Annotated in this window: 49 protein-coding genes; 28 read left to right on the forward strand and 21 right to left on the reverse strand. The window is 70.7% G+C overall.

Translation table 11 applies throughout. The annotated features are described in order from the left end of the window. Window positions 1-184 precede the first annotated feature (184 nt). From AC5JJ1_RS02025 to AC5JJ1_RS02045, 5 genes are all read right to left on the reverse strand, one after another. The gene (locus AC5JJ1_RS02025; RefSeq protein ID WP_495783446.1) at window positions 185-994 is read right to left on the reverse strand and encodes an aspartyl/asparaginyl beta-hydroxylase domain-containing protein; all 810 of its coding nucleotides are present in this window, start codon (window positions 992-994) and stop codon (window positions 185-187) included. Between the two features lie 499 nt (window positions 995-1,493). After that, window positions 1,494-2,189, reverse strand: coding sequence for an SGNH/GDSL hydrolase family protein (locus AC5JJ1_RS02030; RefSeq protein ID WP_495783447.1), 696 nt, complete (start codon window positions 2,187-2,189; stop codon window positions 1,494-1,496). 23 nt (window positions 2,190-2,212) lie between these two features. Further along, entirely contained in the window at window positions 2,213-2,809 is a 597-nt protein-coding gene (locus AC5JJ1_RS02035) for a hypothetical protein (RefSeq protein ID WP_495783448.1), read from the reverse strand. 94 nt (window positions 2,810-2,903) lie between these two features. After that, entirely contained in the window at window positions 2,904-3,545 is a 642-nt protein-coding gene (locus AC5JJ1_RS02040; protein ID WP_495783449.1) for a DUF1127 domain-containing protein, read from the reverse strand. A gap of 158 nt (window positions 3,546-3,703) precedes the next feature. Further along, complete coding sequence (locus AC5JJ1_RS02045) at window positions 3,704-3,988, reverse strand: PepSY domain-containing protein (RefSeq protein WP_495783450.1); 285 nt, start codon at window positions 3,986-3,988, stop codon at window positions 3,704-3,706. Between the two features lie 167 nt (window positions 3,989-4,155). On the opposite strand from AC5JJ1_RS02045, the gene AC5JJ1_RS02050 reads away from it, so the two are divergent. From AC5JJ1_RS02050 to AC5JJ1_RS02060, 3 genes are all read left to right on the forward strand, one after another. After that, on the forward strand, window positions 4,156-5,268 hold the full coding sequence (locus tag AC5JJ1_RS02050; protein WP_495783451.1) for an S-(hydroxymethyl)glutathione dehydrogenase/class III alcohol dehydrogenase: 1,113 nt from the start codon (window positions 4,156-4,158) through the stop codon (window positions 5,266-5,268). A gap of 8 nt (window positions 5,269-5,276) precedes the next feature. Next, window positions 5,277-6,122 carry an S-formylglutathione hydrolase gene (gene fghA / locus AC5JJ1_RS02055; protein WP_495783452.1) on the forward strand — a complete coding sequence of 282 codons (846 nt, stop codon included), beginning with the start codon at window positions 5,277-5,279 and terminating at the stop codon, window positions 6,120-6,122. Window positions 6,123-6,304: 182 nt separating this feature from the next. Then, the gene (locus AC5JJ1_RS02060) at window positions 6,305-7,156 is read left to right on the forward strand and encodes an energy transducer TonB (protein ID WP_495783453.1); all 852 of its coding nucleotides are present in this window, start codon (window positions 6,305-6,307) and stop codon (window positions 7,154-7,156) included. 24 nt (window positions 7,157-7,180) lie between these two features. On the opposite strand, the gene AC5JJ1_RS02065 is transcribed toward AC5JJ1_RS02060, so the two are convergent. Further along, entirely contained in the window at window positions 7,181-9,538 is a 2,358-nt protein-coding gene (locus AC5JJ1_RS02065) for a TonB-dependent receptor (RefSeq protein ID WP_495783454.1), read from the reverse strand. 196 nt (window positions 9,539-9,734) lie between these two features. Here AC5JJ1_RS02065 and AC5JJ1_RS02070 point away from each other — a divergent pair, with 196 nt between their 5' ends. After that, complete coding sequence (locus tag AC5JJ1_RS02070; protein WP_495783455.1) at window positions 9,735-10,076, forward strand: c-type cytochrome; 342 nt, start codon at window positions 9,735-9,737, stop codon at window positions 10,074-10,076. 18 nt (window positions 10,077-10,094) lie between these two features. On the opposite strand, the gene AC5JJ1_RS02075 is transcribed toward AC5JJ1_RS02070, so the two are convergent. After that, window positions 10,095-10,595, reverse strand: coding sequence for a DUF3280 domain-containing protein (locus AC5JJ1_RS02075; RefSeq protein ID WP_495783456.1), 501 nt, complete (start codon window positions 10,593-10,595; stop codon window positions 10,095-10,097). 106 nt (window positions 10,596-10,701) lie between these two features. On the opposite strand from AC5JJ1_RS02075, the gene AC5JJ1_RS02080 reads away from it, so the two are divergent. From AC5JJ1_RS02080 to AC5JJ1_RS02100, 5 genes are read left to right on the forward strand one after another with little or no spacing between them, the layout of a single operon-like run. After that, on the forward strand, window positions 10,702-11,910 hold the full coding sequence (locus AC5JJ1_RS02080) for an ABC transporter substrate-binding protein (protein ID WP_495783457.1): 1,209 nt from the start codon (window positions 10,702-10,704) through the stop codon (window positions 11,908-11,910). Beyond that, the gene (locus AC5JJ1_RS02085; protein WP_495783458.1) at window positions 11,907-12,866 is read left to right on the forward strand and encodes a PQQ-dependent catabolism-associated beta-propeller protein; all 960 of its coding nucleotides are present in this window, start codon (window positions 11,907-11,909) and stop codon (window positions 12,864-12,866) included. The genes AC5JJ1_RS02080 and AC5JJ1_RS02085 overlap by 4 nt, the downstream gene beginning before the upstream one ends. A gap of 20 nt (window positions 12,867-12,886) precedes the next feature. Further along, window positions 12,887-13,666, forward strand: coding sequence for an ATP-binding cassette domain-containing protein (locus AC5JJ1_RS02090; protein WP_495783459.1), 780 nt, complete (start codon window positions 12,887-12,889; stop codon window positions 13,664-13,666). Then, window positions 13,663-14,466 (forward strand): ABC transporter permease, encoded by an 804-nt coding sequence (locus AC5JJ1_RS02095; RefSeq protein WP_495783460.1) that lies wholly within the window; start codon window positions 13,663-13,665, stop codon window positions 14,464-14,466. Before AC5JJ1_RS02090 ends, AC5JJ1_RS02095 begins: the two co-directional genes overlap by 4 nt. A 15-nt stretch (window positions 14,467-14,481) precedes the next feature. Beyond that, a complete protein-coding gene (locus AC5JJ1_RS02100) occupies window positions 14,482-15,084 on the forward strand; it encodes a hypothetical protein (protein WP_495783461.1) in 603 nt (200 codons plus the stop codon). A 13-nt stretch (window positions 15,085-15,097) separates the two neighbouring features. On the opposite strand, the gene AC5JJ1_RS02105 is transcribed toward AC5JJ1_RS02100, so the two are convergent. Genes AC5JJ1_RS02105 through AC5JJ1_RS02120 form a run of 4 tightly spaced genes read right to left on the reverse strand, consistent with a single transcriptional unit; the run spans window position 15,098 to window position 18,767 of the window. Then, window positions 15,098-15,640 carry a PQQ-dependent catabolism-associated CXXCW motif protein gene (locus AC5JJ1_RS02105; protein WP_495783462.1) on the reverse strand — a complete coding sequence of 181 codons (543 nt, stop codon included), beginning with the start codon at window positions 15,638-15,640 and terminating at the stop codon, window positions 15,098-15,100. Then, on the reverse strand, window positions 15,637-16,446 hold the full coding sequence (locus tag AC5JJ1_RS02110) for a substrate-binding domain-containing protein (RefSeq protein WP_495783463.1): 810 nt from the start codon (window positions 16,444-16,446) through the stop codon (window positions 15,637-15,639). The genes AC5JJ1_RS02105 and AC5JJ1_RS02110 overlap by 4 nt, the downstream gene beginning before the upstream one ends. Continuing rightward, entirely contained in the window at window positions 16,443-16,922 is a 480-nt protein-coding gene (locus tag AC5JJ1_RS02115; protein ID WP_495783464.1) for a c-type cytochrome, read from the reverse strand. The genes AC5JJ1_RS02110 and AC5JJ1_RS02115 overlap by 4 nt, the downstream gene beginning before the upstream one ends. Before the next feature lie 54 nt (window positions 16,923-16,976). After that, a complete protein-coding gene (locus tag AC5JJ1_RS02120) occupies window positions 16,977-18,767 on the reverse strand; it encodes a methanol/ethanol family PQQ-dependent dehydrogenase (RefSeq protein ID WP_495783465.1) in 1,791 nt (596 codons plus the stop codon). 336 nt (window positions 18,768-19,103) lie between these two features. On the opposite strand from AC5JJ1_RS02120, the gene AC5JJ1_RS02125 reads away from it, so the two are divergent. The 9 genes from AC5JJ1_RS02125 to AC5JJ1_RS02165 all read left to right on the forward strand — a co-directional run bounded on the left by AC5JJ1_RS02125 (window position 19,104) and on the right by AC5JJ1_RS02165 (window position 28,096). Continuing rightward, entirely contained in the window at window positions 19,104-19,775 is a 672-nt protein-coding gene (locus tag AC5JJ1_RS02125) for a hypothetical protein (RefSeq protein ID WP_495783466.1), read from the forward strand. Beyond that, complete coding sequence (locus AC5JJ1_RS02130; RefSeq protein WP_495783467.1) at window positions 19,772-20,110, forward strand: hypothetical protein; 339 nt, start codon at window positions 19,772-19,774, stop codon at window positions 20,108-20,110. Before AC5JJ1_RS02125 ends, AC5JJ1_RS02130 begins: the two co-directional genes overlap by 4 nt. 76 nt (window positions 20,111-20,186) lie before the next feature. Further along, entirely contained in the window at window positions 20,187-21,866 is a 1,680-nt protein-coding gene (locus AC5JJ1_RS02135) for an NADH-ubiquinone oxidoreductase-F iron-sulfur binding region domain-containing protein (RefSeq protein ID WP_495783468.1), read from the forward strand. Continuing rightward, on the forward strand, window positions 21,863-24,601 hold the full coding sequence (gene fdhF / locus AC5JJ1_RS02140; RefSeq protein ID WP_495783469.1) for a formate dehydrogenase subunit alpha: 2,739 nt from the start codon (window positions 21,863-21,865) through the stop codon (window positions 24,599-24,601). Before AC5JJ1_RS02135 ends, fdhF begins: the two co-directional genes overlap by 4 nt. Window positions 24,602-24,709: 108 nt before the next feature. Continuing rightward, the gene (pqqA, locus tag AC5JJ1_RS02145; RefSeq protein WP_495783493.1) at window positions 24,710-24,787 is read left to right on the forward strand and encodes a pyrroloquinoline quinone precursor peptide PqqA; all 78 of its coding nucleotides are present in this window, start codon (window positions 24,710-24,712) and stop codon (window positions 24,785-24,787) included. Between the two features lie 61 nt (window positions 24,788-24,848). Beyond that, window positions 24,849-25,970, forward strand: a complete 1,122-nt coding sequence (gene pqqE / locus AC5JJ1_RS02150; RefSeq protein ID WP_495783470.1) for a pyrroloquinoline quinone biosynthesis protein PqqE — start codon at window positions 24,849-24,851, stop codon at window positions 25,968-25,970. Between the two features lie 55 nt (window positions 25,971-26,025). Then, a complete protein-coding gene (locus tag AC5JJ1_RS02155; RefSeq protein WP_495783471.1) occupies window positions 26,026-26,910 on the forward strand; it encodes a quinoprotein relay system zinc metallohydrolase 2 in 885 nt (294 codons plus the stop codon). Between the two features lie 5 nt (window positions 26,911-26,915). Then, window positions 26,916-27,749 (forward strand): quinoprotein dehydrogenase-associated SoxYZ-like carrier, encoded by an 834-nt coding sequence (locus AC5JJ1_RS02160; RefSeq protein ID WP_495783472.1) that lies wholly within the window; start codon window positions 26,916-26,918, stop codon window positions 27,747-27,749. Window positions 27,750-27,892: 143 nt separating this feature from the next. After that, window positions 27,893-28,096 carry a hypothetical protein gene (locus AC5JJ1_RS02165; protein WP_495783473.1) on the forward strand — a complete coding sequence of 68 codons (204 nt, stop codon included), beginning with the start codon at window positions 27,893-27,895 and terminating at the stop codon, window positions 28,094-28,096. Between the two features lie 369 nt (window positions 28,097-28,465). Here the strand turns inward: AC5JJ1_RS02165 and AC5JJ1_RS02170 are convergent, their stop codons facing one another. Then, window positions 28,466-30,358: a GH39 family glycosyl hydrolase gene (locus AC5JJ1_RS02170; RefSeq protein ID WP_495783474.1), complete on the reverse strand. Its 1,893-nt coding sequence runs from the start codon at window positions 30,356-30,358 to the stop codon at window positions 28,466-28,468. Window positions 30,359-30,483: 125 nt separating this feature from the next. On the opposite strand from AC5JJ1_RS02170, the gene AC5JJ1_RS02175 reads away from it, so the two are divergent. Beyond that, window positions 30,484-30,759: a hypothetical protein gene (locus AC5JJ1_RS02175; protein WP_495783475.1), complete on the forward strand. Its 276-nt coding sequence runs from the start codon at window positions 30,484-30,486 to the stop codon at window positions 30,757-30,759. 197 nt (window positions 30,760-30,956) lie between these two features. On the opposite strand, the gene AC5JJ1_RS02180 is transcribed toward AC5JJ1_RS02175, so the two are convergent. After that, window positions 30,957-31,424 carry a hypothetical protein gene (locus AC5JJ1_RS02180; RefSeq protein ID WP_495783476.1) on the reverse strand — a complete coding sequence of 156 codons (468 nt, stop codon included), beginning with the start codon at window positions 31,422-31,424 and terminating at the stop codon, window positions 30,957-30,959. Between the two features lie 175 nt (window positions 31,425-31,599). Next, entirely contained in the window at window positions 31,600-32,532 is a 933-nt protein-coding gene (gene gcvA, locus AC5JJ1_RS02185; protein WP_495783477.1) for a transcriptional regulator GcvA, read from the reverse strand. A 128-nt stretch (window positions 32,533-32,660) separates the two neighbouring features. Between gcvA and AC5JJ1_RS02190 the strand changes: the two genes are divergently transcribed. The 7 genes from AC5JJ1_RS02190 (at window position 32,661) to AC5JJ1_RS02220 (ending at window position 38,116) form a co-directional block, all read left to right on the forward strand. Beyond that, the gene (locus AC5JJ1_RS02190; protein ID WP_495783478.1) at window positions 32,661-33,407 is read left to right on the forward strand and encodes an SDR family oxidoreductase; all 747 of its coding nucleotides are present in this window, start codon (window positions 32,661-32,663) and stop codon (window positions 33,405-33,407) included. Between the two features lie 121 nt (window positions 33,408-33,528). Beyond that, window positions 33,529-34,008 carry a DUF6130 family protein gene (locus AC5JJ1_RS02195; protein ID WP_495783479.1) on the forward strand — a complete coding sequence of 160 codons (480 nt, stop codon included), beginning with the start codon at window positions 33,529-33,531 and terminating at the stop codon, window positions 34,006-34,008. A gap of 98 nt (window positions 34,009-34,106) precedes the next feature. Continuing rightward, window positions 34,107-34,772, forward strand: coding sequence for a VOC family protein (locus AC5JJ1_RS02200; RefSeq protein WP_495783480.1), 666 nt, complete (start codon window positions 34,107-34,109; stop codon window positions 34,770-34,772). A 79-nt stretch (window positions 34,773-34,851) separates the two neighbouring features. Beyond that, the gene (locus AC5JJ1_RS02205; protein WP_495783481.1) at window positions 34,852-35,442 is read left to right on the forward strand and encodes an NADPH-dependent FMN reductase; all 591 of its coding nucleotides are present in this window, start codon (window positions 34,852-34,854) and stop codon (window positions 35,440-35,442) included. A gap of 64 nt (window positions 35,443-35,506) precedes the next feature. Continuing rightward, window positions 35,507-36,103, forward strand: a complete 597-nt coding sequence (locus tag AC5JJ1_RS02210) for a peroxiredoxin family protein (protein ID WP_495783482.1) — start codon at window positions 35,507-35,509, stop codon at window positions 36,101-36,103. A gap of 684 nt (window positions 36,104-36,787) precedes the next feature. Beyond that, window positions 36,788-37,069 (forward strand): hypothetical protein, encoded by a 282-nt coding sequence (locus AC5JJ1_RS02215; protein ID WP_495783483.1) that lies wholly within the window; start codon window positions 36,788-36,790, stop codon window positions 37,067-37,069. A gap of 144 nt (window positions 37,070-37,213) precedes the next feature. After that, window positions 37,214-38,116 carry a hypothetical protein gene (locus AC5JJ1_RS02220; protein WP_495783484.1) on the forward strand — a complete coding sequence of 301 codons (903 nt, stop codon included), beginning with the start codon at window positions 37,214-37,216 and terminating at the stop codon, window positions 38,114-38,116. A 286-nt stretch (window positions 38,117-38,402) separates the two neighbouring features. Here the strand turns inward: AC5JJ1_RS02220 and AC5JJ1_RS02225 are convergent, their stop codons facing one another. Together AC5JJ1_RS02225 and AC5JJ1_RS02230 are read right to left on the reverse strand one after the other, a co-directional pair. Then, window positions 38,403-38,720 (reverse strand): DMT family transporter, encoded by a 318-nt coding sequence (locus AC5JJ1_RS02225; RefSeq protein WP_495783485.1) that lies wholly within the window; start codon window positions 38,718-38,720, stop codon window positions 38,403-38,405. Between the two features lie 259 nt (window positions 38,721-38,979). Then, window positions 38,980-39,618 carry a glutathione S-transferase family protein gene (locus AC5JJ1_RS02230; protein WP_495783486.1) on the reverse strand — a complete coding sequence of 213 codons (639 nt, stop codon included), beginning with the start codon at window positions 39,616-39,618 and terminating at the stop codon, window positions 38,980-38,982. 187 nt (window positions 39,619-39,805) lie between these two features. Between AC5JJ1_RS02230 and AC5JJ1_RS02235 the strand changes: the two genes are divergently transcribed. Further along, window positions 39,806-40,867: a LysR family transcriptional regulator gene (locus AC5JJ1_RS02235; RefSeq protein ID WP_495783487.1), complete on the forward strand. Its 1,062-nt coding sequence runs from the start codon at window positions 39,806-39,808 to the stop codon at window positions 40,865-40,867. Here AC5JJ1_RS02235 and AC5JJ1_RS02240 read toward each other — a convergent pair. The 4 genes from AC5JJ1_RS02240 to AC5JJ1_RS02255 all read right to left on the reverse strand — a co-directional run bounded on the left by AC5JJ1_RS02240 (window position 40,798) and on the right by AC5JJ1_RS02255 (window position 44,641). Continuing rightward, window positions 40,798-41,565 carry a class I SAM-dependent methyltransferase gene (locus tag AC5JJ1_RS02240; protein ID WP_495783488.1) on the reverse strand — a complete coding sequence of 256 codons (768 nt, stop codon included), beginning with the start codon at window positions 41,563-41,565 and terminating at the stop codon, window positions 40,798-40,800. The genes AC5JJ1_RS02235 and AC5JJ1_RS02240 overlap by 70 nt on opposite strands. Continuing rightward, entirely contained in the window at window positions 41,555-42,205 is a 651-nt protein-coding gene (locus AC5JJ1_RS02245; protein ID WP_495783489.1) for a class I SAM-dependent methyltransferase, read from the reverse strand. Before AC5JJ1_RS02245 ends, AC5JJ1_RS02240 begins: the two co-directional genes overlap by 11 nt. A gap of 532 nt (window positions 42,206-42,737) precedes the next feature. Then, the gene (locus tag AC5JJ1_RS02250) at window positions 42,738-43,604 is read right to left on the reverse strand and encodes a DUF3750 domain-containing protein (RefSeq protein ID WP_495783494.1); all 867 of its coding nucleotides are present in this window, start codon (window positions 43,602-43,604) and stop codon (window positions 42,738-42,740) included. A 95-nt stretch (window positions 43,605-43,699) separates the two neighbouring features. Next, a complete protein-coding gene (locus AC5JJ1_RS02255; protein ID WP_495783490.1) occupies window positions 43,700-44,641 on the reverse strand; it encodes an alpha/beta fold hydrolase in 942 nt (313 codons plus the stop codon). A 534-nt stretch (window positions 44,642-45,175) separates the two neighbouring features. Between AC5JJ1_RS02255 and AC5JJ1_RS02260 the strand changes: the two genes are divergently transcribed. Then, the gene (locus AC5JJ1_RS02260) at window positions 45,176-45,355 is read left to right on the forward strand and encodes a hypothetical protein (protein ID WP_495783491.1); all 180 of its coding nucleotides are present in this window, start codon (window positions 45,176-45,178) and stop codon (window positions 45,353-45,355) included. 128 nt (window positions 45,356-45,483) lie between these two features. Here the strand turns inward: AC5JJ1_RS02260 and AC5JJ1_RS02265 are convergent. Then, a partial coding sequence (locus AC5JJ1_RS02265) for a 4'-phosphopantetheinyl transferase family protein (protein ID WP_495783492.1) occupies window positions 45,484-46,351 on the reverse strand: 868 nt, incomplete at its 5' end.

The following is a 46,351-nucleotide window of genomic DNA, read 5'->3' on the forward strand; positions in this document are numbered from 1 at the left end:
CAAGCTGATGGCAAGGCGCTTGGCACGCTCATAAACATCTCGGACGGGCTCTAAGGGGCTGCGCAGACTGCTCGCCCACATCGAGGCTCACGACAACTGGACCAATATGCATTCAGCTGTCGGCTACCTCACGTCTCGGCAACGGGCGGCAAGGTAAGCTCTCTTTGGCATAGACAGGCGACGATCAGCGCACGAACGACCAATTTTTATAGAACAGCCGGTTGAACGAGCCGGCGACGGCGCTGGTCGCGCGCACCGCTAAGTCGAAGGCGCGGGGGAAGGGCGAAGGCCGCGCGATGTCCATGAACAGGCAGTATCGTGTCTCATCACGGTCGTTGACAGATTGATGGAAAACGGTGTCGTCGAAGATGAAGAGTGGGTCGTTCCGCCAACGATGCACTTCGCCATCCACCTCGATGAAGACATCATCCGTGGGAGGAGGCTCCAAGTTGTAGAGCACCCGGAAGGTCAACCGAAGCGGTCCGAAATGCCGTGACGTGCTCTCTCGGGTGCTGAAGACGGACACTGCGATTGTTTTGATGTAGCGATGGGGCGCGTCGAACTCCGGGATTGCGAGCGCATTCGGCTGCGCCGTGCCGAACCAGCGGAACACCAACATGCTGCGCTTTTGCCGCGCTGCCGTAGCGGCGAGATGCGTCTTGATCCGCTCGCCATTAGCTACGAAGGCGCGCACGCATGCTTCAATTTCCAGCCGATGCCCTGCCGGCAGGTCCTCCAGGGCGAAGCGGCGCCTGTTTCGGGCAGAGAACAGGTCAGCCAGCAGATTCACCGGTGAGAGCAGCCATGTCACGATACCGTTGCCAGTGAAATACTTTTCCAGAAGCTCCGCAGTGATGCGCCGATGCCGGCAGACGTCGACCACACCGCAGGCAGCCAGGACGCCGGTCGGCCAGGGCGCCAGCCATCCCGCGACAGCCAGGACAGCCCCCGTGCGCGCCATGCGCTTGAGCCGCTTACCTTGCACTTTCTGCATCTGCGACGCCTCCTGGACCTCAGAGGCCATTCCCTGACAGCCCCCACCTCGATCAACTCATGATACACCTATATGTTACGCGGCTCCCTCGCCAGCAGATAGACCGAGGGAGGCGGCGACAAGCCGAGTTCCGGTCCGGGGCCGAAGCCCTGACCAGAGAATCGGTCAGCGCTTGAGCCAATCTCTGACGGCGGCAAGGCGTCGCTCGCCAACCGCGCAATCACCGCATTGCCCAGCGCGCCCTGCAGAATATGGAACCCCATGCAATCTGAAAGGCAGTAAGCCACCACGGCCGCAACCGTCGGCGCAGGCTTATGGCAATCGGCAAACAGGCGACGAGCTCGCCGGTACCGGTGTCGACCGCGACATGCAGACCGCTGCACTCGCGTGAATGCAATCCGGGTTGGGGCATCAGGGAGGGCTGCGTTGAACTCATCGAACAACCCTGAATGGGCAGGCCACCAGCTTCTCCGCCAGCCTGCGGTCTCGGGAAGTCTGCTCAGTCGCGGCCGTAAATTACGGCGCGGCCTTGTGGCCGGTCGGAGACAAGGCGGACGATGGCGCCAGCAATCTTCCGACCGCCCTGGACCGAGGGCTCGATCGCATTGGCGAAGTCCGCATCCTCGTCGCAAACAAGCCGCAAGTCGATGACCGGAAGGCCGCGTCGGAAGGCCTCGCGCATGATGGCATCGTTGAACAAGCTGAGCCCGGCGACCGCCGATCGCTGCCGCTGCGGATCGGCAAAGCGTGGATCGTAGACGGTGCAGACAGCAGTGGGCAGCCGGCGGGCAAGCACCGCATCGAGCATCGCGCGGTAATCTCGCCGGAAGCGATCGACCACGGTGGCCAACCGGAGCAGCCCCTCGCCCACGCTGCGGGCTTCGTGGCCAAGGATAGCCTCCTGCCGCAGAGCATCGTTACCGCCGGCACTGATGACGAGATGGCTGGCCTCCCGCGGCACCCGCTCGAGCTGGCGGACGACGTCACTGGCGACCGCGCCATTCATCGCCGCCAAACTGCCCTGCCAGCCGGCGGGCAGCCGGTTTCGAAGGTGCGCGACCACATCCGGCCCACCTGTCACATAGCCCCTGTTGTCGAAAATCGAGTCGCCAAGCAGCACGACATGCCCGGCATGGCCGCTCTGGCCGGCCGTCTCATCAATGGCGAGCACCGTCAGGCCGGCGCCGATGGCCAACCGGCGACCGGTCGGTCGGGCTGTCATGATCGGCTGTCGCGTATCGGCGCCGCGGCCGTGGCGTCCATCGCCAGCAGCCCGGCGGCCAGTCTGGCAAGGCAACGCGCCGCACGGAGGCGCACCGCCGCCTGGCCCTCTACCCCCTCCGGCAACGTACAGCCGGCCAGGGTGATGGCTGTACCCAACAGTCGGGCTTCCAGCGCCGCAATCACGTCGTCGGCCACGGCATCCCGCCCGAAACGCCGGTCGACCTCCTCTCCGGCCCGGTCGATCTCCGCCTCGACCTGCGCGTCCTCCGCGGCAATGCCGAGGATTTCGGCGGGAGGATCCGGTTCCTCCCCATTGCGAATCGCCATGAGGCCCATAGCGGCGATCAGTGTCTGAATCGAACCGCCGTCGCCACCATGTGAGGCGAAGGCGCCGAAGGCGACGGCCAAGGCGGCCTCGCCCAGCACCTCGCGCATTTCATCGTCCATGGCAGCAATCGCTGGGGATAGCTCGCCGGCGCTTGCCTCGGCCTCGGGCTCCCCGCCCGGCATGCTGGGGACGCCGCCTTCCGCAAAGGCGTGAGAGAGGGTCGCAAGCGCATCGAACAGGCGCTGTTCCGATACCGTGCGCATAACACCTTCGCAAATGCGTTGAGGACCGGAGATGAACCTGCGGCGGCCGCTTCGGTTGCCAACCGAAGGCGGAGTATGGCCTCCGCCACGTCGCTTATGCGCAGCACTCCGTGAGGTAGGCGGCAGGCGATGGCGTAGCCGCCTCCAATACTGCCGTCCGCCAGGCCCGGGCCTCACGGGCGAGCAGGTCAAGCTCGGCCACCGACCCAATCCAGCCGCCATGATTTGGCGCCCGGCGGGGCGGATCGCCGAGGAGCAAGGCAGAACGGTAGAGGTCGGCACCCTCCCACCAATACGCGGTCAGGGTCAGGGTGGCGGCCGGGATCAGGTTCTCGGCCGGAAGTCCGAGCAGGGCGAAGCCGGACACCGGCGCAGGCCGAGGCTCGGCCAGCGCCGCCTGGGCGGCACGGCCCGCTGCCGCCAAGTCCTCAGGCCGCAATCCCGCCGCGCAGCGTTCCAACGAATAAAGCTTCAGGCACCAGCCGCGCAGGTCCAACCAGCCAAGCCGCCGGATGCCGGAGGTCCGGGTTGTATTGCGGCGCTCGGTGGCCGCAATCTTGGGCAGGGCGAACGGAATGCCGAGTGCGACATCGGTCCGCGTCAGGCCAAGGTCCAGCAGCCGCCGGTCATCGAGCTCAGCGAGGTCTCGTCGGTCGCGTGCCCACCGAAGCGTACGGGCCACCCAGCCCTCGCGTGGCGGCTTGGCGTGGAGGCGCCGGGAGACGACGGACGGCATCGCGCAAACTCCGCAAACGTGGTCGACGCAGGATCCGCCCCTTCATTGCAGCGACGCTACGGGTCCGGTCGAAATGTCCGCGAAGGAATCCGTGTATGATGCAGCCGAGGTGTCCTGAGGAGCCGGCGGCCTTCGCCAGGCCGCGCGGGACGCGGTACTCAGTCTTCCGCTTGGCGCGAGATTTCGCTCAGGCTGTCGGCTGATAGGCGGAGGTCGAAGCGGCGGCCGTCAGCGGTATAGGCGTCATCCACCTCCCATGTCCGGCCATCATCCTCGCGTTCGATCTCCTTCCACCGCACGAAGCCGCGCTCGCGCAGCACGGCTTCGATGCGGGCCTGTTCGGCGGGGGTGGGCGCGTCCCGCTCCGTTCGCTGCTGTTGTGCGCCGGCCAAGGAAGTGGTTGCCTGCAACATGGCGACGGCGAATAGAAGACGAACCACCATGATCCTCTTCCAACCAGTTCGACGGCTTGCGGACATGCAATGGTCCTCCCGGCATAAAGTCGCAAGAGGAACCAACTGATTGCAAGGCGGTTCCCGCACCGAACGATTTTTGCGGCCGGACCGAGGTCGAAGAAACCATACCGAACGAAAATCTTGGGGAGAACAGCATGAAGACGCGCGCCGCAGTCGCATGGGGAGCGGGGAAGCCGCTGTCGATCGAAACGGTCGACATCGAGGGGCCCAAGGCGGGCGAGGTCCTGGTGGAAGTGATGGCCACCGGAATATGCCATACCGACCAGTACACGTTGAGCGGGCAGGACCCGGAGGGGCTCTTCCCCGCCATCCTAGGCCATGAGGGCGCCGGGATCGTGCGCGAGGTAGGCGCCGGCGTCACCGCCCTCAAGCCGGGCGATCACGTGATCCCGCTCTACACGCCGGAATGCCGGCAGTGCAAAACCTGCCTGTCACGGCGCAGCAATCTCTGCACGGCGATCCGCGCGACGCAGGGCAAGGGGGTAATGCCGGACGGCAGCAGCCGCTTCCGCTGCGACAGCACGCAGATCATGCACTACATGGGTTGCAGCACATTCGCCAATTTCACCGTGCTGCCGGAAATCGCGCTGGCCAAGGTGCGCGAGGACGCCCCCTTCGACAAGATCTGCTACATCGGCTGCGGCGTCACCACCGGCATCGGCGCGGTGATCTACACGGCGAAGGTCTGGCCAGGGGCGAATGTCGCGGTCTTCGGCCTCGGCGGCATCGGCCTCAATGTGATCCAGGGCGCACGGATGGTCGGCGCCGACAAGATCATCGGCATCGACCTGAACCCGAAGAAGCGTGCCATGGCCGAGAAATTCGGCATGACCCATTTCATCAACCCGGACGAGATCGGGCGCGACAAGGTGGTGCAGGCGGTGGTCGACCTGACGGGAGGCGGCGCCGACTTCTCCTTCGATGCGACCGGCAACGTGCATGTGATGCGCCAGGCGCTTGAGTGCTGCCACCGCGGCTGGGGCGAGAGCATCATCATCGGCGTCGCCGGCGCCGGCCAGGAGATCAGCACCCGCCCCTTCCAGCTCGTCACCGGCCGGAGCTGGCGTGGCACCGCCTTCGGCGGCGCGCGCGGGCGGACGGACGTGCCGAAGATCGTCGACTGGTACATGGAGGGCAAGATCAACATCGACGACCTGATCACCCACACCATGCCGCTCGACCAGATCAACCATGGCTTCGAGCTCATGGAGCAGGGCGAGAGCATCCGCTCCGTCGTGGTGTACTGAGCGTGGCCATGGAGACGCTCTCGCGCGCCCGCTGCTTCGGCGGCGAGCAGCGCGTCTGCCGGCACCGGTCCGCCGAGACCGGGACCGAGATGCGGTTCGCCGCCTTCCTCCCGCCGCAGGCGCTCGGCGGGGCCCGCGTGCCGGTGCTGTGGTTCCTCTCCGGCCTCACCTGCACGGAGGAGAATTTCACGGTGAAGGCCGGGGCGCAGCGCGTCGCGGCCGAGCTCGGCCTCATGCTGGTCACGCCCGATACCAGCCCGCGCGGCGAGGGCGTGCCGGACGACCCCGCCGGCGCCTATGACTTCGGCCTTGGTGCCGGCTTCTATCTCGATGCCACGCAGGATCCTTGGGCGCGCCACTATCGTATGGAGAGCTACGTCGCACGGGAGCTGCCGGCCCTCATCGGCGCCGAATTCCCGGCCGATATGGACCGGCAGGGCATCGCCGGCCATTCGATGGGCGGGCATGGCGCGATCACCCTGGCGCTGAAAAACCCGGGCCGCTTCGCCGCCGTCTCGGCCTTCGCACCGATCGCCTCGCCCATGCGCTGCCCTTGGGGCGAGAAGGCCTTGGGGCGCTATCTCGGCCCCGACCGTGCCGCCTGGCGCCGCCACGACAGCACGGCGCTGATCGAGGATGGGGCGCGGCTGCCCGCGCTGCTGGTCGATCAGGGCATGGCGGACAATTTCCTCGAGGCGCAGCTCAAGCCGGAGCTGCTGGAGCAGGCCTGCGCCCAGGCAGGCATGCCGCTGACCCTTCGGCGGCAGGACGGCTATGACCATTCCTATTTCTTCATCGCAAGTTTCATCGAGGATCACCTGCGCTGGCATGCGGCTCGGCTCGGGCGTGCCTGAGCCGCCGGTACGGCCCGCGGCAGCACCGGGCAGACCGACCGATGCGGGCGAAGACGGGCCGCGCCGCGGCGGACATGCCCAATTGCACCGTGCCGGCCGCCCGGCGAGGTTCGGCGGGCATAGCCAAGGGTGAAACGCCAGACGTGACGAGACGGCCCGGCACGGCAAGGGCGATACCTGGCATGGCCCTGGGCCTGTCGGTCTCGCTTGCGATCCATGGTGTTGCGGCGGCGGCGATGACCTTCGCCGTGGCATGGCGTGCCATGCCCAGGCTGCCCTTGGAGGCCGCCTACACCATCCTGTGGCAGGATGACGTGCCGCCGAAGGCCGAGCGCCTGGCCGAGCCGCCAGATACAGGCCCCGATCCTGCGCCGCTGGGCGCTGCCGCCCTCGAAGGGTCGGGACCGGGAGACCAAGCGGTCGCGGATGCATCGCTGCCCGCGCCAGGGCCCCACATTACGCGGGCAGACGCGCCGGAGCCCGCACGAACCACCATCCTCGGAGCAGGGGGCGGTGACGCCACCCTCGCCGCCTTGCTGCCGCATCCGCCGATGCCGGCGCCACCTGTCGAGGCGGGAGAGACGGCCGAATTGCCCTTGCCGCCGCCCCTGCCGCCACCGCCCACGCCGCGGCGTGAGGTGCGGCCCGCCTCTCCGCCACGCGCAACACCTGGTCCGGCACTGCGCCCGGAAGCCGCAGCCCTCACCGTGCCTCCGCCCGTGCCGCCTGCCTTGGACCCCTCCAGTGCACCGCTCGTCTCCGGCCTGCCGCGCTTCCGCCGGCCGCCGCCTCCGCCCGATTATCCGTCCCGCGCCCGGGACCGTGGCGAGGAGGGCAGCGTTGCCCTGCGCCTCCTCGTGGATGCCGAGGGCGCGACGCGGGAGATCCGCATCCAGCGCTCCTCCGGCAACCGGCTGCTCGACGAGGCCGCCATCGCCGCCGCACGCCGCTGGGAGGTGGAGCCCGCGGTCATTGGCGGCCGCCGTGCCGTCGCCTGGGTTGAGGTGCCGGTGCGCTTCCGCCTCGAACAGTAGGTCGACTGGCGGGGCGCTGGCGCCTCAGAAGCGGATCCGCAGCCCGCCATAGACGGCGCGTGGCAATCCAGGGCTGACCGTGCGCGGGTCGGTCAGGCCGAGATTCAGCGCGCTCGCGGCTTCCAGGTTGTAGAGCGTGCCGAAGGTCGCGTAGCGCTGGTCGAACAGGTTGCGGACGATGCCGTAGAGCTCGACACCCTGCGCGACCCGCAGCGCGGTGCGGAGATTGACCACCGCATAGCCCGCGATCGGCTTGATCTGGTTCGACTCGTCGCCGCGGAGATACTGCTCCGAGTTGAAGATCACCGTGCCGCCCAGCGTCCAGGCCTCCGTGGCGCGCCATTCCGTATCGAAGCGCAAGCGGTGGCGCGGGATGCCGGGCAGGCGGTCGCCGGGGGCGACCTGGATCGCGCCGGACGCATCGGCATCGGGGTGATTCGGGCTCGGCAGGGCCTCGGCCGTGCGGAAGGTCGCATCGATCAGCGCGTAGTCGAGGCTGAGGGCCAGCCGCTCGCCGCGCCAGCCGAGCCCCGCCTCGATCCCCTGGCGGCGGGTGTCGCCGGCGTTGCGGAAGAAGCCGCGGCCCTGGATGTCGCTCTGCACCAGCAGGATGTCGTCGGTCAGGTCGGTCCGGAACAGGCCCAGATTCCAGGCGACGCGGCCGCCCACCCCAAGCCTGTCCCCGGGCAGGGTGCCGCGCAGCCCCGCCTCCCAGCTGCGGCTGACCACCTGGCGCAGCGGCGGGTCGGAGAGGAAGAAGGCGCCGAGGGTGCAGGGGAAGAGCGGGTCGGCGCAGGCCAGCTCGGCCGGCGTCGGCGCGCGGTTGGCCTCGGCGTAATCGGCATAGGCGGTGACGCGGTCGGTGGCCCGCCAGGTCAGCCCGGCCATCGGGTTGAAGCGCTGGAAGCTGTGGCTGCCATCGAGTGCGCTGCCGATGCGGTCGCGCAGCGTGATCTCGGCAAGGTTGAACCGGCCGCCCAGCGTTGCCGAGAGCCGCGGCGTCAGGTCCAGCGTGCCGCTGCCATAGATCCCCCAATAGGCATTGCTGGTCCTGAGCCGCACCGGCGCGATGCCGCCGGCGGGCTGGTCGACGACCAGGCCGAAGCCCGCGACGCCGCGCTCCGGCGTCACCGTGCCGAACTCGCTGCTGCCCTCGAACTCGGTATCAGCATGGTCGGAGCTGGTGCCGAAGATCAGCCGCGCCGGCAGCCCGAGCACTGTCGGGCTGGCCACCAGCTGCACCGTGCCCCCCGTGCCGAGGCTGTTCGTGCCTGTGCGGTTCCGCAGCCCCGGCGGCGCGCCGCCGAGCTGGTCCTCCGCCACGGCGCCGCCGCCGAGCACGGAGAACGGGGCGCCGCCATCGGTGCAGAGCTGGCCTGCCGGGCCACCGGGACCGCACTCCTCGGCCTCGGCGAGGTCGGCATTCAGCGTGCGCTGGCGGAAGCTGCGGACATAGGCCGTGGCCTCGAGCGAGACCGTGTCGGTGATGGCGTAGCTGCCGCGCGCCTGCAGCGTCAGCAGGCGGTTCCGCGTGACGTCGGGAAGGGTGAACACGCCCCGCCGGTCGCGCGCCAGCAGCTCCACCGGGGCCGGCCCATTGCCCTGCAGCCGGTTGTCGCCGGCGCCGAGCGACAGGTTGAACGTCGCCCGCTCGCCGCGGAAGCCGAGATCGCCGTAGAGCCGTCGGATGCGGGAGGGCGAGGCACGCCGCCAGCCATCCTCGTCCAACCCCTCCAGCGCCAGGTAGCCGGCCACGTTCCCGACCTGCCGGCCGGCCTGGGCGCTGATCCCCCGCCGGCCGAAGGAGCCGCCAGACAGGTCGAATTCCGTGCCCTGGAAGTCGAAGCCCGTCCGCATGCGCAGCGCCAGCGCGCCGCCGATGGCATTCAGGCCGAAGAGCGGGCTGCTGCCGAGCAGGTCGACGCCGCGGATGGCGACCTCCGGGATCAGATCCCAATTCACGGTGTCGCCGAAGGCCTCGTTGATGCGGACGCCGTTCTGGTAGACGGCGAGGCCCTGCGGCGTCCCCAGCAGGGGCGAGGCGGCGAAGCCACGATACTGCAGGTCAGGCTGGAAGGGGTTGGCCTGGGTGTCGTTGCGCGTCACCGAGGCTGAGAGCCGCTCCAGCGCATCGGGCAGGCTCGGGCGCCCCTCGCGCGCCAGGTCGACGGCGGAGAGGCTGCGCGGATTGCCGGGCACCTGGTCGCGCCGCAGGCCGCTGCCCGGCAGCGGCGCGACGGCCACCGACTCTACGAGGGGCAGGGTGGCGGCCGGCGGGGCCTGGGCCGCGGCCGGAGCAGCGAGGCCCAGCAGCAGGGCGCTGGCTGAGAGGCGCCCACTTCCGGCCACGCGCCGCCCCGCCACCCGCTTGGATGTTTCCATGCCGCCCCCCTTTGCGCCGCAGGATGCCATCACCAGCGAGGAGCGCATCCCGGGGCGGGCAAAGCTCGCGCGGTCATGATCGCGTGTTCCGGCCCGATGCAGCGGGCGAGCGGCGTTAGCACCGGACCCCGTGGGGAGGAGGTTCGGCAGGATGAATCCAGGGAAGTCCGCTTCAGTCGCGCTTGCAGCATTGCTCATGGCCGCCGCCATTCCGGCGATTGGCCAGGCAGCCGGGGATCCGGAGGCCGGCAAGACCTCCTTCAATCGCGTCTGCGGGGCCTGCCACGCGGTTGCCGAGGGGCAGAACAAGGTCGGCCCGTCGCTGCATGGGGTGGTGGGCCGGCCCGCCGCCCAGGTTGCCGGCTTCAACTACTCGCCGGCCATGCGCGATTCGGGGAAGACCTGGGACGAGGCGACGCTCAACGCCTATCTGGAAAATCCAAGGACCTATGTTCCGGGCACGCGGATGATCCTGGCCGGCGTCCGTAGCGAGGCGGAGCGCCAGAACATCATCGCCTATCTCGACCAGCAGCGTTGAGCGGCGCGCTGGCCACCCTCACCGCGGCGGCGCCGGCGCGGCGAGGAGCCGGTTGCGCAGCAGCCAGCGCATCCCGCGCTGCCAGCTTTCGTCGGTGTTGCCGCGGATCTCGGCGCTGTAGACGGCGCGTGTGGCGCCCGAAGGGGCGGCCTCGTGCAGGGCCACGGTGATGCTGATGATCAGGTTGCTCACCTTGTGCACAACCGTGACCAGGGCGAGGTCGGCACCGAGCTCGGCCGCCGCCTGCGGCGCGCAGGGAGGGCAGGTATTCAGCGCCGGCCCTGCGGCGAGGCGCTCGCGGAGCGGTGCGACCTCCACCACCTCGTAACGGCCGGAGGCGGCGAGCGCCTGGCGCAGTTCCTCGCCGATCAGGGCGAGGCGCCGCTGCTGATCCTCGCGCCGTCCCTCGCCGGAGGTATCGACCAGTTCCGGATCGAAGACGGCGGCACGATCCGCCGCGGCCGCCAGGCCCGGCAGCAATCCAGCGACCAGCGCCATCACGCGGAATAGTGAGAGCATCTTCCCTCCGCCACCTCGCCCGGGAGCGGCATTATACGCGCGAACCCACATTCGGCTGCCTCATGGGCCGATGCGCCATGCAACAGGGCGGGGAGGAGGCGATGCCATGCCGGTAACGGCCGGGGCGCGTCCGCGCCTGCTGGCGCTGGCCGTGCTTCTGGGAGTTTTCGCCGCGGGCGCTGCTGCGGCGGAGCCCTCGAGGCTTGGCATCGGCTATCTCGGCTGGCGGCCACCGCAGCCGCTGGCCTCGACCCTGCTCGACCCACCGCCGGAGGATGAGGGCCTGCAGGGCGCGCGGCTCGGCCTGGCCGACAACGAGACGACCGGCCGCTTCACCGGGCAGCATTTTGCCCTGGAGGAACGGCTGGCGCGTGGGCCGGATGAGGCGCTGGAGGCGCTGCGTGGCCTGGCTGCGGCGGGGGTGCAGCTGGTGGTGGTGGACCTGCCGGCGCCGCTGCTGCTTCGCGCAATGGCGCTGCCCGAGGCGGAGGGCCTGACGCTGCTCAATATCGGCGCGCCCGACGACGCGCTGCGCAACGAGCAATGCCGGCGCGGGCTGCTGCACATCCTGCCGAGCCGCGCCATGCTGGCCGATGCGCTGGCGCAGTACCTGGCCGTGAAGCGGTGGCGGAACATCTTCCTCGCCGTGGGGCCGGGCGAAGGCGACCAGCTCTATGCCGAGGCGGTGCGCCGCGCCGCGCGAAAATTCGGACTGCGCATCGTCGTCGATCGTCCCTGGACCCATGACCCCGGTGCCCAGCGCACCGACACGGGCCATCTGTCGCTCGCCGCCGAGGCGGCACGCTTTACCCAGGGGGCTTCGGCCTATGACGTGTTGGTGGTGGCCGACGAGGCGAATGCCTGGGGCGACAACCTGTCCTACCGCACGACGGAGCCGCGGCCCGTGGCCGGCACCCAGGGGCTGACGCCCACCCTTTGGTCCCGGGTGCACGAGCAATGGGGCGCGACCCAGCTGCAGCGCCGCTTCCGCGCCCGGGCCGGGCGCTGGATGACGCCGCGCGACCAGGCCGCCTGGCTGGCGCTGCGGGCGATCGGCGAGGCGGCAGTGCGGGCCCGGTCCAGCAATCCCACCGCCGTGGTGGCCACCATGCGCGGTTCCGCCTTCGAGCTGGCCGGCTTCAAGGGCACGCGCCTCACCTTCCGCGACTGGGACGGGCAGCTCCGCCAGCCGGTGCTGCTGGCGGAGCCGCGCGCCCTGGTCTCGGTTTCTCCCCAACCCGGCTTTCAGCACCAATTCTCCGAGCTCGACACGCTCGGCACAGACCGTCCGGAGACGCGATGCCGCCTGCCATGACCCGCACCATCGCCGCGCTGGCGCTCGCCCTGCTCGCCGCCGCGGCCCGTGCCGAGACCATCCTCGTCTCGAACGAGAAGGACAACACCGTCACCGCGCTGGACGGCGAGAGCCTCAAGGTCATCCGCACCGTGCCGGTCGGCGAGCGGCCGCGCGGCATCGCGCTGTCGCAGGACCGGCGGCACCTCTATGTCTGCGTCGGCGACAGCGACCGGGTGGACGTGCTCGACCTCGAGACCTGGCAGGTGGTGCGCCACCTGCCCTCCGGCCCGGACCCTGAGCTGCTGGCGCTGCACCCGGACGGGCGGCGGCTGTTCGTGGCCAATGAGGACGACAACATGGTCACGGTCGTCGACGTGCAGCGCGGCCTGGTGCTGCGGGAGATCCCGGTCGGCGTCGAGCCCGAGGGCATGGGCATCAGCCCCGATGGCCGTTTCGTGGTGAACACCTCCGAAACCACGAACATGGCGCATGTGATCGATGCCGAGAGCGGCGAGATCGTCGCCAATATCCTGGTCGGCGCCCGGCCCCGGGCCGTGGCCTGGGCGGCGGACGGGCGCCGCTTCTGGGTCTCCGCCGAGATCGGCGGCACGCTGACGCTGATCGAGACGGAAGGCTGGCGCATCGCCGGCCAGGTCGAGTTCGCGGTGCCCGGCGTGCCGGCGGAGGCGATCCAGCCGGTCGGGATGACGCTGTCGGCGGATGGGGCGAAGCTTTTCGTGGCGCTCGGCCCCGCCAACCGCGTCGCCGTGGTGGACACCCGGACGGCGCGGGTGGAGCGCTACCTCCTGGTCGGCCAGCGGGTCTGGAACCTCGCCCTCTCCGCCGACGGGTCGCGCCTCTACACGACGAACGGCGTCAGCAACGACCTCTCGGTCATCGATGTCGCCGCGATGCGGGTGACCCGCTCCGTCCCGGTCGGCCGAGCGCCCTGGGGCGTGGTGGTGCGGCCGTGACCGCGGCGGCGTCCCGCCCGATGCCCGTCGCTCCCCCGGCCGCCGCCGCGACGCCGGCGCTGGAGGTGCAGAAGCTCTCCTTCGCCTATGGCAAGCGCCCGGCGCTGCGCGAGGTGGCGCTGCGGGTCATGCCGGGCGAGTTCACGGTCCTCCTCGGGCCCAATGGCGCCGGCAAGAGCACGCTCTTCGCCCTCATCACCCGGCTGTTCGACGCCCCGGCGGGGGCCGAGATCCGCATCTTCGGCGCGGTGCTGCGGCGGGAGGCGGGGCGGGCGCTGGCCCGGCTCGGCGTGGTGTTCCAGCAGCCGACGCTCGACCCGGACCTCTCGGTGCGCGAATGCCTGCTCTACCACGGGGCGCTGCATGGCCTGCCGCGCGCGGAGGTGGAGGCGCAGACGGCGCGGGAGCTGACGCGGATCGGCCTCGCCGACCGCGCGCGCGAGCGGGTGCGCAACCTCTCGGGCGGCCAGCGGCGGCGCGCCGAGATCGCCCGCGCGCTGCTGACCCGCCCTTCCCTGCTGCTGCTCGACGAGCCGACCGTCGGGCTGGATGCCGCGAGCCGCAGCTTCCTGCTCGACCATGTGCGCGGGCTGTGCCGCGAGGAGGGACTCGCCGTGCTTTGGGCGACGCATCTGATCGACGAGGTGGGCGAGGAGGCGCGGGTGGTCGTGCTGCAGGACGGCGCCGTGCGGGCCGAGGGCATGGTGCCCGAATTGCTGGCGCAGGCCGGCGGTGCGGCGACGGTGGCCGAGGCCTTCACCCGGCTGACCGCAGCGGCGGAGCGGGGGCGTGCCCCATGAGCCCCGCCGCCTGGCTCCGCTGCCTCGGCGGCATCGTGCGGCGGGAGGCGCTGCGCTTCCTGCACCAGCGCGGCCGCTTCTTCTCCGCCCTGGTCCGCCCGCTGGTCTGGCTGGCGATCTTCGCGGCGGGCTTCCGCTTCGTCCTCGGGGTCTCGATCGGCCCGCCCTACGAGACCTACGTGCTCTACGAGGTCTACATCGTGCCGGGCCTCGCCGGGATGGTGCTGCTGTTCCAGGGCATGCAGAGCAGCCTCTCCATGGTCTATGACCGCGAGATGGGCAGCATGCGCGTGCTGCTGACCAGCCCGCTGCCGCGCTGGTGGCTGCTGTTCTCCCGGCTGCTGGCGGCGGTGCTGGTCGGGACAGCGCAGGTCTATGTCTTTCTCGCCATCGCCCGGTTTTGGGAGGTCGAGCCGCCGGCCATCGGCTACCTGACGGTGCTGCCGGCGCTGCTGCTCGCGGGCATGATGCTGGGTGCGCTCGGCCTGCTGCTCTCCTCCTGGATCCGGCAGCTGGAGAATTTCGCAGGGGTGATGAATTTCGTGATCTTCCCGATGTTCTTCGCCTCCTCCGCACTCTACCCGCTCTGGCGGGTGCGGGAGGCGAGCCTCCCGCTCTACTGGGCGTGCCAGGCCAACCCCTTCACCCATGCGGTGGAGCTGATCCGCTTCGCGCTCTATGGCCGCTTCGATCCGGTCTCCTTTTGCGCTGTCGCCTTCGCGCTGCTGGTCTTCGGCGCCTTCGCCGTGCTGGGCTATGACCCGCAGCGCGGCATGCTGGCTCGGCGAGCCGGGGGCTGAGGCGTGCGAGCAGCCGTGACAGCCGGTGCGGCCTTGGCGCTGCTCCTGCTCGCCCTCCTGCCCGCCGCGGCGCAGACCGCGCCCCGCGGGCAGGACCCGGACTGGCCCTGCGTGCAGCGCCTGGTGCCGCGCCTCTCCGCCGCCGCGCTCTGGCCCGGACCGGGGCCGGAGGGCGAGTGGCGCGCCGAGCCGGAGGTTGCGGCGCTGGTCGGGCGCATCATGCCGCGCACCACATCCGAGGCGGAGGGCGTCGCCGCCATCGGCAGCTTCGCCGCGCTCCTCGATGCCGCGGCGCGGCGCCGCCTGCTGCCGCTGGCCTTCGCCGGCGCCCTGGAGGAGACGAACCGGCAGCGGGACGTGCTGATCGAGCAGATCCGCCGCTTCGCCCGTCGCCAGCGCGATCTTGCTGAGCGCGTGCGCAGCCTCGAGGCCGAATTGCGCCCCGGCCCGGAGGATCCTGCCGCGCGGGCCGAGCTGGAACAGCGCCACGGCTTCGCCGCCCGCGCCTTCATCGAGGCGGAGCGGACCATGCGTTACGCCTGCGAGGCGCCGGTAGGGCTGGAGTCGCGCCTGGGCGGCTATGTGCGGGCGCTTCGGGCGGCGCTGCCCGACGGCTAATGCCGGGCGGCGGTTACGGTGCCCCAGGCGCCGGGTGCAGTTCCTCGGTCGGCAAGCCCGCGGCTTCCCAGCCATCCATCCCGTCCCGGTACCAGAGGACGGTGCCGTAGCCCCAGCCGGCGGCGCGCTTGGCTGCATTCCAGCTCATCCAGCAATCGGCCAGGCAGTAGAACACGACCGGCCGGCCGGGATCGCCGCCGGTGGCCCGCGCCAGCACGCTCCGGAACCAGGCCTCGGTGTCAGGCGGGAGGGCGCCCCGGCCGACTTCCGGAAGCCAGAGGCTGCCCGGGATGCCCTGATGCGGACTCGGCCGCCACAGCGTGCTGCCGGGCAGGCCCTGCGGCCGTCGCACGGCGGGCAGCACATCGACCCATACGACCTCCGGCCGGCCGAAAAGGGTCAGCGCTTCCCCGGTATCAATGACGCGGCCGCCGGGCACCTCCGGGGGCGTCGGGGCACGGTAGTCCTCCATGCGGAAGCCATCCGGCGCAGCGATCTCCGCCGCTGCCACGCCGTGCGGGGCGAGCAGCAGGCCGAGAAGGCCGCGCCGGGTCATGGCTGCCGCAGCTGGCCCTGTGCGTCGAGCAGCGGCACGCCGTAGTCCCGCAGGATGCCATCGATCTCGCCTTGGTGCTCGCGGATCACCGCGTTGATGCGGCGCCGCCATTCCGGCTCCTGGCCGCGAACGCCCATGGTGATGCGGAAATCCATCCGGGCCGCGCCCGGCTCGCTCGGCAGCGCCCGCAGCTCGATCGGCAGCCCCTTCACCTTAGCCTGGTAGCCTGCGATCGGGCCCCACACCAGCGCCGCATCGAGCTCGCCCTCGGCAACGGCGCGCACCAGGTCGGCACCTGGGGATTCATGCCGCGTATCGACCGACAGCGGAAAGAAGCGGGTGCTTGTCAGCAGGCCGTTGCGCGCCAGCAGGTCCACCGGCGGCGTGCGTGCAATGGCGCCGATCCTGAGCTGCTTCATGCGCGGGTCGTCCAGCCGTTCCGGCGGCGCCTCGGCTCCGCGCCGGAAGGCGATGACGTAGGTAGTGTGGTAATAGGGGTTGGTGTTCTGCGTCAGCTCGTCGCCGGCGACCGTTCCCATCACCAGGTCGCACCGACCGGCCCGCAGCGTGTTGCGGACGAAGCCCTGCACCTGCGGGAAGAAGACATAGTCCACCTTGCGGTCGAGCGACTGGCCGAGCAGCGCGGCGATGCGGTTCTCGAACCCCTCGCCGCGCTCGTTGGAGAAGGGCAGGTTGGCGGGATCGGCGCAGACGCGGAGCGCATCCGTCGCCACGAGCTCGCCGGTCTGCGCCGCAGCGGGACCCGCGAGCAGCAGCAGGGCGGCGAGCGCGGCAGGCGCCCTCACCTGCCGATCCGCTCCGGCCGGCCGCGGCCGAGCGCCCCATCCGAGCGCGCCTTGAGGTAACCGTAGATGTCGTCGAGATAAAGTACGACGTCCTCGACATGGCCGAAGGAGGGCATGACGTTCTGCTGCGAGGCGTTCACGTTCTGCCGGCCGTTGATCACCGTGTCGGTGAACTGCTCCTGCGTCAGGTGCTTGAGGGATTCGGTGAGGTTCGGCGCATAGGAACTGCCAAGCCCATCCGGGCCGTGGCATTGCATGCATGAATTCCCGTACCGGCGGTAGCCGTTGTAGACGTTGCCGTCCACCTTGCCGTTCTCGATGTGGTAGGGCTTTTCCTCCGCAGCGGAGTCGCTCGCAGCGACAGCAACGCCAAGGCAGAGACTGCCCATGGCCATGACGACGAAAGCCTTAATCATCCGTTCCTCTCCTCGCGGCGCCGTCGTTTCGCAGCGGCCGCAAACAATGCGTGCCGGCATCTCGCTGGATGCCGGCACGACGTGGGGCGGCTTCCGCCGCCCCATCCATCAGTCTCAGTCCGGCAGCGCGAAGACGGTCAGCACGCCGCCGAGCTGTGTATAGTCGGACAGCGCCCTGTAGGCGCCGACCGCACCGAGCCCCTCCGTCGCGTTGGTCAGGCCGGCCGCCATGCCGATGCCGGCCCAGCCGCCGACGCCGGAGAGCACGCCGATATACTGCTTGCCACGATGGGTGAAGGTGTTGACGTTGCCGATGATGCCGGAGGGCGTGCGGAAGCTGAACAGCTCCTTCCCGTCACGCGTGTCCACCGCCTTCAGGTAGCCCTCCAGCGTGCCGTAGAAGACGATGTCGCCTGCCGTGGCCAGCGCGCCCGACCAGACCGAGAAGCGCTCGGGCTTCGACCAAACGATCTTGCCCTGGCCCGCATCCCAGGCGATGAAGTTGCCCATGTTGTCCGAACCCTGCGGCGGGAACATGGACAGGGTCGCACCGATGAAGGGCTGCCCCGCCGTGTAGGATACGCGGAACGGCTCATAGTCCATGCAGACATGGTTCGTCGGCACATAGAACATGTTCGTGCGCGGCGAGAAGGATGCCGGCTGCTGGTCCTTGCTGCCGAGCGCCGCGGGGCAGATGTTGCGGGTGTTCTGGTCCTCGCCTCCCGCCCGGGTCGAGAATTCGCGCACCACCTGCGGACGGCCGGTCTCCATGTCGACATGCGAGGCCCAGTTCACCGCCGGATCGTATTTCTGCGCGACCAGGAGCTGGCCGTTCTCGCGGTTCAACGTGTAGCCGAAGCCGTTGCGGTCGAAATGCACCAGGGCCTTGGGGACGCGCTGATTGCCGACCTGGAGGTTGTCCACCAGGATCATCTCGTTGACGCCGTCGTAGTCCCACTCGTCGTGGGGCGTCATCTGATAGACCCAGCGGGCCATGCCGGTGGTGGCGTCGCGGGCGAAGATCGTCATGGACCAGCGGTTGTCGCCCGGACGCTGCGACGGGTTCCAGGTGCCGGGATTGCCGGAGCCGTAATAGATCAGGTTGAGCTGCGGGTCGTAGCTGAACCATCCCCAGGTGGCGCCGCCGCCGAGCCGCCACTGGTCGCCCTCCCAAGTGCGGAGCGAGCTGTTGGCGCCGACCGGCTGCCCGAGATGCATGGTCTTCTGCGGATCGAACAGGATCTCGTTGTCCGGGCCGACCGAATGGGCCCGCCAGGCCATGGAGCCGTCCCGCAGGTTGTAGGCGGTGACATGCCCGCGGATCCCGTACTCGCCGCCCGAGATGCCGACCAGGACCTTATCGCCGAAGACCATCGGCGCCATGGTCGAGGTCTCGCCCTTGCCCGGGTCGCCGTTCTTGAGCTTCCAGATCTCGCGGCCGGTCTTGGCATCGAGGGCGACCAGGGTGGTGTCGGCCTGGCTCAGGATGATCTTGCCATCCGCATAGGCCACGCCGCGATTCACCGTGTCGCAGCACATGACGCCGATGACGCTCGGGTCCTGCGACGGCTCGTAGCGCCAGACGGTCCGGCCCGGATTGTTCAGATCGAGCGCGAAGACCCGGTTCGGGAAGGGCGTGTGGATGTACATCATGTCGCCGATGACGAGCGGGCCACCTTCATGGCCGCGCAGCACGCCGGTCGAGAATTGCCAGGACGGGCGGAGGTTGCGCACGTTGTCGCGGTTGATCTGGTTCAGTTCGCTGTACCGCCACGAGCTGTAGTTGCCGTTCGGCATGACCCATTGGTTCGGGTCCTGCTGAAGACGGAGAAGTTCTTCATTGGCGAAGGCGCTGCCGGAAAAGGCCAAAACCGTCGCCGCCGCGATGGCAAGTCGTCTCAACATCGTTTCCTTCCCCTTATGCCCGGCGCGTCATTTCGCGCGCCGCCATCCCTTGTCTTCGACAACCGCGCATTGGCGGGTGCGGCGCGACAGCCTTCGTGCACTGGCAGTCCGCGCTGTGCCGCTTGCAAGCTAGGGTCGTGATCGGGAGCGCCGCAAGCAAGACGAACAGCATGAGCCGCACACGAAATCGACAGCAAGTAAACGGCGCTGCACTGCACCCGTGGTGGTGGCATCCGATTGCGGTTGGCCCCCGCCGATTGTAGGGCTAGTCTCTCGTCAAGAATGCTGGCCACAGTCGAAACAAGCACGGCGACTATGCTGACGGGGAGGAGCAGGATGTTGAAGCGACGAGGTGCTCTGGCACTCGCCGCGCTGGCGCTTTCACGGGAAGTGGCCGCGGAGGATGTCGTCCTCTCGCCCGCCCAGATCGCCCTGTTCGAGACGCCTCACCTGGACAATCTGGAGCCGCCGGTCCGCCTCGACTACGTCTTCCGCCGCGAGGAAACCGGCCGGCCCGTCGTCGAGGACAGCATCCGGCTCCAGGTCCGCGCCTCGGCCGAGGCGCGGCGGCGCGATGTCGTGGTCGAGTTCCTCACCGGGCCACGCGCCATCCACTATCCGCCGGCGACCGGATTTCGCGGCAATCCGCTGCTGCTCTTCGCCCTCGACCGCGATGCGCGCGAACTGAGCGCCGCGACCGGCGGCTCGATGATGTGGTTCCGCAACCGCATCCGCCGCGCCGTCGCGGAGGCCGCCGAGTTGCGGGCGGGCACCGTGGCCGTCGGCGGGCAAAGCCTTCCCGCAACGGAGATCCTGTTCAGGCCCTTCACCGGGGAGCCGCGCGCGCGCCGGTACCAGGCCATGCAGTTCGACCTTCTGCTGTGCGACGCGCTGCCGGGGCGCCTCCACAGCATCCGCACCGAGATTCCGGAGGGCGTGGGGGGCGGCCAGGTCGTGGAAAGCATCGTCTTCGCCGGCACCGCCCCATTGCCGGCGGTCGCGCAATGAGCCGCAGCACGCTGGTCCTTGCCGCGGTGCTGTCGGCCTCGGCCGCCGCCGCGGCGAATGATTTTCCGACCGTGGCCCGGGCGGACTACGTGCTCGGCTGCATGGCGGCCAACGGCAACACACGGCTCGCGCTCGAGCGCTGCGCCTGCAGCCTCGATGCCGTCGCCGAACAGCTGCCCTATGCTCGTTACGAAATTGCCGAGACGGCCCTCAGGATGCAGGCAGGCAATCTCGGCGAACGCGCCGCCGAGTTCCGTGACCCGCCGCAGATCCGCGCCGCGGTCGAGGAGTTGCGCCGGGCCCAGGCGGAGGCCACCTTGCGCTGCTTCCAGTAGAAGAAGGCCGGCATCGCGCCCCGGCAAAGGCGCCACCACAGGAATCGAACGGCGTGAGATCGAGATCAAGGTTGCAATGGCGGATGGACTGAGCGGCAAGAAGGCCAGCGCGCCGCGGCGCGGACCACGTGGACGGCAAGCAAGCGAGACCGACCGCGCCGCCGTCGCATCAGCGATCGCGGGCCTGGCGCCGGCGCAGGACATGCTCATCGAGCACCTCCACGCGCTGCAGGATCGGCATGGCGGGTTGCGCGCCGGGCATCTCGTGGCCTTGGCGGAGTCGCTGCGCCTGGCGCCCGTCGAGGTCTTCGAGGTGGCCAGCTTCTATCATCATTTCGAGATGCTGGAGGACGCGGCACCGGCATCCGCGCCGCTGACGATCCGGGTCTGCGACAGCCTCCCGTGCCAGCTTGCCGGTGGCGGCGCGCTGCTCGATGCGCTTAGCGCCGCCCCGCCGCCCGGAACCCGGGTCGTCGCCGCGCCATGCATGGGCGCATGCCACCGCGCGCCGGCCTGCGCCCTCGGCCACGACCTCGTCGAACGGGCGACGTATTCCACGGTCACCGCCGCCGTGCAGGGCGGCCCGCCGGCGCTGCCGTCGCCGCCCGGTCTCGACGCCTATCTGGCGCGCGGCGGCTATGCGGCGCTGCGGACCGTGCGGCAGGCCGGCGACGCCGGACGGGAAGCAATGCTCGCCACGCTGGAGGCGGCCTCGCTCCGCGGCCTGGGCGGGGCCGGCTTCCCGACCTCGCGCAAGTGGCGGCTGGTGCTCTCGCAGCCCGGGCCGCGCCATGTCGTCGTCAATGCCGATGAGGGCGAGCCCGGCACCTTCAAGGACCGCCACTGCCTCGAGACCGAGCCGCACCGCGTGCTGGAGGGCATGTTGATCGCCGCCCATGCCGTCGGGGCCGAGGCCTGCTGGATCTATCTGCGCGACGAGTATCCGCATCTCCGCCACGCGCTGGCGCATGAGATCGCAGCGCTCGACGCGGCCGGGATCGCGGGGCTGCCGATCCATCTTCGCCGCGGCGCGGGCGCCTATATCTGCGGGGAGGAAACGGCCCTGCTCGAAAGCCTGGAGGGGCGCCGCGGCTATCCGCGGCACAAGCCGCCCTTCCCCGGCGAGCATGGGCTCTTCGGCCACCCGACCCTGATCCACAATGTCGAGACGCTGTGGTTCCTGCCGGAGGTGCTGGGCGAGCCCGACGGCGCTGCGCACTTCGCCGGGCACGGGCGGCGGGGGCGGCGGGGCCGGCGCTTCTTCAGCGTCTCCGGCCGGGTGCGGAACCCGGGCGAGAAGCTGGCGCCCGCCGGCGTCACCGTGCGCGAACTCATCGAGGAGTTTTCCGGGGGCATGGCGGAGGGCCACCGCTTCGCGGCCTATCTGCCGGGCGGCGCCTCGGGCGGCATCCTGCCTGCCTCGATGGCGGACCTGCCGCTCGATTTCGGCACGCTCGATTCGGTGGGCTGCTTCGTCGGCTCCGGCGCGGTCGTCATCCTGTCGGACCGGGACAACCTGGCGGAAGCGGCGCGCAACCTGGTGCGCTTCTTCCGCGACGAGAGCTGCGGCCAGTGCACGCCCTGCCGCGTCGGCACCGCTAAGGCCGACGCCCTGCTGCGCGCCCCGCGCTGGGACCGCGCGCTGCTTGAGGAGCTGGCGGCGGCGATGGCGGATGGCTCGATCTGCGGCCTTGGCCAGGCGGCGATGAACCCCGTGCGCAGCCTGCTGCGCCACATGCCGGAGGCGGTGCCGTGACCCGCTTTACCCTGGATGGCCACGAGGTCGAGGCCGCGCCCGGCGAGACGATCTGGACCGTGGCGCAGCGCGAGGGGGTGGAGATCCCGCATCTCTGTCACCTGCCGCGGCCGGGCTACCGGCCGGACGGCAATTGCCGCGCCTGCATGGTCGAGGTCGAGGGCGAGCGGGTGCTCGCCGCCTCCTGCATCCGCATCCCCCGCGAGGGCATGGTGGTGCGGAGCGCGAGCGAGCGGGCCGCCCGCGCCCGGCGCATGGTCTTCGAGCTGCTGCTGGCCGACCAGCCGGGGCAGGAGGCGCGCGACGCGACCGGCGGCTTCGCCCGCTGGACGGAGCGTCTCGGCGTCACCCGGTCCCGTTTCGCACCCGAGGAGGCGCGTCCGACGCCGGATCTCTCGCATCCCGCCATGGCGGTGCAACTCGATGCCTGCATCCAGTGCGGCCTTTGCGAGCGCGCCTGCCGCGAGGTGCAGCACAACGACGTCATCGGCCTGGCGGAACGCGGCATGGCGGTGACCGTCAGCTTCGACCTGCTGGACCCCATGGGCAGCTCGACCTGCGTCGCCTGCGGCGAATGCGTGCAGGCTTGCCCGACCGGCGCGCTGCTGCCGAAATCGGTGCTGGACGGGGCCGGCCGCCGGGCCGCGCCGCCGGAGCGCGAGGTCGCCAGCATCTGCCCCTATTGCGGCGTCGGCTGCCAGGTCGGCTTCCGGGTGCGCGAGGACCGCATCGAGGAGGTGGTCGGCCGCGACGGCCCGTCCAACCAGGGGCGGCTCTGCGTGAAGGGACGCTTCGGCTTCGGCTACTTGACCCATCCCGACAGGCTGACGCGGCCGCTGGTCCGCATCGAGGGTGCAGCCAAGGACCCGGCCGATTGCCTGGACCCCCGTGCCGCGCGCGGCAAGTTCCGCGAGGCGAGCTGGGAGGAGGCGCTCGATCGCGCCGCCGCCGGCCTCGCCCACATCCGCGACACGCGGGGGCCGAATGCGCTCGCCGGCTTCGGCTCGGCCAAGGGCTCTAACGAGGAGGCCTATCTGTTCCAGAAGCTGGTGCGCACCGGCTTCGGCACCAACAATGTCGACCACTGCACCCGGCTCTGCCATGCGGCGAGCGTGGCGGCGCTGCTGGAGGGCATCGGCTCGGGCGCCGTCACGGCGCCCTTCACCGCGGCGCGCGAGGCCGAGGTGATCGTCGTCATCGGTGCGCGGCCGACCGAGAACCACCCGGTCGCGGCCACCTACCTGAAGGACGCGGCGGCCCGTGGCGCGGCGCTGGTCACCATGGACCCTCGCGGCAGCGCGCTGGACCGCCATGCCGCCGAGGTGGTCCGATTCGCGCCAGGCCGCGACGTTGCCGTGCTGAACGCCATGCTCCACACGGTGATCGCGGAGGAGCTGTACGACCGCCAATACGTCGCCGCCCATACCGAGGATTTCGCGCTGATCCGCGACCATGTCGCGGCCTATGCGCCGGAGGCGATGGCCCCGATCGCCGGTGTCCCCGCCGAGCAGCTCCGGCGCGTCGCCCGCCTTTATGCCCGCGCGGGATCGGCCATGATCCTTTGGGGCATGGGCATTTCGCAGTCCACCCACGGCACGGACAATACCCGCTGCCTGATCGCGCTGGCGCTGCTCTGCGGCCAGGTCGGGCGGCCCGGCACGGGGCTGCACCCGCTGCGCGGCCAGAACAACGTGCAGGGCGCCTCGGATGCCGGGCTGATCCCGATGATGTTCCCAGATTACCGCCGGACCGGGGACGACGCGGCGCGGGCGCATCTGGAGCGGCTCTGGAACGCACGGCTCGACCCGCGGCCGGGCCTGACGGTGGTGGAGATCATGCACGCTGCCGAGCGGGGCGAGATCACCGGCATGTACGTCATGGGCGAGAACCCGGCCATGTCGGACCCGGATGTCGCGCATGCCCGCGCCGCGCTGGCGCGGCTCGACCATCTGGTCGTGCAGGACCTGTTCCTGACCGAGACCGCGGCGCTGGCCGATGTGGTGCTGCCCGCCTCCGCCTGGCCGGAGAAGGACGGCACGGTGACCAACACCAACCGCCAGGTGCAGCTGGGCCGGGCCGCCGTGCCGCCGCCGGAGGGCGTGCGGCAGGACCTCGCCATCATCGTGGGGCTCGCCCGGCGGCTCGGCCTCCCCTGGGACTATGAGCATCCGCACGACGTCTTCCCGGAGATGGCGGAGGCCACGCCGTCCCTCGCCAACATCACTTGGGAGCGGCTGGAGCGGGAGGGCAGCGTCACCTATCCCTGTGCCGGGCCGGACCAGCCGGGGCAGGAGATCGTCTTCGGCGACCGCTTCCCGACCGAATCGGGCCGCGCCCGCTTCGTCCCCGCCGGCCTCGCCGACCCGGCGGAGATGCCGGACACGCAGTTTCCCTTCGTCCTCACCACGGGCCGCCAGCTCGAGCACTGGCATACCGGCACCATGACGCGCCGCGCCGGCCCGCTGGACGCGCTGGAGCCGGGCCCGACCGCCGCCCTGGCACCCGCCGAGCTGGCGCGGCTCGGCCTCTCGCCCGGGGACCGCGTGCGCCTCGCCACGCGCCGAGGCGCCATCGAGCTGGCGGCGCGGGCCGATCCGGCCCTGCCGGATGGGCTGGTCTTCGTCCCCTTCGCCTTCCGCGAGGCGGCGGCGAACCTGCTGACGACCCCCCAGCTCGACCCATGGGGGAAGATCCCGGAGTTCAAATTCTGCGCGGTCCGGGTGGAACGCGCCTGAAAGTCGGTCAATGCCGCGCCCCCCGCTTGATCGTTCCAGGGTTGCCGCCCCACTCTAGGATCAGTGCAACCTGGGCGCTTTGCCCGCCTGCACCTAAGGGAGAACCGCATGTCTTGGAAGAAGCCCCGCGTCGTTGAGGTTTGCCTCGGCCTCGAGATCAACGCCTACGCCCTCGCAACCATCTGACCGGGTGCCGCCGCGGGATGGCCGCGGCGGCATTCCGCCCTCGTCGAGTACCAGCATGGCCATGGTCGAGACTGCCGCTGCGGCACCGCTTGGCCTGCTGGCCGAGCTGACCCACCGCTGCCCGCTGCGCTGCCCCTACTGCTCCAACCCCCTGGAGCTGTCCCGCGCCTCGGCCGAGATCGATGCCGCGACCTGGGGACGCATCTTCCGCGAAGCCGCCGATCTGGGCGTGCTGCAGGTGCATCTCTCGGGCGGCGAGCCCACGGCGCGGCGCGACCTTCCGGACATCTTGCATCACGCAGCGACGGCAGGGCTCTACACCAACCTGATCACCTCGGGCGTGCTGACCGATGCGGCGCGCCTCGATGCCCTGGTCGCGGCCGGGCTGGACCATGTGCAGCTCTCGGTGCAGGACGCGGAGCCGGGCTCGGCCGACCGCATCGGCGGCCTCGCCGGCGGGCATGTGAAGAAGCTCGCCTTCGCGGAGCTGGTCCGCGCCTCCGGCCTGCCGCTGACGCTGAACGCCGTGGTGCACCGGCAGAACCTCGAGCGCTTGCCCGACCTGATCGAGCTGGCGCTGAGGCTCGGGGCCGGGCGGCTGGAGGTGGCGCATGTCCAGTATTACGGCTGGGGCTTCCGCAACCGCGCCGCGCTCCTGCCGACCCGCGCCCAGCTCGAGGCGGCGACCGCGACGGTCGAGGAGGCCCGGGCCAGGCTGAGGGGGCGCCTGGTGATCGACTATGTGGTGCCCGACTACTATGCCCAGCGCCCGAAGCCCTGCATGGGCGGCTGGGGCCGGCAGTTCATCGCCGTCTCGCCCACCGGCCGCGCCCTGCCCTGCCACGCCGCCGAAGGCCTGCCCGGCTTCGACTTCCCCGACTTGCGGGTGACCTCGCTGCGCGAGGCCTGGGAGCATTCCGAGGCCTTCAACCGCTTCCGCGGCACGGCCTGGATGCCCGAGCCCTGCCGCGGCTGCGACCGGGCGGAGCAGGACTGGGGCGGCTGCCGCTGCCAGGCCTTCGCCCTGACCGGCGACGCCGCGGCCACCGATCCTGCCTGCGCCCTCTCGCCCAACCATGCGCTGCTCGACCTGGCGGTGCGCGAGGCCTCGGCCGCGACCGATGCCTTCACCTACCGCGAGATGGGCCGCTCCGCCGCTGCGGCCGCCGAACCGGCGGGATAGCGCGGTGCCCGCCCTCGGCCGTCGCTGCCTGATGGCCGGGTGTGGCGCCACCCTGATGGCCGCGGCCCCCGCACCCGCCGAGGATGGCGGCGCGGTGCAGGTGGCGCCCGGCATCTTCGTCCTGCCCGGCGTCATGGAGGAGGCATCCGCCGCCAATCTCGACGGCATCGGCAATGTCGGCTTCGTCGTCGGCGAGGCGGCGGTCGCCGTCATCGACCCGGGCGGCAGCCTGGCGCATGGGCGGCGCCTGCGCCGGGCGGTGGCCGCGGCGACGCCGCTGCCGATTCGCCATCTCATGCTGACCCATGTCCACCCCGACCATGTCATGGGCGGTGCGGCCTTCGCCGATCTCGGCGCCGAGGTGATCGGCCATGCCCGGCTTCCGGCGGCGCTGGCGCAGCGGCACGAATTCTACGCCGCCATGCTGGAGCGGGAGATGGGCAGCGCAGGCAGGGGCAGCGGGGCCCTTGCCCCGACGCGGCTGGTCGAGCCGGGGCGGGAGCTTGCCCTCGACCTCGGCGGGCGCGTCCTCACGCTGACGGCGCATCCGCCGGCCCATACCGACCACGACCTCAGCCTGTTCGATCAAGCGACCGGCACGATCTGGCTTTCCGACCTGCTCTTCGTCGAGCGCATCCCCTCGCTGGACGGCAGCCTGCCGGGCTGGCGCCGGGTGCTGGCGGCGCTTCGGACGGTACCGGCGGCCCGCGCCGTGCCGGGCCATGGGCCGGCCGCGGTTCCCTGGCCTGGCGCTGCGGACCCGCTGCTGCGCTACTTGGAGGCGCTGGAGCGGGAGACGCGCGCCGCCATCGCGGCGGGCATCGGCCTCGCCGAGGCGCCGGCGCGGGTCGCCATCGCCGAGGCGGCGCCATGGGGCCTCGCCGAGGCCTATCACGGCCGCAACGTCAACGCCGCCTACCGCGAACTGGAATGGGAGTAGCCGCCATGATCCGCCGCGCCTTCCCCCGCCGCCCCCTTCTGCTCGGTGCCGCAGCCGCGGGCCTCGCCGGGCCCGGCCTCGCCCAGGGTATCGAGGCCGCCGAGGCGCCGCGCCGCGCCGAGCGCTGGCGCGACCTCAAGGAGGCGATTTTCGGCGACCGCCGGACCGAGCCGGCCGGCCAGGCGATGGTCTTGGAGGCGCCGGCGCGGGCCCTGGATGCCGCGGCGGTGCCCATCTCCCTCCTCCTTGCCGAGGAGGCGGTGCCGCAGGTCCGCGCCCTCTACCTGGTGATCGACGAGAACCCCTCGCCGCTCGCCGCGCGGTTCGAGGCCGGCCCCTCCGGCGACCTGCGGGCGCTGTCGACGCGGGTGCGGGTGGATGCCTACAGCTTCATCCATGCCGTGGCCGAGACCGCGGACGGGCGGCTGATCGAGGCGGCCCGCTTCGTCAAGGCGGCGGGCGGCTGCTCGGCGCCGGTCGGCGGCAATCTGGAGGCGGCGCGGCAGCGCATGGGCCGGATGCGCATGGCGCTGCCGGAAGGGCCGCCGGCGGCCGGCCGTGCGGTGCCGGTCCAGGTGGCGCTCAGCCACCCGAACACCTCCGGCCTGCAGATGGACCAGCTCACCCGCCTCTCCATCCCCGCCGAATTCTTGCGCGAGCTGCGGGTCACCTACCGGGGCGCCGAGGTGCTGCGCATCGAGTCCGACATCGCCATCGCCGAGAACCCGACCTTCGGCTTCATGCTGGCGGGCGAGCCGGGCGGCGAGCTGCGCGTCGCGGCGGTCGACAACCGAGACCGCCGCTTCGAGGGCAGCTGGATGCTGGCCCCGGCAGGCTGACGCATCCGGCGCGGGCAGGATGGCGAACCAACCTACGGGCGAAAAAACCAACCTCGCTCCCGCGCGTCCCTGCTATTGGGGATTCCAGGACCCGGACGGGCACAAGGCGGACGGCCAGGGCTTGTCAACAAGGATTGCCTGCGATGATCGAACTCGTCCTTCTCGTCTGCCTTGCTGGGACGCCGAGTGCCTGCCGCGAGGAGCGGCCCGGATTCGAAGGCCTATCCCTGACATCCTGCATGATGCAGGGGCAGATGCTCGCCGCACGCTGGCTCCTCGAGCACCCGGCACTGACGCTCAGCCGCTGGCGCTGCGAGCCCAGCATTGCGCGGCGGGAGCCGATCTAGCCCCATCGGCGACCGAGGCCGCCTGACGGCACCGGACAGCCACCACCGGGCGGCCGCAGCGTTCGCAGACGACCTCGGCCGGCGCCGGGTCCGGCGGTCCGGGCGTCGACAGGATCGTCGCCTGGCCGGGCCGGAGCATCGCAACGGCGCGGACCGGCACCGGGGCTCCCTTGTCATCCGGGGAGGCCGTCGTCACCACCCGGAATGCCTCGTCCGGTCCACCATGTCGCAGAGTGGGGCCCGCGCCTCGCTGAGCTTGGCAACATGCGCCTGCCCGGGAGCAAGCTCGTCCCGCGGCCGCGGCCGCTGCGGCGAAAGTAAGGGCGGCACCGATTGCCCGGCGTCTGGCTCGCCCTGAACGGTGCCCCTTCAAAGCCGGACCGGCGGGCTCAGCACCAGCGGACTGCGCATCCCGGAGGCCGATATGGCACGTACCCCGTATACATGCGCAGCGCCGCGTGGCGGCGCCGTGTCCACCCACATGGCCGAGCGCAGCGGCAGGGGTGCCACCCGCATCGAACGGCCCTGCCCGCCATCGGCCGCAACCATGCGATGCAGTTCGTAGCCGTAGAAGCCCGGCTCGCGGTTCGGCGTCCAGCGCAGCACGGCGTTGCCCCGCTCCGCCACGGCATCGATCCAACGGGGGGCAGCCGGCGGATCGGGATCGAAGGGCGTCACCCAGACCAACGCCGTGGCATTGGCGTCGAGCGTGAGCGGCAAGCGAAGCCGGCCATTCTTCACCACGAGGCCGCTTCTGATCGGCGTGGCCACGCCGAGCTCGGCCATCATGCGCAGCCGCCGGGCCTCCCTGCCCGGGTCGAGTGCTGCCGGCATCCGTCGCCCCGAGGCGGCGAAGGCATTCGCATGCGTGGCGTCGATGCGGAATTGCGCCAGGTTCACCCGCGGCCAGGGAATATCGCGCAGCTGCCAGTCGATCCGGAGCGGTGGCGCCTTCCCTTCCCTTGCCGAAAAGCGGGTGAACAAAGCGGCGATGCGGTGGTCGTCCAGGGTGACCGCGTGATGCAGGTCGGTATGGGGGAACAGCGCATCCCCCGGCGGCTCGAAGCTGCCGGCCCGGTCGCCCAGCAGGCGGAGCATTTCGTAGAAGGCGAAGACGGGCAGCTTCACCAGATCGTCGGGCGCGGCCGAACTCCGCGTCGCCAGCGACCGCCGCCCGTCGAATGGCTCCCGCACGAGATGCTGGTTGGCATTGTCCGCGGCAGCGAGGAAGCGCAGCCCGCGCCCGGCATAGTGGGTTGTGAGCGCCATATGGGAGATCGCGCTCGCCGCCAGCCAGGCGGGAAAGTGCTCGCCCATCCGCGGCGCGTAGGGCGTGTCGAAGCCGACCTTCATGTCGGCTTCGTTGTTGACGATGGGAAGGCCGCGGGCGCAGCGCTCCGGCACCAGCCGCAGCGCCAGTTCCGCGGTCGTCCTGGCTGCGTCCACCAGTCGCTCGAGCTGCGGCTCCGCCTCCTCCACCACCCAGCTGCCCTTGCGGTGGAAGGAGAGGAAGTCGCAAGGCAGGTCCGGCGAGCCGCGCAGGAACTCCAGGAAGCGCTCCATGAGCTCCGGCCCTTCCCGCGGCGGTATCCACGCAAGGGCCGGGCCGCCGATCCGCACCTGATGGCCGGAGCGCCGCACGGCCTCCGCGGTGGCACGGTAGAGGTCGAGGTAGCGTGCGAAGTCGCCGCGCCAGAAGGGCGGCATGTTCGGTTCGTTCCAGATCTCGAGCCACCAGCGCGCCACCTCCGCCGCCCCGAAGCGCTCCACCGCGCGGTCGAGGAAGGTGCGAACGAGGTGCTGCCAGGATGCGAGGTCGGCGGGCGGCTCGATCGGGGAGGATGAAACGGCGGCCGGGAAGAAGGTCAGCGCCAGGAACGGCACGAAGCCGCGGGACGTGACCGCCGCAATCGCCTCCATCGTCGCCGAGAAATCCATCGCCGCATCCGGCGCGGGCCAGACGCGGCCACTGGTGGTGGGGAAGGTGGCCTCGCGCTCGCCGCTGTTGAGGATGCCGAAGAACCGCACCGCGTCGAAGGCGCCCGGCGAGGCCGCCATCATGTCGAGCAGCCGGGTGTAGCGCGCGTCGAGCAGCCAATCCGCATCGAAGACCCCGACCATGCCGAAGCCGATGGGATCCGGAACCTCGGGCAGGGCCCCAGGCCGAGCCGAGGCAGCAAGCCGGATGCGCCTCGGGGATGCGTCGCTCAGCCGTTCGGCCCCGGCGCTGCGCGGCACGGCCAGCGCGGCGCCCGTCGCCATGGTCCTGAGGAGCGCACGCCGGTCTGGAGCGCCCCCGCCACTGCCCGCCATGCCGCACCTCCCATCCTAATGGGCAATGCCTCGTGCCCTGCCAGCGAACAGAGGCCGCAGCCCATGCCTCTATCATGGAACAGCTCCGTCTTCTCGAAGGCCTGTCGCTGTTCGAGGTTGCCTGTCCCGTCGCCGGCACGGCCCGCATCAGCCATGTCTCCGAGGAATGGTCGCCTGGCGTGGCGGCAACGTGGGGCATCGAATTTTCCTGCCACGCATACGGCTGCGAAGCGGCAACCGCTCGTGCAGCAAGCGTCTCCCGGAACCTGGCTGCCTCCCGGTCGAGCCGCCGACTGCCATGGGAAGTTCAGGATGAGGCAGGTCGGATGGGCCAACTTCCAAGCAGCTGATGCGTTCCATGCCGACAGCCGACGCTCCGGATCGGAGGCGGGCCAATATGGAGGAAGCGCATGAAACTCGTCCTTGCGGGCCTGACAGTGCTCGTCCCGCTGCTTGCTGCACCCGTTTGCCTGGCTCAGGCGCCTCAAGGGGCAGCAGGCCGTGGCCCCGAAGGCAACCTGCAATCCGGTACGGCTATGGGCGGCGCTCAGGAGCGGTCGTCCGGAATGCCGAATGCCGGCACCGCGGCGCAGCCCATGCCGCAGACACATAGCCCCCGCCCCCCGGGCGCGACCGACACCCCAGCCCGCCACAGGCCGGAGGGCAACCTGGGTTCCGGAGCGGCGATGAGCGGCGCCCAGAGGGAAGGCGCGGGCGCTGCGGCAACCGGAGGGGCACCGCCTCCGCCGATGCCGTCCTCCACCGCCAGCCCCCGGCCGCCTGGCGCCGCTACCCCATCCCGATAAGGGGCACTGAGGCGCCGCTTGGACAAGCCGATGCCGGTGCCGGACGGAGCCAGAGCGGCAGCGCCGTCCGCGCATAGCCGATCGTTGCCCTGGACGCGGAGCGCCTTTGCAATAAAGGGCAGCACGTCGATCTCGGGCCGGCGGCATCCGAGGAAGCCGATGGCGGAGACGACGCTGCCATAGGCCGCGGCCGCAAGGGAGCGCGCCAAGCTGCTCCCTCCCCCAGTCTCCAGCACGAGGTCAGCGCCCCGACCACCCGTCAGCCACAGGCGCATCGCCGCCTGATCGGCATTTCCACAGATTCAGCAATGGGCCGAACCAGGCAGCAGCACCGAGCCAATCAGTCAGCTCACTCTGAGCTGCCCCAGGAATCCGCCGAAGCGTTCATGACGCCGCGGGCTGCTGGTTCTCGCGCGCGGCCTCGTCGAGAAGCCAGTTGCGGAACGCCGTGATCGTCGGATCCTCGGCATCCTGCGGGCGGCACACCACGTAGTACGCAAGCTCGCAGCCGAGCACCGGCCCGAACGGGCGAACGAGCCGGCGCTCCGCAAGGTCCTGCGCGACAAGCGTGGTACGGCCGAGGGCCACGCCGCCGCCGGCAATCGCCATGCGGAACGCCGCCGCAGAATCGTCGATGCGCACCCCGCCGTCGCTCCCCGCCGCGGCGAGGCCGGCGCGCTTGTACCAGTCACGCCAGCCCGGGAATTTCGGCTCCGACGCCATGGACATGTCGTGGATGAGCTGGTGATGGCACAAGTCCGCCGGCGAGGCGAGCGGGTGCCGCCCCTTGAGCAGCGAAGGGCTGCAGACCGGGAAGAACAGGTCGGCAGCGAACCGCGTCGCCACGAGCCCCCGCCATTCGCCGCGCCCGTAGCGGATACCGACATCGACGGACTCTGTGGCGAAGTCCACAAGGCTGGTGCGCGTGTCGACCCGAAGGTCGCACTCCGGATGGGCGCGGCCGAAGGCTTCGAGGCGCGGAAGCAGCCATTTGTCGGCGAAGGCCATCGGCACCGTCACGGTGAGCGTGCGCCGTTTCCCGGCCGACCGCAGGCGGTCCATGGCTGCCGACAGGTGCTCGAACCCGGCCCTCAGATCGGGCAGCGCGACCCGCGCGGCCTCGGTCAGGATGAGGCGGGCCGGGCCGGCCTGGGCGCGGTGGAACAGCTCGACGCCAAGCACCTCCTCGAGCCGCCGGATAAGCTGGCCAACCGCCGCGGGCGTGACGTTCAGCTCCTCCGCGGCGAGGGCGAAGCTGAGGTGGCGCGCGGCGGCGTCGAAGGCACGCAGCGCATTGAGGTGCTCGGGGCCACGCATGCCGCCAAACATAATCTATTCAGGTCGCGCAGATCATCTCGTTTGTCGCGCCCGTCGCCCGCCGTCATCCTCCATCTCACGGAACGCGCGCTCCGGCTTCGCAACTCACTGAAGTCAGGAGAATTCCCATGATGCTTTACGGCAAGATTGCCCTCGTCACCGGCGGCACCTCCGGCATCGGCCTCGCCGCCGCCGCCCTGTTCCAGGCCGAAGGGGCGCAGGTCGTCGTGGTCGGCAACGACCCGGACCGGCTCGCCACCGCGGCGGCCACGATCGGTCCGAACACGCTCGCGCTCAGGGCCGACCTGCGGCGGCCGGCCGAGATCGACCGGGTGATGGAGGCGGTGCGCGAGCGCTTCGGCCGGCTCGACATCGTCTTCGCCAATGCCGGCCTGGGTCTGGCCGCGCCGCTCGGCGCCGTCACGGAAGCCCAGATCGACGAGCAGCTCGCGGTCAACTTCAAGGGCCTCTTCTTCACGGTCCAGAAAGCGGTGCCGCTGATGGGCAAGGGCGCCAGCGTCGTCCTGACCACGTCCTTCCTGAATGCGGTCGGGGCGCCCGGCTTGTCGGTCCTCTCCGCCACCAAGGCGGCGGTGCGCTCGCTGGCCCGGTCGCTCGGTGCCGAGCTGGCGCCGCTCGGCATCCGGGTCAATGCGGTGAGCCCCGGCCCGACCAGCACGCCCTTCGCCGGCAAGATGGGCCTCAGCCAGGCCGAGCTGAAGGCCATGGCGGAGGGCGTCGAGGCCCAGGTGCCGCTGCAGCGCTTCGGCGAAGCGGAGGAGGTAGCGCGCGCCGCGCTGTTCCTGGCCAGCCCCGACAGCTCCTACGTCACCGGCACGGAACTCGTCGTCGATGGCGGGCTGTCGCAGATCTAGGCCGCCCCGCCGGGTCCGACCTCGGCAAGAGGCAGCCCCTTCCCCGCCCCACTCCCAAGACTGTCCATCCGGCGGCGCTGCCCCGCAGAGGGCGGCCGCAGACACCAAAAGGAGAAGCACGATGACCAGGATCACCAAGACGCTCGCCGCCGTCGCAGCGGGCACCCTTCTCGCCACGGGCGCCCTCGCCCAGAGCGCGAGCCAGATCCGCGGCGCCTCGCCCTATGCCACCATTGAGAACGAAGCCCCGCCGCGGCTAATCGTGGATCCGCCGCTGCCCGGGCCGCTCGCCCTCGGCATCTTCCAGGCCCAGTACCGGGTCGAGAATCTGCGCATCGTCCCCGTGTTCGGAGCTGGCGCCCTCGCCGTCTCGCCCCGCATCGGGCACCTCCACATCACCGTCGACGACCTTCCCTGGTGGTGGGCGGATGCGAGCGACAACAACACGGTCGACGTGGCCGGGCTGCCGCCGGGTGACCACAAGGTCAAGATCGAGCTCGTCGACGCCAGCCACTCGGTCTTTCCGGGGCAGGTGGTGACGCTGTCCTTCACGGTCCCGGCAGGGGCGCAGGCCACCCATCACGGGCATGCCGCCAAATAGGACGATCGCAAGCAGCTCCATGCGTCTCCCTGCCGAGGCGCACGGAATACGGAAGAAATCCACCCGAAACCCTGATTCCCTTGTTGAGGAGAAGAGCCATGACAACCACCATCGATACGGCGAAGACCCGGGCGCCGGACATGAAGCTCGAGGTCATCGTCATCCCGGTGTCGGACGTCGACCGCGCCAAGCGGTTCTATGCCGGGCTGGGCTGGAGGCTCGACGCGGATTTCGCATCCGGCAGCGACTGGCGCGCGGTGCAGTTCACGCCGCCCGGCTCCGGCGCCTCGGTCATCTTCGGCACCAACCTCACCGCGGCCGCGCCCGGCTCCGCCCGGGGCCTCTACCTCGTCGTCTCCGACATCGAGGCTGCCCGCCGGGAGCTGCTCGGCCGCGGCGTGGATGTCAGCGAGACCTTCCACAGCGCCGACGACGCCTATACGGGAACGGACGAGCCCTATCTCTTCGGGCGGCGTCGGGTCGCCGGCGCGGATCCGCAGCGCCGCAGCTACCGCTCGCACGCCGCCTTCAGCGATCCGGACGGCAATGGCTGGCTGCTGCAGGAGGTCACCGAGCGGCTCCCGGGCCGCGTGGAGGCGGACACGACCTTCGCCTCCGTGACCGACCTCGCGGCCGCCCTCCGGCGCGCCGCGGCGGCGCATGGCGAGCATGAGCAGCGGACCGGCGGGCACGATGCGGACTGGCCCGACTGGTACGCCGAGTACATCGTCAGCGAGCAGGCCGGCAAGCCGCTGCCGCGCTGAGGTCGCTCCGTCACCAGCGACGGTCCGCCGACGGCCGGCGGACCGCACGCTGCCCGAAACCCGCCGTTGAGCAAGTGCCATGAACAACCGCATCCTCGTTTTCTATGGGTCCTATCGATCCGACCGGACGGGCATCAGGCTCGCTGAATTCGTGGTCGACCGGCTACGGCGTCGCGGCGATGATGCCGAGCTGATCGACGCGAAGGCGGTCAACCTCCCGATGCTCGACCGGATGTACAAGGAGTACCCGAAGGGTGAAGCCCCCCCGGCCCTGGAGCAGCTGGCGCACAAGATCCGTGGCGCCGACGGCTTCGTCTTCGTGACCGGCGAGTACAACTGGGGCGTCCAGCCCGGGCTGAAGAACCTCACCGACCACTTCCTGGAGGAGTGGTTCTGGCGGCCCGCCGCGATCGTGAGCTACTCCGCCGGCCGCCTGGCGGGCGCACGGGCCGCCACCGCATGGCACGGCACGCTCTCCGAAATGGGCATGATCGTCGTCTCGAGCACGATCGCGGTCGGCCCGATCGGGCAGACCCTGTCGCCCGCAGGCGAGCCGACCGGCGAGAGCGGCCAGGCACTCGAGCGTGCCTTCCCGCGCTTTGCCGACGATCTCGCCTGGTGGGCCGAGGCAGCGAAGGCCCAGCGGCAGCGAAGGCAGCCGCCCTACTGACCGCGGACACGTCGAGCCCGGCGACGGAAGCTGTCCGGGCAAAGTTGCCGCAGAGGATGCCGCCATGCGACCCGACATCACCCCAGGAGCCGCCTTCCCCGACTACGAGTTGGCCGACCACACCGGCAAGCGCCGGAAGCTCTCCGACCTGCAGGGACAACACCCCCTGGTCCTCGTGCTCAGCCGCGGCGGGTTCTGCCCCAAGGACCGCCGGCAGCACGAAGGCCTGGTCCGGCTCCACCGCGAGCTCGAGGTTGGCTACTGCCGGCTCGTCACCATCAGCACCGACAGCATCGTGGAAACCAACGAGTTCAGGACCGGCATGGGCGCCCACTGGACCTTCCTGTCCGATACCCGGCGCGTGGTTCAGAAGGACCTCGACATCGCCGAGTACACCGACCCAACCCACAACCCCATGATCCCGCACACGCTCGTGCTCGAGCCCGGTCTGATCATCCACAAGATCTATATGGGCTACTGGTATTTTGGGCGCCCGACCGTGGAAGAGCTGCGCCAGGACCTCCGCGCCGTCCTCAGGAAATGCCGACCCGATTGGGACATCGGTACGCCTGACCTAAGGGCAGCATGGCGCGATGGGAAGAAGGAGTTCTTCTACCCTTACGGCAAGAGCTACTCCCAGACGATTGGCGAGCAGGATTAGGGACCAAACACAGGTGCCGCCTTCCGCAACACCTGCTGCGGCGCTCAGCTCATGTCGGGCATGCCTCCTCGCATAGCAGTCAGTCCTCTGGGAGACGTGCCCCGCTTCGGCCTATGCCAACTCCGACCACCAAGCCATCAAGCGGGATGTGCGGATGACCGGAACTTTCCTGCCCAAGGACGCACGGGTTGCGCCTTGGATCGGTAGTTCCTGCGACGGCTCAGTCCCCGTGCTTCCGGGACTGCACCTGCATCCGCGGCAACCACCTGACATCGGGCGGGCTTCGGCAGCCTTGGTTCAGGTCACGCACAACCAGCCGCGCGCAATACAGGTCGGAAGGACATTGCCACCACGCCGCGGTGCGGGAGCACTGGAGCGGGCCCGCCTTCACCGATCCTGGTTGGGGCCGCAACCATCGCTGCCCCCCGGACTTTTGCCTAACATCGCTAGGAGGCGCGGGTGGTTGAGCATGGGACCGGCTCTCGGACATTGGACGGCCTGACGGACAGTCTCTGGGGAGCCTTCGGCTTCGGCGTCCTGGCGGGACTGCGCAGCATGTCGGCAGCGGCCGCGCTGGCCTGGGCTGCCTCGCTCGGAGGCATACGGATCGGATGGATCCCCTCCGGGCCCGAGACACGCAGCCTTGCGACGATCGCTGCCCTTGCCGAGATGGCTGGCGACAAGATGCCGTTCGCGCCCGACCGCCGCATCGTGCCCTCCTTCCTGGTGCGCCTCGCCCTTGGGGCGGTCGGCGGGGGAGCGCTGGCCGAGCGCGGCGCCTGGAGAGCGGAGGGTGCCGTAACCGGCATCGCCGGGGCCGTCGCTGGCACCCTCCTCGGCCGCACGGCGCGAGGCGCCAACACGCGAACCGGCCGCGACTGGGCACGCGCCCTTACCGAGGATGCCTTGGCGGCCAGCCTCGCCATAGCGCTCGTCCGCTCGGCTGCGCGGCAGGGCAGGAGGTAGACGGAACGGTCAGCCCTGCCTGTCGGCGGCTCGACGCGATCCGATCGAGGTTGCCCAGGGAGGTCACCCGTCCACCCCAGGCGCCGCCACGGCCGGATCGAAGCTCGGCAGATGACGCGGTGCGGCATGCGGAGGGTTCAACCGGTGGCGGACGAGAGGCCGGAATTCAGCGTCGCGCAGCAAGGTGAGGGCGACGGCGCGCCTGGGGCGACCGCAGCCTTTCCCTATGATCGCATGACAGTGGAGCGCTTCCGCGAGGCCTTCCCGAAGGCGCGTTGGCGCGACGACCTGGGAGCCTGGTTCGTGCCGGGTCAGCGGGCAGAACGGCGCCTGACCACATGGATGGGCCGGGAATGGTCAGGCGTCCTGGCCTATGCCGACCAGCGCGGTCGCGACGCCTTCGCGTTCGAGCCGATCACGAGCCCCTACCTTGAAATCGCCGATGGCTTCGTGGTGAGGACGCCGTACTCCCGGACCGTCATCGCCGAGTTGCGGGCGGTGCCATGGGCCCGCTGGGATCCTGCCCTGAAGGCTTGGCGCATACCCTTCCGCTCCATCGAGGAGTTGCGCCGGCACTGGCCCGCCATCGAGGGCGCGGCCCGCCTGGCGGAGCCCGAGGAGCGGCGAAAACGCGAGGAAGACCGCAAGGCTTCTCCCGGCCACCCGGACAGGCGCGCCGACGCAGCGGAGCGCCGCCGCCATCGGTATCCCGTGCCGGACGACGCACAGCCGCCGCTCGACCGTGTGCTCATGACCCATGCAGGATGCCTGGTGTTCGAATGCATCACGGGCGAGCTTGCCGAGCCGGAACTAGCCATGCGCTTCTACCCCGATGTCGCTGCTGGTTCAGCCACGCTGATCTGGGCGCGGTGGCGAAGGCCGGATCATGCCGAACTGGTTCAAGCTTGGCCCGCACGGACTCCGCCAAGCTCGTCCGACCTGGCGCGCGGCTGGTGGCAGCCGACGATCAAGGTATTGCGGGAGGAGCGCCGAAAGGCGGCATCGCTCGAACGTGCCCTGGCGACGCGTCGCTCCAAGAAACAGTAGGCGACAACTTCAGCTCCCCCGCGGAAAAGTCGCGGCGGCATTCGGGTCCTGCAATCTGATCATCGCATCACAGCCCGAGCTCCGTGCCCGCGCCACCGGGAGCACAAGGGTATGCATAGTACGCGAGCAGCAAAGCTCGCGGCGATTAGAGCCGCGATGCGCTTCGGGACGCGGCCTTGAGGCGTCGGCCTCCCATGCAGTGCGATGCCAGGCCATCGACCGCGACGGCAGCCCCGTCGCCACCCTGCCGAGCGAGCACCGCCCATGACGGCGGCGTGCCCAGCATTCAGGCCTCGACGATCTTGAGGAGGACCACGCCGCCGAGGATTAGCGCGAGGCCGAGCAGGCGCATGGGCGATGCGGCCTCGCCCAGGACGAGAATGCCGGCGAGCGCGACGCCGAGTGCGCCGATGCCGACCCACACTCCGTAGGCCGTCCCCACCGGCAGCGCCTTCAGGACGGCGGAGAGCAGCACGAAGCTGACGATCGCGCTCGCAATACCGACGAAGCTCGGCCAGAGGCGGGAGAAGCCATTGGCCTGCTTCAGGGCGAGCGCCCAAACGACCTCGAGCAGTCCGGCGGCGACGAGGGCGATCCAGGCCATGGGGGCCTCCTGGTGTATGACGCTTGGGGGGTAGCATCCTGCGGCCAAGCCTGACGGCGCACGCGGCCGCATGCGGTCCGCCACCCCGCCAGGCCTGATGGCGCCTGCGCAGGGGGCCTGGGAGGACGAAGCCCGGGCGGAGATCGTCCAACGCCGCGCTTGGGGCCAGGGCAGCTTGGCCACGGCAACGGCGACCGGCAGGGAGGCTGCGCGGCGAGGCCCGGCACCGAGGCGGGCTGCCGCATCGGGCGGAACGGGTTCAGGCGGCGTCCGGCCGCGGCGCCAGGTCGGGCACGCGCAGGCCGCGCGTCACGGCCGGCCGCTGCGCGATGACGTCGAACCAGCGCGCCAAATGCGGGGTGTCCCCCAGCGTGAAGCCGAGCTTGCCGACCGCGGCATTGACCCAGGGCCAGGTCATGACGTCGGCTATGCCGTAGGGGCCGGCAAGGTGCTCCTGCCTCGCCAGGCGCCCGTCGAGGACAGCGAAGACGCGCCGCGCCTCGCGCTCGAACCGCGCAATGACGGCCGGCAGCTTCTCCTCGGCGAAGACGGCGAAGTTCCAGTACTGGCCCAGCGTCGGCCCGACATGCGCGGCCTGGAACAGAACCCATTCCAGGGTGTCGCGCTGCGCGGCATCCGTGGGCGGCAGCAGGCGGCCCGAGCGCTCCGCAAGATAGAAGAGGATGGCGCCGCTCTCGCGCACCACCCGGCCCATATCCGGGTCGACGATCACCGGGATCTTGTTGTTCGGATTGAGCGCGAGGAAGGCCGCGGCACGCTGCTCGCCGCGCTCGATATCGACGACGCGCACCTCGTAGGGCAGGCCGACCTCCTCGAGCATGATCGAGGCCTTGTGGCCGTTCGGGGTCTGGTAGGTGTGGAGCTGAATCGGGGTCACCGGGGTTCTCCTCATGCGGCGCAGCGCATCCTGCCGCGGTGCCCCAAACCTGGCCGCTCCCCGGCACGAGTGCGATCTGCGAGTGCGCCGTCACCGATTGCGCCGATGCACAGGTGGACAGTCCGCCCCGCGCTTGCCCTCCCCCCTCGCCTCCTGGCAGCCTGCCGACGGCAACCGGACAGCGGCGATGGCGCATACCCCCCGTCACATCGAATGGGACGACCTGCGCTACGTCCTTGCGGTGGCCGAGCATGGTGGCCTCGCGGCCGCCGCCCGCGTGCTCGGGGTGAACCACACCACCGTGCTCCGGCGGGTGAACGGCTTCGAGGAGGCGCACGGGCTCCGGTTGTTCGAGCGGCTGCCGTCGGGCTACGCGCTGACGGCCGGCGGCGAGGAGATGCTCGCTACGGCCCGGCGCATGGCCGAGACCGTGGCCGAGCTCGAGCGGCGACTCTCCGGCCAGGACCTCCGGCTCGAGGGCACGCTCCGGGTCGCGACGACGGACACGCTCATGGCCTCGCTCCTGCCGGGCGTCCTGGCGCGGTTCCACGCGGCGCATCCGGGCATCGTCGTCGAGGTCGCGGTATCCAACCTCTTTGCGAACCTCACGCGGCGGGATGCCGATGTCGCCATCCGGCCGGCCGCGTCGCCGCCCGAGACGCTAGTCGGCCGGCGCGTCGCCGATGTCGCCTTCGCCCTTTACGCCGCGCCCGGCCTGGCGGTGCCCGGGGACGAAGACCTCGGCGCCGCCTGGATCGGGTTGGACGATAGCCTCGCAGGGTCGACCATCGCAGCCTGGATGCGGAACGCCCTGCCCGAGGCGCGGATCGTCCTGCGTTGCGACACGCTGGTCGGCGCGGCAGCCGCGGCAGCCGCAGGGCTCGGCGTCGCGGCGCTGCCCTGCTATCTCGGGGATGGCTGGCCCGGGCTGCGGCGCATCGCCGGCCCCGTGCCCGAGATGACGACCGCGCTCTGGGTGCTGACCCACGAGGATCTCCGGCGGACCGCCCGCGTCTCCGCCTTCACCGAGTTCGCGGCCGAGGCCTTCGCCGCAAGGCGGGCGCTGTTCGAGGGGCGCGAGCCCGCCGCGGCCTGGCAGGATCAAGCCCTGGCTGCGCCAGATCTACCGAAGCCGATGGGCCAGCGGGACACTGAACCCGCTGCTTGGCAGGACCCCGATTACGCGCCGCACGGGACGATGCGCTCGGGCATAAGGGGCTCCGCCGGGGGTTCGAACACCGCAAGGTAGACCGACCGCCCCTCGATCCAGTGCCACGCTACCTCCCGATAGCCCGCGGCCGCGAGTTCACAGGACAGCAGCGCGCGGGGGGTACCATGCGCCAGCACAGGGCCGTCCACGTCCAGGATCGCCACCCGCCCGCCGGGCCGCATCGCCGGAACCAGGTTGGTGAGCAGGCCGAAGGGCTGCGCGATCTCATGGTACATGTGGACCAGCAGCGCGAGGTCGACCGAGCGCGGCGCGAGGTGCGGGTCATGGGGCTCGCCGAGCACGAGCGACACATTGCCCAGCCGCTCGCGCGCGACGCGCTGTCCGAGGCGGCCGAGCGTCCTCCGGTCCACATCCTGGGCGATGACGCGGCCTCCGGGGCCGACGCGCTGCGCCAGCCGGCCGACATAGTAGCCGGCACCGGCACCGATATCGGCGACCGCCATGCCGGGACGGATGCCGAGCAGGTCCATGACCCTGGCGGCTTCGCCGGCGCGCTCGCGGCTGTCCTCGCTCGCCCACTGGTCGGATATGATGCTGGCCACCGGGCGTTGCGGCCTCGGGAACCGCTCGGCGGCCAGGCCAGGCGGTGCTGCGGCCGACACCCCGGCCTCGGGCGCGGCGGCAGAGCAGGCGGACACGACCAGCGCCGCGGCCGCGCCTGCCAGCCCGGCCAGGAGCGACGCCGCGGCGACGCGTCCGTTGCAGCTAGCCCTCATCGCCTTCTCCCTTGCGCCCGATCACGGCCCAGAGCGGGTCCCTGCCCCACCGCCCCGGCGACGCCAGTTCCTGCGCCTCCACCTCGGGAAAGCCGGCGCGCCGCAGGTAAAGCGACACCAGCCCGCACTGATCCTGCCCCTCGAGGCCCTGCCAGATCGCCACCGCCTTCGTGGGGAAGCAGCGGTTGGAGAACGTGATCGCCACGACGCCGCCCGGCCGCAGCACGCGCGCCACCTCGCGCAACACCTCGACCGGCCGCTGGAGATACTGGATGGAGACGCAGATGCCGACCGCGTCCACGCTCGCATCGGCGAGCGGCAGCTTGGGATCGCGGTTCAGGTCCTGCACGAACCAGCGGTCAAGCCGCGGGTTGGCGGCCAGCTCCGCCGCGTTCATGCCATGGCCGATGACCTCGGCATAGCTGACCTTCTCCGGCAGATGGCTGACCCAGCTCGACATCAGGTCGAGCACCGTGCCATCGGCAGGAAAGACCCCGCGATAGAGCCCGGTCACGGCCGCGATGGCGCCGTCGTCGATATGGGTGACGAAGCGAGGCTCGGCGTAGAACATCGCGTCCGGCAGGGGGTCAGCCTTGGCGAAAGCGCGTGGCGGCAGTTCGGGCAAGCCGTCCTCGGTCATGGCGATGGAATCTCCTGAGGGACCGTCCTGCGCAGGTGGGGCGGCCCTGGGGCTTGCCAACCTGGGGCGTTACGACCGGGCATCGCCGATGGCCGAGGCCAAGCAAATGGCTGGTTGCGGGGTCCGGCGACCTCCCGTCGTGGCCGGCCACGGGCCTTCCAGGGCCCGTTCCCCGCGTTGCGCCCGTCCGGCATCCAGTACCCGGCTCCGAGGCATCCGATCCCGGTTCTCACCCAGGCCCGGCCGCGGCGCGGCAGCTCACCGAAACGGGCGGGTTCCAGCAGATCGAAGGAGGCCGGCAGGCAGTGCGCGGTCACGGCCAGGCAGCGTGCGCCCGACGGCGCCTTCCCGCTCCGCCCTGGCCGCGGCGATGAGGCAATCCAGGCCAGCGCCGTGCCTGAGCGCACCGACGATGCTGGATGTCGACATCCCTGAACGGCGCCCAGGCTGCACCGAGGGCGCCGACGCGAGAATTCAGGCAAGCCGCAGCAGCCCGGGGCCGGGGGTCATCCTTCCGCGCGGATGAGCATACCTATCCCACGCCGGCCGGAGCGGCGACTTTTTCGGCCTCGCCGAAGCCGATGCGGCCGAGGCCCGGCAGCTTGATCGCCGGCCGCCGGAGGTCGAGCCCGGCAACCGCCCCCAGGATGTTCACCTCCAGCCCTTCCACCCAACCAAGGGTGATGCCGGCATAACCGCCAAGGCTCAACCGGATCCCGGTGCCGGTCCGCCGCAGCCAGCGCCCGTCATAAGGGTAGTCCTTGCCGATCGCCGTGGGCGGCAGCACTGCCTTGATATCCGGTACCGCGTCCATCACCGCGGCGACGAAGGTGTTGGAGTTCGGCCCCGGCCAGGGTCGGTAGTCACCCCGGTTGCGCCAGGCATAGCCGGTGATCGCCGCCTGCATGCGGGGGATGAGCGCCTCGGCCGCCGGGCCGTCGGCCGCGAAGACCAGTTCCGGCGAGCGGCCGAACCAGCGGCCATCCGGCTCGAAGCCGTTCATGCGGATCGGCTCGCCCCAGGCGGTGTAGTCGTAGCGGGTGTAGGAGGCGGCGCCCTCGGGCTTGAAGACGATCCAGCAATGGACTGCGAAGATGCCGCGCCACCGAACCGTCTGCGCGGCCAGGATGCGCACCACGGCAGCCTGGTGCCGCGCCGGCGGCGGCAGCAGGCCGATGCTGGACCGGTCGGCGGTCTGCCAGCCGGCACCGCCCCCTTCGACACGGTACAGGGCTGCCGAGACGGCCAAGGGAAGGAGGAAGAAAAAGGCGAAGAGCAGCAGCGCAGGCTTCAGGATCGACATCGTCTCCCAGAGATTGGCCGGCGAAGCCGAAACGCCAGCCCCGCTGCGGACATAGCGGCACCGGCCCGCCTCCGGCCGGTCGTCGCCGCCTGCCATGGCCGTCACGGATACCGGGCCAAGGGCGATTTGCCTGCGCGGCAGCCTGCCGTCCGGCCGCCTGCCCGGAACGTCGGCGTCCGCGTGGCCGAAGGTCAGCCGCCCTCTTCGCCGTCAAGGAACGCCAGCAGCGCCCGCGCCGAGGCCTCCGGCGCCTCCTCCATCGGCACATGGCCGACCCCGGGCAGGATCACCGTCCGCGCATCGGGCAGGGCGCGCTCGTAGTCGGGCGCGTGGGAGGCGGGCACCGCGCCGTCCCGCTCACCCCACAGCAGCAGCACCGGCAGGTGGATGGTCGCCAGGAGCGGCTCGGGCGGCACGAGGCGCGTCTGCAGCACCCGATCGAGGATGGCGTGCCGTACCCCGGGAGCGAGCAGCATGGCGTGGTACCGGTCCACCACGGCATCCGTCAGCACGCCGGGGACGGCATAGGCGTTCTGCATCGCCCTGCGCAGAAGCGGCCTCGGCGCGCTGTAGGGCAGCAGCCGCATCAGCCAGGGCAGCCGTTCGGGCGCACGGCCATACTCGCGTCCCAGGCTTGCAAAACCGTCCGGCGCCATGAGGACGAGCTTCGAGACGCGCGCCGGCTCGGCCGCGGCGAAGCGCCACGCGATTCGCCCGCCCATGGAGGAACCGACCACCGCCGCCTTCCCGATGCCGAGCCGGTCCATCAGCGCCCCCAGCACGGCGATGCTCCGCTCGTCGGAATAGTCGCCGGTCGGGTCCGGCCCGGTCAGGCCGAAGCCCGGCAGGTCGAGCGAGATGACGCGGAAGCGCTTCTCCAGCAACGGCGCCCACGCCTCCCAGGTATGCAGGGAGGAGCCGAAGCCGTGGATCAGCAGCACGGTTGCGCCGTCGCGCGGCCCGGTGTCGCGGACATGGAGCCGCACCCCCGCCGCCTCCAGGAACTGCGAGGGTGGCCGCGCCCAACGGCGCTCCAGCGTGGCACGCGGCAGGTCGGGGCTGTAGAGCCAGATCCCCGCTCCCATCAGCAAGACGCCCAGCGTCACGGCGATGGCAATCACAGCCCGTCCCATTCCAGCCCCTGTCGCCGCCGTCTATCGGCAGGCCTCGGCGCTGGATATGCGGCAGGCCTCGCGCTTGTCATCGGACGCGCCGACGCGTGGCGCCGCTTCGCGGCGGAAGGGGGATCCGGCGCAAGCTTTGAAGCCCGCCCGATTGCGCAACGGAGCGGCGGCAAGGCTGGCCGTTGCGCCGGTACGGACGGATGTCGGGTTTACTGTTTCCCGGCTCTGCCAACGACCGGCCGATGATGCATCCTTTCCCTAAGAACGGATCGCCGCAGGAGGGCTTCGCCAGGACCCACGCCGCAGCCTGGCAATCGGGTCGCGGAGAGTCGATGGTGCGGGCTTCTCAACCTGATGGACAGCCTGAGGCGGTAGCGGATGCGACCGCCGGAGCCCGGCAATGGTCGACTGCCCGTCGCACGGCCCTCGAGTCATCAGGGCTGATCTCGAAGGGCGGGCTCCTCGCCATGCCTCCGGCGCGACGGCGCGTTCAGACCGGCGCAATGCAGGAGGCGGGCGCTGACTTCCGAAGCAGCGGACGGGGTGGCCCGGGTCCTGGGCGACGCGGGGGCGATCGCCGCGCTCGTCGAGAACGCCGTCGAGGCGGAGCCGCCCGGTGGCACGGTCCTCGTCCGCCTGGGCCCTGGCCCGAAAGTCTTCGTGGAGGATCATGAGCGAGGCGCCCCGGAGGCGGAGCGGCAGGCGGTGTTCGAGCCGTTCTGACGCGGGCGCGAGACGTCGCGCGGCACCGACCTCGGCCTTGCGATCGGGCGCGAGGTCGCCCGGCTGCATCCGGTGGCCGGATGGGTCGCCTTTGCCAGCATCGGCTTCCTCCCGACCTCGTCGTCCCGCTAGGCGCCACTGGGAAGCCCAAGCCGGCACTCCGACGCCGACATTGGCGCAGATGCCAGCTTTGCGGCGTGGAGAATCCTGCGCAGGGATAGCGCAGCCACCCGTGGCCCCAGGCCAGCGCCGGGCGGCAAGCCGGGTCGCCGCGAGGAAGCGACGGCCACGGCCCCCACATAGCCGGGCTCGGGCAGCACCGTATCGACCTGCCAGGACGTTCCAAGCCAGGTCACGACGGCTTGGTGGCCCAGGGCATCGCCTGGCGCAAGCAGCACCTCGACCGCCGAAGGTGGGACGGAAAGGCCCTGCCCCGTCGCCTTCAGGATGGCTTCCTTGCGCGTCCAGCAGCGCATGAAAAGCTCGCGCCGGAGCGCAGGCTCCGCCTGCTCGAAGACCTCGCCCTCCCGGGCGGACAACGCCACCTCGGCCAGGGCCGCGACATCGAGCGACGTCGCCAGGCATTCGATGTCCACGCCGAGCGGCTGCGCGGCAACCCCGATCAGGACATGGTCCCCGGAGCGCGAGAGGCTGAAGTGGAGCCCCTCGCCGCCATCGCCCACGACAGGCTTGCCGGTCGGCCCGGTGCGCAGCGCCACGTCCTTCGGCGGCATGCCGGTGAGATGCCCAAGCAGCCACCGCAGCGCGGCATGGCTTGCGACATAGCGCCGCGCATCGCGCTCGAAGGCGAAGCGGTTCGCGCGGTCGGCCTCCTGCGCCGACAGCAGGGGAAGCAGTTCCTGCCACCCCGGATACTCCAGGCTTGCGTGCCACAGCCGCACGGCATGGCGCTGCGCTGCAGGCAAGCCCATGGGATCGGGGCGGCCCTGCTGGTGCATCAGCCCGAGGTTGCGAGAGGCGAGGTACGGATGCGGG

This window comes from Belnapia sp., assembly GCF_059504005.1.

Coding starts and splice junctions, on each gene's coding strand:
- AC5JJ1_RS02205 (WP_495783481.1), top strand. CDS start 34,852: ATGAACAACCGCATCCTCGTTTTCTATGGGTCCTATCGATCCGACCGG.
- AC5JJ1_RS02115 (WP_495783464.1), bottom strand. CDS start 16,922: ATGCCGGCACGCATTGTTTGCGGCCGCTGCGAAACGACGGCGCCGCGA.
- AC5JJ1_RS02250 (WP_495783494.1), bottom strand. CDS start 43,604: ATGGCAGGCGGCGACGACCGGCCGGAGGCGGGCCGGTGCCGCTATGTC.
- AC5JJ1_RS02065 (WP_495783454.1), bottom strand. CDS start 9,538: ATGGAAACATCCAAGCGGGTGGCGGGGCGGCGCGTGGCCGGAAGTGGG.
- AC5JJ1_RS02160 (WP_495783472.1), top strand. CDS start 26,916: ATGATCCGCCGCGCCTTCCCCCGCCGCCCCCTTCTGCTCGGTGCCGCA.
- AC5JJ1_RS02235 (WP_495783487.1), top strand. CDS start 39,806: ATGGCGCATACCCCCCGTCACATCGAATGGGACGACCTGCGCTACGTC.
- AC5JJ1_RS02035 (WP_495783448.1), bottom strand. CDS start 2,809: ATGCGCACGGTATCGGAACAGCGCCTGTTCGATGCGCTTGCGACCCTC.
- AC5JJ1_RS02090 (WP_495783459.1), top strand. CDS start 12,887: ATGCCCGTCGCTCCCCCGGCCGCCGCCGCGACGCCGGCGCTGGAGGTG.
- AC5JJ1_RS02085 (WP_495783458.1), top strand. CDS start 11,907: ATGACCCGCACCATCGCCGCGCTGGCGCTCGCCCTGCTCGCCGCCGCG.
- AC5JJ1_RS02195 (WP_495783479.1), top strand. CDS start 33,529: ATGACCAGGATCACCAAGACGCTCGCCGCCGTCGCAGCGGGCACCCTT.
- pqqA (WP_495783493.1), top strand. CDS start 24,710: ATGTCTTGGAAGAAGCCCCGCGTCGTTGAGGTTTGCCTCGGCCTCGAG.
- pqqE (WP_495783470.1), top strand. CDS start 24,849: ATGGTCGAGACTGCCGCTGCGGCACCGCTTGGCCTGCTGGCCGAGCTG.
- AC5JJ1_RS02225 (WP_495783485.1), bottom strand. CDS start 38,720: ATGGCCTGGATCGCCCTCGTCGCCGCCGGACTGCTCGAGGTCGTTTGG.
- AC5JJ1_RS02075 (WP_495783456.1), bottom strand. CDS start 10,595: ATGCTCTCACTATTCCGCGTGATGGCGCTGGTCGCTGGATTGCTGCCG.
- AC5JJ1_RS02120 (WP_495783465.1), bottom strand. CDS start 18,767: ATGTTGAGACGACTTGCCATCGCGGCGGCGACGGTTTTGGCCTTTTCC.
- AC5JJ1_RS02130 (WP_495783467.1), top strand. CDS start 19,772: ATGAGCCGCAGCACGCTGGTCCTTGCCGCGGTGCTGTCGGCCTCGGCC.
- AC5JJ1_RS02025 (WP_495783446.1), bottom strand. CDS start 994: ATGCAGAAAGTGCAAGGTAAGCGGCTCAAGCGCATGGCGCGCACGGGG.
- AC5JJ1_RS02040 (WP_495783449.1), bottom strand. CDS start 3,545: ATGCCGTCCGTCGTCTCCCGGCGCCTCCACGCCAAGCCGCCACGCGAG.
- AC5JJ1_RS02045 (WP_495783450.1), bottom strand. CDS start 3,988: ATGGTGGTTCGTCTTCTATTCGCCGTCGCCATGTTGCAGGCAACCACT.
- AC5JJ1_RS02135 (WP_495783468.1), top strand. CDS start 20,187: ATGGCGGATGGACTGAGCGGCAAGAAGGCCAGCGCGCCGCGGCGCGGA.
- gcvA (WP_495783477.1), bottom strand. CDS start 32,532: ATGCGTGGCCCCGAGCACCTCAATGCGCTGCGTGCCTTCGACGCCGCC.
- AC5JJ1_RS02125 (WP_495783466.1), top strand. CDS start 19,104: ATGTTGAAGCGACGAGGTGCTCTGGCACTCGCCGCGCTGGCGCTTTCA.
- AC5JJ1_RS02200 (WP_495783480.1), top strand. CDS start 34,107: ATGACAACCACCATCGATACGGCGAAGACCCGGGCGCCGGACATGAAG.
- AC5JJ1_RS02095 (WP_495783460.1), top strand. CDS start 13,663: ATGAGCCCCGCCGCCTGGCTCCGCTGCCTCGGCGGCATCGTGCGGCGG.
- fghA (WP_495783452.1), top strand. CDS start 5,277: ATGGAGACGCTCTCGCGCGCCCGCTGCTTCGGCGGCGAGCAGCGCGTC.
- AC5JJ1_RS02240 (WP_495783488.1), bottom strand. CDS start 41,565: ATGAGGGCTAGCTGCAACGGACGCGTCGCCGCGGCGTCGCTCCTGGCC.
- AC5JJ1_RS02170 (WP_495783474.1), bottom strand. CDS start 30,358: ATGGCGACGGGCGCCGCGCTGGCCGTGCCGCGCAGCGCCGGGGCCGAA.
- AC5JJ1_RS02070 (WP_495783455.1), top strand. CDS start 9,735: ATGGCCGCCGCCATTCCGGCGATTGGCCAGGCAGCCGGGGATCCGGAG.
- AC5JJ1_RS02255 (WP_495783490.1), bottom strand. CDS start 44,641: ATGGGACGGGCTGTGATTGCCATCGCCGTGACGCTGGGCGTCTTGCTG.
- AC5JJ1_RS02210 (WP_495783482.1), top strand. CDS start 35,507: ATGCGACCCGACATCACCCCAGGAGCCGCCTTCCCCGACTACGAGTTG.
- AC5JJ1_RS02155 (WP_495783471.1), top strand. CDS start 26,026: ATGGCCGCGGCCCCCGCACCCGCCGAGGATGGCGGCGCGGTGCAGGTG.
- AC5JJ1_RS02080 (WP_495783457.1), top strand. CDS start 10,702: ATGCCGGTAACGGCCGGGGCGCGTCCGCGCCTGCTGGCGCTGGCCGTG.
- AC5JJ1_RS02175 (WP_495783475.1), top strand. CDS start 30,484: ATGGAACAGCTCCGTCTTCTCGAAGGCCTGTCGCTGTTCGAGGTTGCC.
- AC5JJ1_RS02105 (WP_495783462.1), bottom strand. CDS start 15,640: ATGACCCGGCGCGGCCTTCTCGGCCTGCTGCTCGCCCCGCACGGCGTG.
- AC5JJ1_RS02190 (WP_495783478.1), top strand. CDS start 32,661: ATGATGCTTTACGGCAAGATTGCCCTCGTCACCGGCGGCACCTCCGGC.
- AC5JJ1_RS02060 (WP_495783453.1), top strand. CDS start 6,305: ATGGCCCTGGGCCTGTCGGTCTCGCTTGCGATCCATGGTGTTGCGGCG.
- AC5JJ1_RS02165 (WP_495783473.1), top strand. CDS start 27,893: ATGATCGAACTCGTCCTTCTCGTCTGCCTTGCTGGGACGCCGAGTGCC.
- AC5JJ1_RS02050 (WP_495783451.1), top strand. CDS start 4,156: ATGAAGACGCGCGCCGCAGTCGCATGGGGAGCGGGGAAGCCGCTGTCG.
- AC5JJ1_RS02215 (WP_495783483.1), top strand. CDS start 36,788: ATGCCGTTCGCGCCCGACCGCCGCATCGTGCCCTCCTTCCTGGTGCGC.
- AC5JJ1_RS02245 (WP_495783489.1), bottom strand. CDS start 42,205: ATGACCGAGGACGGCTTGCCCGAACTGCCGCCACGCGCTTTCGCCAAG.